The organism is Actinomadura sp., assembly GCF_044508335.1.
Lineage (GTDB): Bacteria > Actinomycetota > Actinomycetes > Streptosporangiales > Streptosporangiaceae > Spirillospora.
Genome location: NZ_JBIQHY010000046.1, coordinates 1 through 45,355, shown reverse-complemented (window position 1 = coordinate 45,355; position 45,355 = coordinate 1). Strand labels below are relative to the sequence as shown.

Sequence of the window (45,355 nt, the reverse complement as noted above, 5' to 3'; positions counted from 1 at the left end):
GGCGCTCGACGAGCTGAACGCGCTGCTCGCAGCTCGCCGGCGCACTCGTTCACTGGTCCTTGTGGAGTTCGCGTCGACCGACTATGCGCAGACCGTGAAGGCGTTGCCCGCGCTCCGTGAATTCGAGCTGCACGTCCTTTCCGTCACCGCGCCGCTGGAGATCGCGCGGCGCCGCAACCGGCTGCGCCCCCCGCTGTACCGGGTTCCGGACGCCTTCGTGACCGCCGCGGCCACGGCGTCCCCCGACTCCCTGCGCGGGCGCGTCGGGACGGACCGCTACGCGGCGATCGACAACCGTGCGCAGTGGGACCCCGGCGCTCTGGACGCGAGACTGCGGGCCGTCCTCGTCGGGTGGGGCCTCGGCCCCCCGGGGAAGCTCATGTGTAGGTGATGCGGCGCCGCGCGGCGAGGGCCGCCGCCGAGAAGCAGAACAGACCCGTGAACAGGCAGATCAACCAGACGGCGATGTCCCATACCCCCGCTCCGGGGATCTGGACCGGCTGGAACACCTTCAACTGGGATGGGACGCCGAGCGGCGCCAGGAACAACCGGACAGTCATGATCATGGTGCTGCGGGGTGAATCGTCCGGGTACCCGCCCATCGAACGCAGGACCAGCGAGCCCCCGGCGGCGGTGAGCAGCTGGGCGGCGAGCGGGGCGAACGCGCTCTGCCCGTAGCGGATCTGGCGCAGCAGTTCGAGGGCGGCACGGTCCACGGAGAGCAGCGGGAGGGCCCGGCGCCGGAAGTCCATCTCGGCCCGGCGCGCCACCATCTGGACGCGGCCGGGCGCTCCGGTGCGCTCCACGAGCGCGAGGACCGCGGCCCAGTACGCGGCCAGGTAGCGGTCGTCGTTCCGCTCCTTCATTGCCCGTGCGCGCTTGGCGCCGTCGCGGACGGAGCGTCCCGCCCAGAAGGAGATGTGCGCCGCCCTGCCGGCGACCGCGAGGGATCTCTGCGTCAGGCTGAAGGCGCTGATGTCGGAGAGTTCGGCACCCGTGCCGGCCTCGATGGCGGCGACCTCGAGCCCGGTGCGCGGATCGGCGAGGAGGCGGCAGGCGGCCTGCGCGCTCAGCGACCGGATCTCGCCGGTGGCCCCGGTCACCCGCGCGCCACCCGCCAGGACGAGCTTCAGCGCGCCAGAGAACTGCGGCGCCTGGATCGTGGCGTCGTCGACGGCGACCTCGCCGCTCCCGGTGAGCCGGGGGCTCACGACCACCGTGGCCGGCGCCGCCCGCCGCCCGTCCGGTGGCCCGGTGAACGCGAGCCGCGCGTTCGCGCCGACGTCGGCGCTGAACCCCTCTTCCACAGACCGCACGCTGAGGAGACAGTCCTCGCCGTCGCCGCAGGCCAACCTCAGTGCGGAGCCCTCCACCCGGTCGGCGCGCAGCTCGCCGGCCAGCCGCAGCGTCCCGCTCACGGCGGTCAGCTTCTCCACGTCCGCCAAAGCATGGACCGCGGCATCGCCGCGGATCCGCACCTCGTGGAGCCTCGTACTGGACGAGATCTGGCCGAGCACCGCGCTGCCGCCAGTGAGCTCCAGGACGCGCGGCCACCCTTGGAGACAGGCCCTGACGTTCACGAGGCTGAGCCGGAACAGCGGACCGCCGTCTCCCTCCGGCAGCAGGACGGTGATGGTCTCGGGTGTGCGGCCGGGCTCGGCGCGGAGCGTCAGGTCGAGCCGCCGGTCCGGAATCCGGAGCCGCTTGAGCGGGCCGACGAGAAGGACCTCGACCGGCGCGCCCTCGTCCGCGTCCGGATCGGCGATGACGTCGAGGGCCTCCCTTCCGTATCCGTAGGTCCGCAGTGTCGCCGGTCCGTTCAGCACGCGTGTGACCAGTGCCTGCCGCATGGTTCATCTTGTCCGCGGCGGGGTTCCCCCAACAAGGGCGGGCGGACGCGCCGGCCTAGCCGGAAGAGGCCAGGTTCCCGTCAGGACGGTTCGAGGCGGATGATCACGGACTTGGAGGTCGGGGTGTTGCTGACCGCGGCGGTGCTGTCGAGGGGGACCAGGACGTTGGTCTCCGGGAAGTAGGCCGCCGCGCAGCCGGGGGCGGTGGGGTAGGAGACGACGCGGAAGCCGGGGGCGCGGCGCTCGGTGCCGTCGGTCCACTCGGAGACGAGGTCCACCGTCGCGCCGTCGGCGATGCCGAGGCCGGCGAGGTCGGCCGGGTTGACGAAGACGACGCGGCGGCCCGCCTTGACGCCCCGGTAGCGGTCGTCGAGGCCGTAGATGGTGGTGTTGTACTGGTCGTGGCTGCGGACGGTCTGCAGCAGGAGGCGCCCCGGCGGGACGCGGAGGACCTCCAGCTCGTTCACCGTCAGGTTGGCCTTGCCGGTGGCGGTGGGGAACCTGCGCTCGTCGCGGGGGGCGTGGGGGAGGGTGAAGCCGCCCGGCTCGCGGATGCGGGCGTTGTAGCCGGCGAAGCCGGGGACGACGCGGGAGACGTGGTCGCGGATCACGTCGTAGTCGCGCTCCATCGCGTCCCAGTCGATGCCCGTGGCGGGGAGCGCGGCCTTCGCGAGGCGGCAGACGATCGAGACCTCGGAGAGCAGGTGCTCCGACGCGGGGGCGAGGCGGCCGCGGGAGGCGTGGACCATGCCCATCGAGTCCTCCACGGAGACGAACTGCGGGCCGGACTCCTGGTCGTCGCGCTCGGTGCGGCCCAGCGTCGGCAGGATCAGCGCCAGCTCGCCGGTGACCGCGTGGGAGCGGTTCAGCTTGGTGGAGACCTGCGCGGTCAGCCGGCAGTTCCGCAGGGCGGCCTCGGTCACGGCGGAGTCGGGGGTGGCGCGGACGAAGTTGCCGCCCATGCCGAGGAACAGCCTGGCCCTGCCGTCCCGCATGGCGCGGATCGCGCCGACGGTGTCCAGGCCGTGCTCGCGCGGCGGGTCGAAGCCGAACTCGGCGGCCAGGGCGTCCAGGAACGCGGGCTTCGGCCGCTCCCAGATGCCCATCGTCCGGTCGCCCTGCACGTTGGAGTGGCCGCGCACCGGGCAGACGCCCGCGCCGGGGCGGCCGATGTTGCCGCGCAGCAGCAGGAAGTTGACGATCTCCCGGATCGTCGGCACCGAGTTGCGGTGCTGGGTGAGGCCCATCGCCCAGCAGACGATGATCCGCTTCGCGGTGAGGACGTCGCCGAGCGCGGCGGCGATCTCGCCGCGGGTCAGGCCGGTCGCCTCCAGGACGTCGCCCCAGTCGAGGGCGCGGACGTGCTTCTCGAACGCCTCGAAGCCGTGGGTGTGCGCGGCGAGGAACTCGCGGTCGACGGCGTCGGGCGCGTCCGATTCGAGCAGCATCCGGTTGAGGGCCTGGAACAGCGCCAGGTCGCCGTTCAGCCGGATCTGCAGGAACCGGTCGGCGAGCACCGTGCCCTGGCCGGTCACCCCGGACGGGCGCTGCGGGTTCTTGAACCGCATCAGCCCCGCCTCGGGCAGCGGGTTCACCGCGATGATCCGGGCGCCTTCCTTCTTCGCCCTCTCCAGCGCCGACAGCATCCGCGGGTGGTTCGTCCCGGGGTTCTGGCCGACGACGAAGATGAGGTCGGCCTTGTAGAGGTCGTCCAGCAGCACCGAGCCCTTGCCGACGCCGAGCGTCTCGCTGAGCGCGGACCCGGACGACTCGTGGCACATGTTGCTGCAGTCCGGCATGTTGTTCGTGCCGAACGCGCGCGCGAACAGCTGGTAGGCGAACGCCGCCTCGTTGCTCGTCCGGCCCGAGGTGTAGAAGACGGCCTCGTCGGGGGAGTCCAGCGCGTTCAGCTCCGACGCCAGCAGCCCGAACGCCTCGTCCCATCCGATCGGCTCGTAGCGGGCGGACCCGGCGCGCTTCACCATCGGCTCGGTGAGGCGCCCCTGCTGCCCGAGCCAGTGGTCGGACCGCTCGGCCAGCTCGGCGACGGTGTGCCGGGCGAAGAACTCGCGGGTGACGCGCCGCGTCGTCGCCTCCTCCGCGACGGCCTTCGCGCCGTTCTCGCAGAACTCGGCGACGTGCCGGTGGTCGCCCTCCGGCCACGCGCACCCCGGGCAGTCGAACCCCTGCTTCTGGTTGACGCGCAGCAGCGTGAGGGCCGTCCGCCGGACGCCCATCTGCTCGTACGAGCTGCGCAGCGCGGCGGTGACCCCGGGGACGCCCGCCGCCCACGTCTTCGGCTTGGTGACCTCGAGACCCGATTCGTCGTAATCTCCGGCGGGCGCCTTGCGGGCCATGGCATCCACTTCCTCGTGCTCGGGCGGTCGTCCCCCCACCACTCTCGCACGCCATCGGCGGTTTGACCCTTACCGATCCGCACGATGGAAACGTGCTTTCGCGCGGCGGCCCGGACGCTACTGGGGAGGGCCCTCCGCGAGGCGGAGGGTGGTGCTCATGCGGGCGCCCTGGCGGGTCGTCCATTCGATGCGGACGGTGTCGCCCGGGTGGCGGTAGTGCATCAGGGTCGTCAGCGCGGACGGCGAGTCGACCGCGTCGTCGCCGAAGGCCACGATGGCGGCGCCGGCCGGGATGCGGGCGGCCTCCGCGGGCGAGCCGGGGACGACCTCGGCGACGAGCGCTCCGGGGGAGCGGCCGTTGGAGCGGACCTTGACGCCGAGCATGGCGGTCGGCCCGATGTGCACGGTCGAGGACGCCTCACCGCGCTGGATCTGCCGGGCGATCTCCAGCGCCCGGTCGGACGGGATCGCGTAGCCGCGGTGGTTCTTCTTCTCCTGCGTCCCCTTCGCGGACGTTCCGGCGGACGCGGCGGTGTTGACGCCGATGACCTTCCCGGCGGTGTCGAGGAGCGGGCCGCCGGAGTCGCCCGGCTTGATCGGCGCGTTCGTCTCGATCAGCCCGGTGAGCCGCTCGGACGTGCCGCTGCTGTCGTCGCGGGCCGTCACGGCCTGGTCCAGCGCGGTGACCCTGCCGGTGACGACGGTGGGCGCGCCGCCCTTGCCGCCCGCGTTGCCGACCGCGGTCACCACGTCGCCGACGTTCACCCCGGACGCGGAGGCGAACGCGGCGGTCTTGAGCCGGGCCGCGCCGGTCAGCCGGACCACCGCGATGTCGCCCGCCCGGTCGTAGCCGACGACCTCGGCGGGGTAGGTGCGGCGGTTGTCGGTGTCCGTCCCGGTGATCGCGGTGGCGCCCTTGATCACGTGGTTGTTGGTCAGCACCAGCCCGTTCGGGGTCAGCACGATGCCCGTCCCGGCGGCGCGGGTGCCGTTCAGCTCCTGCTCGGTCTCGATGTTGACGACGCCGGGCTTGCGGCCGCTGGGCTCGGCCTTCTCGGCCTCGGTGGTCCGGACCGGCGGCGGGACGTCCTCCGGCCCGCCGCTCTCCATCACCCGGCAGCCCGGGACGAGGAGGGCCAGCAGCGCGGCGAGCAGCATCGGTATCGCGGCCCGGACGCCGCGGCGCACGCGGTGGTCGCTCACCTCGCTGCCTCCTCCCGCAGGTTCCTCCAATGATTCCCGATTCCAGTGGATTAGTCCGAGATGTGGAGGAGGCGGGGAGATCGAGCAGTTCAGCGGGTGAAGTACCGCCGGGGGTTGTCGACCAGCATCTGGTCGAGCTGGGCGTCGGTGACGCCGGCCTCGCGCAGGGCGGGCAGGACGTCGTCGGTGATGTGGCGGAAGTTCCAGTTCGGCTGCATCGCCGGGACGGTCGCCGGGTCGGGGCCGAACCAGTCGATGAAGCAGCTCGCGTCGTGGCTGAGGACGATCCGGTCGGCGTATCCGCGCTCGCACAGCGACGCGATCGTCGCCACCCGGTTCTCCGTCGGGTTGATGATGTCGAGTCCGAACCGGTCCATGCCGAGGATCGCGCCGGTGTCGGCCAGCTCCATGAGGTAGTCGAGGTCGTTGCTGTCGCCCGCGTGCCCGATGACGACCTTGGCGAGGTCGACGCCCTCCTTGCCGAGGATGTCCACGACCGCGCGTCCCGCGTGGATCGAGCTCTCGGTGTGGACGGTGACCGGGGCGCCGGTCTCGCGGTGCGCCCCGGCGACGGCCCGCAGGACCCGCTCGACGCCGGGGGTGAGGCCGGGCGCGTCCACGGCGCACTTGAGGAACGCCGCCTTGACGCCGGTCCCGGCGATGCCCTCGGTCAGGTCGCGGGTGAAGAGCGCGATCATCGGGTCGGGGCCCTCGTCCAGCAGCGTGCCGGGGCCGCGGTAGTGGAACTGGAACGGGACGTCGTTGTAGGTGTAGATGCCCGTCGCGACGATGATGTTGAGTTCGGGGACCTGCCCGGCGATCCGCTGGATGCGCGGGATGTAGCGGCCGAGCCCCCACACGGTCGGGTCGGCGATCGTGGTGACGCCGCGGTCCACCAGCTCGCGCAGCTTGGCGACGGCGTCGGCGACCTTCTCCTCCTCGTCCCACCAGTCGCCGAGCCCGTAGTTCTCGACGTTCTCGGTGCTGAGGACGAAGACGTGCTCGTGCATGAACGTGCGCCCCAGGCCGGTGACGTCGACGGGGCCGCGGACGGTCTCTACTGCGGGCATCGGCTCTCCTCGGGAAATCGCGACCGCCGGATGCATACCGACCAGTCGGTTTCTGGCAAGCTAAGACGAGGGACGCACCCCCGTCAATGCCCGCTCCCCAAGGAGGTGCCCAGGTGACGGACACGGTACCGGTGCCGGAGTCGACGGCCCCCGTACGGCAGAGCGCGGTCGAGCGGCGGATCCTGGACGCGGCGCTCCGCTTGTTCGCCGAGCGCGGCTTCGACGGCACGTCCGTGCAGGGCATCGTCGAGGCGGCCGAGGTCACCAAAGGCGCGCTCTACCACTACTTCGACTCCAAGGACGACCTCCTCTACGAGATCTACCACTCGCTGATCGCCCGCCAGCTCGCCGACCTCGGCGCCGTGCTGGCCCGCGGGCTGCCGCCGCGCGAGGCCGTCCACGCGGTGCTGACCGGGCTCATCCGCAGCACGGCCGAGCACATCGACGAGGCGAAGGTGTTCTCCCGCGAGAAGGACCGGCTGGACGACGCCCGGATGCGCTCGGTCCGCGCCGACCGCCGCCGCTACCACGTGATCTTCCGCGGCCTCGTCGAGCAGGGCCAGCGGGACGGCGTGTTCAGCACCGCCACCCCCGCCGAGACCGTGACGATCGTCGCGCTCGGCATGGTGAACCAGATGCCGTCCTGGTACCGCCCGGACGGCCCGAAGAGCGCCGACCGGCTGGCGGACGAGGTGGCCGGTTTCATCCTCGCCGCCCTGGACCGGTGAACCGCCCTGGCCCGGTGAAGCGGACGGACGCGCTCAGCGCCTGGTCTGGAGGTGGAGGACGGCGTCGCGGACGTCGGCGAGCTCGGCGGCCCAGTCGTCCGGCGGCGCCATCGGCGCCAGGACGAACTTCGACAGCCCCGCCTCGACGAGCCGCTTGAGGTGCGCCTCCAGGCCGCCGAGATCGGGGACGACGTCGTCCTGCGGCGCCGGCCCGCTCACCCGGCGCACCCGCGCGAACCGGGCCTCCGCCTCCGGCGGGAGCGGCCCGCGCCGGTAGGGCACGACCGCGCCGAAGTGCTCCTCCTCGATCTCGCGCCCGGCCGCGGCCGCCGCCTCCTGGACGATCGCGCGGCCGCGCTCGCCCTCGGCGGGCGTGGGGAACGCGGCGAGCCAGCCGTCCGACAGGCGCCCGGCGCGGCGCAGCTCCGGCTCGGCCGTCCCGCCCATCCACACGTCGAACCCGCGCGCGGCCGGCTTCGGCAGGACGCGCAGGGCCTCGTAGCGGAACCGCGGCCCGTCGTGGGTGACCTCGTCCTCGGCCCAGAACCGGCGCAGCAGCGGCAGCGCCTCCTCGAAGACCGCCGCCCGCTCCTCGCGCCGCACCCCGAACGCCTGCTGCTCCCCCGCGTGCCGCTGCCCGAGCCCGAACGCGGGCAGCAGCCGCCCGCCGGACAGGACGTCCAGCGAGGCCAGCTCCTTGGCGAGCACGGCGGGGGCGCGCCCCGGCAGGGTCATCACGGCCATCCCGAACTTGATCCTGGAGGTGAGCGCCGCCGCGTACGTGAGCGCCACGACCGGGTCGAGGGCCGGGCCGGTGACCCGCTCCGACACCCACAGCGAGTCGAACCCCTCGCGTTCGAGGCCGAGCGAGAGCGCGGTCAGCGGCTCGGGGCCGAGGGCGGACGCCGCCGGGGCCATGCCGATGCGAATGATCACTTCTCGACCGTACGCCGAGTCAGTTCTGTGACGCAACCTTCGCGGGCGGGCGGCGGAGAGGACGTGCGTCGCGGCGGGCTCAGAACGGGAACCGCTCGGCCGCGGCGAGGACGGCCCCGGTCACGGTGGCGATGGTCAGGGCGGACACCCCGGACAGCACCGCCCAGCGCCCCACCTGGTACCCGGCCGGGACGCGGGCGGCGCCGCGCCCCCGCACCGGCCAGGGGGCGCGCAGCGGGGCCGTCCCGGGCGGTTCCTGCGGCGCGTCGGTGAGGGGCGCGTCGCCGTTGGACGCCGCGGCGGGGCCGAGCCCGGTCACCCAGCCGAGCAGGTCCGCGACGTCCGCCGGCTCGGTGGTCAGGCCGGACGCGAAGTACCGCACCTGCGCGGCGACCTGGTCGAGGGTGCGGACGGTGTTGCCGAGGCCGACCCGCCCGAGCCATTCGCGCAGGTCGGTGTCCTCGTCCAGGCAGCGGCCGATCTCGGTGCGGACCAGCAGGTCGGTCTTGGTGACGACGACGGCGACCCGCTTCTGCCGGCCCTGGTCGGGCCGCGACCGCAGGTCGTTCAGCACCCGCTGCAGCGTGTCGGCCGGGTCCTCCTCCGACGACACGGCGGCGTGGTCGATGAACTCGCGCTCGTCCCCGGTGAGGGCGCGGCGCAGGTGGGGGAGGGCGAACGGGTCGACGACGAACAGCAGCGCCTCGCTGTGGTCGAGGTAGCGCAGCGACTCGACCTCCGTCGCGCCCGTGTAGTGCTCGCCCGCCGGGTCGAACAGGTACAGGATGCGGCGGGCGCGCCCCGGCAGCTCGACGTCCACCATGGTGGCCAGGGGCAGTTCGGGGCCGGTCTTGGCGAGGCGCCCGCCGCGCTGGAACTCGCGGATCGCGCCCGCGTACGCCTGCGCGTGCCGCTGCTCCACGAACGCGAGCCGCCCGTGGACGGCGCGGGCGCGGGCGTGCAGCGCCCGGATGCCGAGGACCATGAACGTCGTCTTGCCGGCGGCGGGGCCGCCGACGAACGGCAGCGGCTCCACGCGGACGCGCCCGATCCGCTCCGGCAGCCGCCCGCCGCAGTGCGGGCAGTACGCGGCGAGCCGGAACCGCCCGAGCGGGACGGTCGTGGGCAGCCGCGCCCCGCAGCGGCACACGTTCCGGAACGCGCCGCGCGCGCCCGGGGTGAGGCGCCGGTGCCGCGCCCCGCATCCCGGGCACTCGTACTCCGGCAGGCCGATCCGCTCGTAGCAGAACGGGTGCGGGCAGGTCTGCAGGATCCGCCCGTACATCATGAAGCCGCGCTCCACCGCCGCGAGGACGAGCACGCACACCAGCCACGCCGCGAGCCCGACCGCCGCGACCACCCCGTACAGGGCGGTCAGCGCCAGCACGAACACCGACGCGGGGACGGCGGCGGCGACGATGCCCGCGCACAGCGCCAGCCAGACCGGGAGGACGAAGAACCCCCACGGCCCGCCGAGCAGCGTCCGCGTCAGCCGCACGACGATGGTCCGGGCCGTCCGGTACACCTGCGGGACGACCGTGCGGCTGATCGTCCACCAGTCGCGCCACACCTGGCCGAGCAGGTAGTGCCGGTACGCGACGTCGGGGGCGGCGACCGGCGACGGGCCCTCCAGGCTGGACGGCGCGAGCGTCCGGCACGCGTGCAGGTAGTACACCCCGAGCGCGGCCGCCCCGGCGACGACGAGCGTCGCGGCGAACAGCACCGGGAACACGTACATGAAGCCGAGCCACATGGCGCCCAGCCACACCGCGATCAGCAGCAGCACGATGATCGGATGCACGCGCTCACCCCCCGCCCTCGGCGAGGAGGTCGCGGAGCGCGGCGCGCAGCTCGGGGCTGCGCGCCAGGTGCGCGTCGAGCTGCTTGCCGGCCAGCCACCGCCCGGCCGCGGCCCGCGCCCACGCCTCCAGCGACGGCTCGGCGACGCCGCGCCTGCGCAGCCGCAGCACCACCTCGACCAGGTCGTTGCGCTGCTCGATCTCGCGGCCGAGCAGCGGGCCGCGGCCGCCGCGGGCGCGCCCGGTCAGCTCGGCGGTCCACCGCTCCGCGAGCCGGGCGCGGACCGGCGCCGGCACGGCCGCCAGCAGCTCCGCGCGGAACCGCGGCGGCCGCCCGGCCAGCCGCCGCGCCGCGCCGATGAACGCCTCGTCGGCGAGCTGCCGGGTCGCGCCGCCCGCGTCCGCGATCTCCGCCAGGGCGCGCGCCGCCCGCTCCGGCTTCGCGGTGATCGCCGTCCCGTACGCCTGGACGACGGCGGCGTCGCGCCCGGCGGGCCCGTCCGGCATGATCTCCCGGACCCGCTCGGCGAGCCGCAGCGTGCCGGTGTCGGCGAGGTGCTCGCCGCCGGGGAAGGCGAGCCGGGTGAACGTCCGGGACGGCAGCCCGGCCAGCGCGGGATGCGGCCCGTGCGCGTCCAGGAGGTCGGTGCACTCGCCCGCGGACGGCGGCGCCTCCCACACCTCCCGGAGCGCCGCGTCGAGGTCGGCGCCGTCCAGCCGCAGCAGCTCGCCCGTGACCGCGATGCGGCGGCCCGGATGCCTCCGGGCGACCGACGTCAGCACGGGCACCGCGACGCCGGGCACGGCCCGCAGCCGCTCGGCGTGCGGGTACAGCCGGTCGCAGGCGTCCGGCGTGAGCACGGCCGCCCGCCCCGCCGCGAGCCCGCCGATCAGCCCGTCGAGCACCGCGTCCCGCAACTCGGCGGGGGCCCGGCCGTGCACCGCGAGCGCCAGGTCGAGCCCCATGGACGGGACGCCCGGCACGAGGTCGCGCCACACCCATTCCGGGATGTCCGGCCCGTGCCGCGCCAGCAGGTCGGCCGCCGCGCGCTCCTCCGCCGCCGTGACGGTCGCGTCGCCCCGGCACAGCGCGAGCAGGGCGGCGGCGCCCTCCTGCGCGGGGTCGTTCAGCGGCGCCAGCTCGCCGAGGGCGTCCAGGCCGCCGAAGTCGGCGGCGCGCCAGCAGCCCGCGACGGTCCGCGCGAACCGGCTCGCCGGGCCCTCGGCGCCGCCCTTGTGCAGGTCGAACGCGGACGCGTGCGGCGCGTGGTGGCGCATCGCGGCCCAGATCGCGGGCGTGGTGCCGACGAGCCGCTGCGCGGCGCCGTCCGGGTCGGCGGTGTAGGTGACGAACGACAGCCGCGCCGCCGCCGCGACGGGCAGCGAGTACGACACGACCGCGATCCAGCGCGCGATCAGCTCGACGTCCTCGGCGACCAGCACGACGCGCCCGTGCCCGCGGCCGAGGACGCCGGCGACCGCGTCGACCAGCGCCGCCAGCAGCCCGTAGGGGTCGTCCGGGCCGGACACCGCGAGCCACGCGGCGAGCGCCTCGGGGGCGAGCGCGGCGCCCGGCGTCAGCTCCTCCAGCGGGTCGAGGACGGCGCCGGGCGCCGGCGACCGCGCCCAGTGCGCGGCGTGCCACAGCTCGGCGGGCCGCAGCCCCTCCAGCTCGTCGGGCTCCGCCACCACCGCGTGCGCGAAGAAGTTGCCGTAGCGCCCCGAGTAGTCGCGGCCGAGGTAGCGGCAGCGCAGCAGCAGCGGGCGCCCGTCCACCACGTCGTACAGCAGCGACACCGGGAACCGGCCGAGCTCGGCGTCGTCGGGGGCGGGCGGCGCGTCCGGCGGCGGCCGGTACGACAGGTACGGCGTCACGCCCGCGCGGACCCCGTCCGGCAGGCCGGGCGTCTCCGCGACGAACTGGAACCCGGCCCGGCCGGTCGGCCCGCGCCGCGCGGAGGTGTAGTGCAGCTGCCAGGCCATCAGCCGCCCCCGGGGCGGACGCCGTCGAGCATCCCGAACCGGTACAGCAGCCACAGCAGCGGATCCTCGGCCCGGTACGGCCGGACGCCGCCCGCGCCGACGCGTCCCCGCTCGGGGGCGCCGCCGAGCGCGGACAGCCCGAACAGCGCGTGGTCGGCGTACTGCTGCCCGAGGTAGGTGTCGAGCTGCCCGGCCTGCCAGTCGTGCAGCAGCGCCCGGACCTGCTCGTTCACCGCGTCCCTGTCGTCCAGGTCGAGGACGCCCTGCCCGGACCGCGACCGGTGCAGCGCCGACTGCTCCAGCAGCCCCGGCCGGAGCACGTCGATCTTGGTGAGCGCGACCGCGACCGGCACGGGCAGCGGCTCGCCCGGGCGGGTGCCGTGCCGCTGCCGCAGCGCCTCGGTCACCCGGGCGATGATGTTCAGCGGCTCGCTGTCCGGGTCCTCGCCCGCCGCGCGCGGCGGCGGCACCGCGTCCCGCACGCCCGCCCGCGCGCCGGGCAGCTCCAGCGGATCGACCAGGAAGATGATCGCGTCGGCGGCCTCCAGGTACCGCAGGTGCAGGTCGGTGACCTCCCGGCTGCGCAGGTCCTCGCCCGCCGTGTCGAACAGCACCAGCGCCAGCGACTCGTTGCGCGGCCGCGAGAAGCGCCCCCGCCGCGTCCGCGTCAGCAGGTACACCAGCGGCTCGCGCGGGCCGGTGGCGGCGCTGGCCGTCGTCGGCAGCAGCCGCCGCTCCTCCAGCAGGGGCCGCGCGAAGTCGCGCTTGTACCGCTCGATCGTCCGGTCGTCGCACGCGACGAGCGAGGCGTCCAGCTCCGTCCCGACCCGGTTCATCAGCTCGTGCAGCAGCACCGCGATGTAGGTGCTCTTCCCGGCGTTCTTCGCCCCGACCAGCGCGACGATGCGGCCCGGGGAGTCGCAGTACGCCGACGGCAGCGGGTTGTGGCACTCCGGGCAGGCGCGGTTCCCGGTCGGCAGCCCGCACTCGGGGCAGTCCGCCCGCCCCTTCCGCCCGGACGCGGCGAACACCGGCGGCAGCGACGCGCCCGCCGTCGACCCGGTGTACTCCGCCAGCTCCTTGTCGAGCACCGGCGCGCAGCCCTGCCGCCGCCCCACCTGGCCGCGGCACCGGAACAGCACCCGCTGCGGCGCCACGGACGCGAAGCAGTAGGGGCAGGTGATGCCCTGCCGGGACGGCATCCCGGGGATCCCCACCCGGGCCAGCGGGCGCGCCATCACGTGACCTGCAGCCGGCGGACGGGAGGGTCGCTCAGCTCGACGCCGTCGTCGTCGGCGAAGCAGCGCAGCCAGTACGGCCCGGACGCGTCCGGCGCCGCCAGGGACAGCTCGCCCGGCACCGGCACCTGCTCCCAGGCGCCCAGCGTGTCGCCGTCGCCGGGGCGGTGCGGCATGACCCGGCCGGCGCGCAGCACCAGCGACAGCCGCGCCACCCGCAGCGGGCGGGCCGAGGTGAGCCGGATCGTCAGGGAGCGCCGCCACGGCGGCCCGGACCGCAGCACGTCGTAGCGGACGATGGTGCGCGCCGCGACCACCTCGGTCACCGCCGGCCCGGTGACCCGCGCGCCGCCCACGGTCCCCGCCGCCGCGGCCGACACCTCCACGGCCGCGTCCTCGGGCACGGGCAGCCGCACCCCGCCCTGCGTGGCGTAGGAGGCCCGCGTGACCACCTCGGTCCGCGACTCGCCGCCGACCCGGTACCGGAGGTCGACCTCGGCGACGTCCGCCGGCCAGTCGAACCCGACGTGGACGTGCCCGCCGCGCCGCTCGACGACCAGCCGGCGCGGCGGCGGCAGGTTCACGTGCCGGTGGTAGGCGCCGATCGCGGCGGCGCCCTCCGCGACCGTCACCGCGAGCAGCCACCCGCCGGCCCCCGGCCGCGTCTCCAGCCCGCCCGGCAGCGGGGTGCACGCCATCCGCCGCGTCTCCCGCCGCACCTCCTCCAGCGGGACGATCGCGCTGCGCGGCCACGGCGGCGGCCCGTCCGACAGCACCAGCTCCACGGCCCCGTGCCGGGGCGGGTCGAACCGCACCCGCACCAGCCCCGGATCGGCGGGGTCGGTCTCCGCGCGCATCTCGTACACGGGCTCGGGCGGCGCGCTGGGCGTGGCCGACGCCCGCACCCCGTCGGTCACGATCTCGCGGCCGGACGCGTCGAGGTAGACGGCGCAGACCAGGTAGTGGTGGGTGCGCCCGTTCGGCACCCGCTCGCGGAACCCGTCCCGCCCCGCCGGCACGGACTTGCCGTCCCGCACGACGACGACCCGCGCCGCCTCCGCCGGGCACCGCCACCGCCCGGTCACCTGCCCGTCACCGGCGATCAGCTCGACGTCCGACGGCTCGGGCCGCACCACGACCGGCCCGGTCACCGCCGGCGCGGCGACGCCTTCGCCCCGGACCGCGAACACGGCGTAGTACACGGGAGCGTTCACCGGCGGCCGCTCGTCCACCACGCCCGCGATCGGCTCCCCGTCCCGCACGTCCCGGGGCGCGCGCCCGGCGCGCCGCACCGCGTGGTACCCGATCTCGCCCGCGGTGGAGGGCGACGCCTCCCACGACAGCCGCACCGTGCCGCCGTCGACGTCGGCGCGCAGGGACGGGACGGGGCGGGGCGGGAGCCGGCGCTGGTGGTGGGCGGCGCCGGGCAGGTCGCGGACGAGGCGGAGGGCGTCGGCGAGGAGGCGGAAGGCGCGGTCCGGGTCGGGTTCGGCGGCCGCCGTCTCGCGGAGGCGCAGCGCGGTGTCGAGGCGGTGCCGGGCCTCGGCGGCGAGGACCTCCTCCTCGGGCGGTTCCCCGTGCTGGGAGGAGCCGTGCTGGGGGCCGGGGGAGGGGTGCGGGATTTTCGCGGCGTCGGCGAGCTCGGCGGCGGCGTACACGTCGCCCGCGTCGAGGAGGGCGCGCAGGCGCCCCGCGAGGCCGCCGCCCGGCCCCGACTCGCGCAGGAGCGCGAAGACCAGGCGGCGGGCGTCGCCCTGCTCGATGCCGAGGTCCTCGATCGCGTACCGCAGGAGGGCGCGCTCCGACGCGCGCTGCCGCAGCCGCTCGCGGAGGCGGTCGACCACGTCGAACAGCAGCAGGGCGTGCGGGTCGTCGGCCGAGCGCAGCGCGGCGAGGACCGTGTCGGCGTGGGTGGTGCTGGTGTCGCGGCTGCGCCGCGCCCATTCGGCGCCGGCGGCGGCCACGGCGGCGCCGTCGAGGCGCAGGTCGCCGCCGGGCGCGGCGAAGCCGCCGAGGACGCGGATCGGGCCGGCCAGCCGCGGCCCGAACAGGAAGTCGGCGAGGTGCCGCTTGCCGAGGACGTCCAGCGACTCGCGCACCTTCCGGTACGCGGGGTAGGGCGCGGCGGCCGGCAGCGGGTCGGGTTCGCGGATCTCGATGCCGTCGGCGGCGGCCAGCGCCGCCAGCTCGGCGCGGGTCACCCCGCCGGTGCGGGCGATCGCCTCGACCTCGGCGGGCGCCGCCGTGCGCAGCGCCCCGGCGGCGTCGGCGAGCCGCGCGCGGGCCTCGCCGCGGCGCCGCTCGGTGCGCTCCGCGCCGCCGCGCAGCCGCGCCTGCAGCGGGCGCAGGTCGCCGCGCTCGGCGGCGGCGAACAGCGGGGCCAGCTCGCGGTGCTCGGCCTCCAGCCGGTCGATCAGCTTGCGGTACTTCAGCTGCCCGCGGGCCCGCCGCCAGCACTGCCGGACCTGCTTCACCCGCGCCGCGACCGCCGCCGCGCCCAGGGAAGCGTCCAGCGCGTAGCGGACGCGCAGGTCCTCGGGGGGCTGGTCGCCGGCGGCCCGCGCGGGCTCCAGCACCTCCCGCCGGTAGTCGTCGTCGAACGCCACGGGCGCCTCCAGGGATCGGGCGGGCGCTAGCTGACCTGGACCCGCGAGAGGGCCTTCCGGGAGCGCTCGACCTCCTCCTCGGACATGCCGCCGACGTCCACCTTCAGCTCCAGCTTCTCGCCGGTCTCCTTCTCCACCGCGGTGACGTTCAGCAGCCCGGACGAGTCGAGCGCGAACGTGACGCCGATGGGCCAGCCCGCCTTCTTGCCCGGCGGGACGCGGATCTCCCCGGTGGCGATCTCGGTGTTGTCGATCAGGTCGGCGGACTCCACGACCCCGGCCTGCTCCATGACCCGGATGTCGGCGGACGTCTGGTCGTCGTAGACGGTGAAGAAGTCCTCGGTCTTGGCGGCGGGCAGCTCGTCGTTGGCGTGCACGAGGTGCGCGACGTGCTCGGCGCCGGTCTCCCGGTCGACCACGACGATCCCGAAGGCGTGCGAGGCGACCGTCTTGATCTGCCGCCCGGCGATCTGCTTCTGCTGCTCGGCGGACAGGCCGGCGCGCGCCGCCATCTCCTCCGCGCGCTCGGCGGCGCCCTCCCGGACGAGCCGCCGGTAGGTCTCCTCGAACGCGTACAGCGCGGCGCCCTTCGCGACCGCGAGGTCGGGGTCCTGGAGGCGGGGCGTGAGGCCCAGCTCGGTCTCCAGCCGCGCCGCGACCACCGGCATCTTCGTGGACCCGCCGACGAGGACGAGGTCGTCGTAGTCGTGCACGCCCTTCTCGGCGGCGGTCGCCAGCGTCCGGCCGGTGATCTCCACGGTGCGGTCGAGGAGGTCCTTGGTCAGCTCCTCCAGCTTCTCCCGCGTCACCTCGACCGCCGCGACCCGCCCGCCGTGCATCACCCGGACGGTGTGGGACGTGCGGGTGGTGAGGGCCTTCTTCGCGTCCTCGGCGTCGCGGCGGAGCTGCTGCTCGGTCTGCTTGTCGTCGAGCGGGTCGCCCGCGCCGGGGTGCTCCTCCCGGAACCGCTCGGCGAGGTGCTCGACGAGCCGCGCGTCCCAGTCGGCGCCGCCCAGCTCGTGGTCGCCGTCGGTGCACACGACCTCGATGTGCCCGTCGCGCAGCGCGATCACGGTGGTGTCGAACGTCCCGCCGCCCAGGTCGTACACCAGGATCGTGCGGTCGGTCTCCGGGTTGAGGACGCCGTAGGTGATCGCGGCGGCGATCGGCTCGGACACGATGTCGATGACGTTCAGCCCGGCGATCCGCCCCGCCTTGCGGGTCGCGTCGCGCTCGGCCGCGCCGAAGTACGCCGGGACGGTGATGACGACGTCGCGGGCGTCCTCGCCGGTGGTGGTGCGCGCGTCCGTCGCCAGCTTCAGCAGGATGAACGCCGACACCTCCTCCGGCGTGAAGTCGATCCCGTGGATCGGCCGCGTCACGTCCCGGCCCATGTCGCGCTTGATCAGGCTGACGACGTTGTCGGGCTCCAGCACCGCGGTGTCCTTCGCGGTGGCGCCGACGACGACGTTCTCGCCGCTCTCGAAGAAGACGACGGACGGCGTGGTGTCGGTGCCCTCCAGGTTCCGCAGGACCGCGGGCCGCCCTACATCGTCGATGGAGGCAATGCAGGAGTACGTGGTTCCGAGGTCGATCCCGTAGACAGCCATGTCCCTCTCACCTGTCGGTCCCGAGTCCTGAGTTGTGTGCGCGTCCGGTTCCAAGAGTCGCGCCGCGTTCCGCCCCCTCGCGGTGACTTGGGACGGTTTTGACCGCGGACCCCGATCCGTTCGCGCTCGCGTCCGCGCCCCTGTCCGCGTCCGCGTCGGCGTCCGCGTCCCCGTCGGCGTCCGCGTCCCCGTCCGCATCCGCGGCGAGCTTGCCGACGCTGACCGCCGCCTTGCGCAGCACCTTCCCGCCCTGCTCGAACCCGTCGGACTGGACGGCGGTGACGGTGCCGTCCGCGAGCGGGTCGGCGACCGGGGTGACGGCGACGGGGCGGTGCCGGGCGGCGTCGTAGGGCGCGCCGGGCTCGACCGTGAAGCGCTCGACGCCGAGCCGCGCCAGCGCGTCCGCGACGTCGTCGGCGAGCGCCGCCAGCAGCTGCGCGGTCCGCCGCGGGTCGGGCGGTTCGGCGAGGTCGGGCGAGGCGAGCCGGTCGGACTCGCGGCGCGCCTGGTCGTGCAGCCGGTACAGCGCGGTGCGGACGGGCTCCAGCATCCCCTGCAGCTCGCCGCGGCGCAGCCGCTGGTTCTCCTCGTGCAGCCGGTCGATGACGGCCTCGCGGTGCGCCGCCCGCTCGTGCTCGCGGTCGAGCCGCGCCGCCAGCCCGGCGAGGGCGTCCCGGACGTCGGCGCGGAACGCCTCGTCGGCCTCGTCCCCCGCCGCGTCCCCCGCGATCGCCGGCGCCGCGCCCGCCGCCGCGCCGCCCGCCGCGCCCGCCGCCTCGTCCCCGGCGGTGGCCGCCTCCGGCCCGGCTCCCTGGTTGACTGAGCACTTTTCATCCGGCCGGTCGCAGGCGGCGTCACCTTGCGCGGGCGGCCGAGGATGAAAGGCGTTCACTGGGGGTTCCCCGTCCCTCGACACGTGGAGTTACCTTAATGCTGGACGGCATGCGTACGGCAGGGTCTGATGATGACCTTGTCTGGACTCTAGTTTGACCCGTACCCGTCATTCCAGCACCGACTTGCGGCTCCGTTTTCTCTGGATGACACCTACGGGTAACACCGGGGAAACGGGTGTCGCCGAAGCTGGGGGCCTCCCGGGGACGTCCCGGCGGGAGAATTGGAGGTGCCCGATGTTGCTGCGGATACGCGTCCGGCTGCCCGACCGCCCCGGCTCGCTGGGGCAGGTGGCCCGCACCCTTGGCGCGGCGGGCGCCGACGTGGTGCAGATGGCGGTGCTGGAGCGCGGCAGCGGCCGGGCGATGGACGACTTCACCGTGGCGTGGCCCGCCGGCATGGGCATCGAGCGGCTCATGGAGGGCCTTGGATCGGTCCACGGGGTGGACGTCGTCGGCATCTGGCCGACCCTGGAACCGCAGGGCGCGTTCCCCGACGCCGCCGTGATCGGGCAGGTCGGGGCCGTCCCGGAGCGCGGCATGGAGATCCTCGCCGACGCCGTCCCGGCCCTGCTGAGCGCCGACTGGGCGGGCCTCGCCGAGCCGGTGGCCGGGGGCGGCGCGGTCCTCGTGCACGCGAGCGCGGGCGGGGTGTCCGGCGCCGACCTGCCGGGCCTGGAGCCGCTGCGGCCGCGCGCGTTCACCGCGCCGGACGGCACCCAGTACGCGGTCTGCCCGCTCGCCATGGGCGCGGTCGCGCTGGTCGCCGCGCGGACGGGCGCGCCGCCGTTCCACCGCACGGAGGTGTTCCGCCTGGAGCAGCTGGCCGGCGCCGCCGACGCCGTCCTCTACGGCGCCCCGGTCGCGCGGACCGCCCGCTGAGCCGCTGACCTGGCCTTCCCGGCGAACCGGCTCTAGAGTCGCAGATCAGGACTCCGCCGCGTTCCCAGGAGGTGGCCGATGGCCGCACTGCTCCGCCCGTACGCAGACGCCAGGCCGGAGGAACCCGCCATCACCGACGAACGCGGCACGACGTCGTGGCGGGAGCTGGACGCCAGAACCGGCCGGCTGGCGGACGCGCTGCGCGGGCTGGGCCTCGCCACCGGCGACGCGATCGCGGTCCACTCCGGCAACCGGCGCGAGTACTTCGAGCTGATGTGCGCCGCCGGCCACATCGGCGTCCGGTACGTGATGGTCAACTGGCACTGGACGGCCGACGAGCTGCGCTACGTCCTGGCGGACTCGGGCGCGCGGGCGCTGTTCTCCGAGGACGCGTTCGGCGACGTGGCGCGGGAGGCGTCCGAGGGGCTCGGCCTCGCCGCCCGCGTCGCGTTCGGCGGCCCGGTCGAGGGCTTCACCCCGTACGAGGAGTTCCTCGCGGCGGGCGCGGAGGGGGACATCGCCGACCCGGTGATGGGCTTCCCGATGTTCTACACGTCGGGCACCACCGGGCGCCCGAAGGGCGTCAGCCGCAAGCAGCTGGGCGCCGGCGCGCCGATCGAGACGGCGAGCCTCGTCGGCGACGTGTTCGCCGAGCTGCTCCGGATCCCGGAGGGCGGCCGCTCGCTGCTCGTCGGGCCCGTCTACCACTCGGCGCAGTGGCTCTGGTCGCTGGTGTTCCTGCTGCGGGGGCGCTCGGTGGTGATGCGGCGGGACTTCGACCCGGCGGAGACGCTCCGGCTGATCGACGAGCACGCGATCACCAACGTCCATCTCGTCCCGACCCAGTTCGTCCGGCTGCTGCGGCTGGACGAGGAGGTGCGCGCGGCGTTCGGCGGGGCCGCCCTGGCGGCCGTCTGGCACGGGGCCGCGCCCTGCCCGCCCGAGGTCAAGCGGCGGATGATCGACTGGTTCGGGCCGATCGTCCACGAGTACTACGGCTCGACCGAGGCGTCGGTGAACAGCGTGATCACCGCGGAGGAGTGGCTGAAGAAGCCCGGCAGCGTCGGCCGCCCGCTGCCGACGACCGAGGTGCACATCCTGCGCGAGGACGGCGAGCCCGCCGCGGCCGGGGAGCCCGGCCAGATCTACTTCCGGTACACGAGCGGCGACGACGTCGAGTACTGGGGCGACGAGGAGAAGACCCGCTCGGTGCACCGCGCGGACGGGCTGTTCACCACCGGCGACGTCGGCTACCTGGACGCGGACGGCTACCTGTTCCTCGCCGACCGCGCCATCGACATGATCATCAGCGGCGGGGTGAACATCTACCCGGCGGAGATCGAGGGCGTGCTGATCACCCACCCGGCCGTCCGGGACGTGGCGGTGTTCGGCATCCCGGACGAGGAGTTCGGCGAGCAGGTGAAGGCCGCCGTCGAGCTCTCCGACGGCGCCGAGCCGTCCGGCGCGCTCGCCGCCGAGCTGATCGAGCACGTCCGGGCCTCGCTCGCCGGCTACAAGGCCCCGCGCTCGGTCGACTTCGTCGACCGGATGCCGAGGACCCCGACCGGCAAGCTCTACAAGCGCCTCCTCCGCGACCCGTACTGGGCGGGCCGGAAGCAGAAGATCTAGTCCAGGAGGGCGAGGACGGCGTCCAGTCCGGTGAGGCACGCGTCGGAGCCGAGCCCCCGGGCCACGGTCGCCGCGGCCGCCGTGCCCCAGCGGGCCGCCTCCAGGACGTCCCGCCCGTGGACGAGCCCGGTGATGAATCCCGCGCAGTACGCGTCGCCGCAGCCGGTGGTGTCGACCACCTCGACGGGCAGGGCGGGCAGCCGGTGGACGCCCCCGGCGGTCGCGACGAGGCTGCCGTCCGCGCCGAGCGTGACGATCACCGTGCCCGGCCCGCGCTCCAGCAGCGTCCGGGCGGCCTTCTCGGGATCGGCCTCGCCGGTCATCGCCGCGGCCTGCTCCTCGTTCGGCAGGAAGTGGTCGACGTACGGCAGGAACGCGGCGGCGCCGGCCAGCAGGTCGGGCATGTTGGACAGCAGGTCCATCGTGACGACCGTGCCGCCGCCGCGCGCGGCCGAGAGCATCGCGAAGAACGCCGGGTCGTTCAGCCCGAACGTGACGTCCGGCCCGCCGAGGTGCACGACGCCCGCCGCGCTGAGCAGGCCGGGCCCGACCGCGCCCGGGCCGAGGGTCAGGTTGGCGCCGGGGACGTGGAAGCTGGGCCGCCCCCCGTCCGGCCGGATCGGCAGGATCGACGCGCTCGTCTGGTCGGCCGTCCGCCGGACGAGGCCGGTCGCGTCCACCCCGTTCCGGGTCATGATCGTGACGAGCAGGTCGCCGAGGTCGTCGTCCCCGATCGCGCCGACCGAGATGACGTCGTTGCCGAGGCGGGCGAGCGCCACGGCGGTGCCGGCCGCGGCGCCCGCGGCGGTCACCCGGATCTGCTCCACCACGACGGTGTCCTGCCCGTCCGGGATGCCCTCGACGGGACGGGCGAGCACGTCCAGGATGTGCGCGCCGAGTGTGACAACGGTCATGACCGGCCCCTTGGCGGGCCCCTGCCGGCCTCGGTCGACACGGCGGGCGCCGGTCGGCGGAACACCTCGGACGGGGGGCCCGGTGATCGTCAGGGCCGTAGCGTACGCGGTGGAGACCGGGAAACGTGAGAGGTATTCGCATGTTGTTGAAGGATGAACGGCGTGAGCTGTGCGAGACCGGCCGGCGGCTGGCCGGGACCGGCCTCGTCACCGGCGCGTCGGGCAACATCAGCGTCCGGGCGGGCGACCTCGTCGCGGTCACGCCCGCCGGGATGATGCTCGACCGGATGGAGCCCGCCGACTGCCCGGTGGTGAACCTGTCCTCGCAGCTCGTCGAGGGCGAGCGGGCGCCATCGTCGGAGACGCCCATGCACCTCGCGCTCTACGCCGCGACCCCGGCGGCGGCGATCGTGCACACGCACTCGACCTACGGCGCCGTCGTGGCCGCGACCATGTCCGAGCTGCCGCCGATCCACTACAACACCCTGCTGCTGGGCGGCGTGGTCAAGGTCGCCGAGTACGCCACCTACGGGACGCCCGAGCTGGCGGAGAACGTCCGGGCGGCCATGGAGGGCGGCAAGCGCGCCGCGCTGATGGCCAACCACGGCGGCGTCACGATCGGCCGCGACCTGGAGGAGGCGTACGAGAACGCGCGGCTGCTGGAATGGCTGTGCGGCGTCTACGTCCGGGCCAAGGCGATCGGGGAGCCGCGCGTCCTGACCGAGGCCGAGCTGGCGGAGGTGGTCGAGCGCGGCCTCGCGCCCCCGGAGTTCCCGCGCGTGTAACCTAACGCTTGTTAGGTTCACTCCGGGAGGCCCGCTTTGCCCTTCGTCCTGATCGACAAGCCGCGCCCGCACATCACCCTCATCACGCTCAACCGCCCCGAGCGCATGAACGCGATGGCGTTCGACGTGATGGTCCCGTTCCGCGAGGCGCTGGAAGAGGTGAGCCTCGACAACGGCACCCGCGCCGTCGTCGTCACCGGCGCCGGGCGCGGCTTCTGCTCGGGCGCCGACCTGGAGAACCCCGGGGACATTCCCGGCATCGACGGCCTGACCCTCCCCACCATCGCCCTGCGCTCGATGGAGCTGCTGGACGACGTGGTCCGCGCGATGCGCCGCGTCCACCAGCCGGTCATCGCCGCGGTCAACGGCCCGGCGATCGGCGGCGGCCTGTGCCTGTCGCTGGCCGCCGACATCAGGATCGGCTCGGAGACGGCGCTTTTCCGCGCCGCCGGGATCAACAACGGCCTGACGGCGAGCGAGCTGGGCCTCAGCTACCTGCTGCCGCGCGCGATCGGCTCGTCCCGCGCCTTCGAGCTGATGCTGTCGGGACGGGACGTGGACGCCGCCGAGGCCGAGCGCATCGGCCTGCTGTCCCGCGTCGTCCCCGGCGACAAGCTGCTCGACTCCTGCTACGACCTCGCCGAGCGGATCGCCGCGTTCAGCCGCCCCGGCGTGGAGCTGACGAAGCGGATGCTGTGGTCCGGCCTGGACGCGGCGAGCCTCGACGCGCACATGGGCCAGGAGGGGCTCGCGCAGCTCTACGTCCGCCTGACGACGCAGAACTTCGAGGAGGCGATCAGGGCCCGCAAGGAGCACCGCCCGCCGGACTTCAAGGACTGAACGTGGCAGGCTGGCGGTGTGCCGAAGCTCTCGCCGGACGAGGCGCGCCGCCTCCTGACGGCCGTCCCGGTCGTGCGCCTGGCGACCGTGGGGGAGGACGGGCGCCCGCACATCGTCCCCGTGACGTTCGCCGTCCACCGGGGCAGCGTCTACACGGCCGTCGACCACAAGCCGAAGAGCACCCGCGACCTGCGGAGGCTGGCCGACGTCCGCGCCAACCCGCGCGTGGCGCTGCTCGCCGACCACTACGAGGACGACTGGTCCCGGCTGTGGTGGGTCCGCGTGGACGGCGCCGCCCGGATCGTCGCGGACGCGGCGGGCATGGCCGGGCCCGTCGGGCTTCTCGCGGACCGCTACGCCCAGTACCGCGACCGCCCGCCCGAGGGCCCGGTCATCGCGATCACGATCGACGGGTGGACGGGCTGGTCGGCGACCTGAGGCGGCCGCGGATCAGTCCCAGGCCCCGCCGATCCGCGCCAGGTCATCGGCGTACTCGATGCGCGCGGCCCAGCCGGCGGGCCAGGCGTCCATGCCGAGGCGGGCGCCGGCGAACGCGCCGGCCAGGCAGGCGATCGAGTCGGAGTCGCCGGAGCTGGCGGCGCCGCGCCGGATCGCCTCGACCGGCTCGTCCGGGAACAGCAGGAAGCACAGCAGGCCGGTGGCGAGCGCCTCCTCGGCGACCCAGCCCGCGCCGGTGGCCTCGCACGGGTCGGACGCGCGGTCGCCGCGCCGGACGGCCTCGTCCAGGCGGTCGAGGACGCCGAGGCAGTCGTCCCAGCCGCGGGCGATGAACGTCTCCGGAGCGTCGGCGCCGGACCGCCGCCACAGGCCGGCGAGCCACCGCTCGTGGTAGACGCCGCGCTGGCCGTGGCACCGCGCGCGGAGCGCCCCGGGGAGGTCGGCCGGATCCATGCCGTCGGCCAGCCACCGGATCGCGAACGCGGTCAGCTCGCTGGCGGCGAGCCCGGTCGGGTGCCCGTGGGTGAGGGCGGCCTGGAGCTGGGACGCGCCCGCGCGCGTCTCGTCCGTCAGACCGGGGGCGAGGCCGACCGGGGCGACGCGCATGTTGGCGCCGCAGCCCTTGGAGCCGGCCACGGTCGCCTCCACCCAGGGCCGTCCGGCCTCAAGGTCCCGGCACGCGCGCAGGCACGTGTTGCCGGGCGCCCGGTTGTTGTCCGGGCTGTTGAGCCAGTCGACGAAGCGCCGCCGCCACATGGGAGTGATCAGGTCCGGGGTGAGCGGCGGGTTCGCCAGGGCGTCCAGGAGCCCGAGGCCGACCGCGATCGCCATCTGCGTGTCGTCGGTGACGAGCGCGGGGTCGCCGTCGAGCCCCGCGGGCCCGCGGTCGCCGAAGCGCCGCCCGATCTGCTCCATGGTGAGGAACTCGGTCGGCGCCCCCAGCGCGTCGCCGTACGCCAGCCCGAACATCGCCCCGCTCGCCCGTTTCATACCGGGCATTCTTCCTAACCGGCGCGCTGGAAGCGGCCGGGCGACACGCCGTAGCAGCGGACGAACCAGCGCGTCAGGTGGCTCTGGTCGGCGAACCCCGTGCGGGCCGCCACGTCCCCGATCGCGCCGCCTCCGGCGAGCAGGCGCCGGGCCGCGCGGAGGCGGAGCTGCCGCTGGTAGTCGCTCGGCGCCATCCCGTACGCCCGCCGGAACCCGCGGTAGAGCGCGAACCGGCTGCATCCCGCCGCCTCGGCCAGCTCGCCGGCGCCGACGTCGTCCAGGTACCTCTCGTCGAGGTACCGCCTGGCCCGCTCGACGACCCCGCCGGCCCGCCCGGCGGTGACCCGCCGGGTGGCGGCCCGGTCGACCATCGAGCCGACCGTCGCGGCCAGCAGCTCGTCCCGCCGCAGGGCGGGCGCCCCGCCGAGCAGCGCCGCGTGCAGGTTCCGCAGGTTCCGCGCGAGGACGGGATCGTCGATGACGGGCGAGGCGAACAGCGGCGGCCCGGTCCTCCCGCCCGCCATGTCGGCCAGGACGTCCGACACCAGCTCCGGGCCGATGTGCACCATCCGGTAGGTGAAGCCCAGCTCGTCGGCGGCGTGGCCGTCGTGCGGGTCGTCGGGGTTGAACGCGATGACCATCCCGGCCGCGCTGGTGTGGGCGCCGCCCCGGCAGCGGAACGCCTGGTAGCCGTCCTCGGTCACGCCGAACGAGTACGTGTCGTGGCTGTGCCGGTGGTAGACGTGCCGCTCGAAGTGGGCGTGCATCGCCTCCAGGGGGCGGTCGGGCGCCCGCCAGTACCTGCTCCAGTCCACGCGTCCAGTGTGGCGCGGCGGCGGCCGGGACCGCACCAGCGTTCAAGACGGGGCGGCCTCCCGCGCGCCACCCTGGGCGGCATGCGTTTCGACACCAAGATCGGGATCGTGGTCCGCGACGACCTGGCCGCGTGGCAGCGGCTCAACGTGACCGCGTTCCTCGCCGGCGGCGTGGCGGGCGGGGTGCCCGGCCTCATCGGCGAGCCGTACGAGGACGCGTCGGGCAACCGGTACCTGGCGATGTTCCGGCAGCCCGTCCTGGTCTACGAGGCCGGCGCCGAAGCGATCGTGAAGGCGCACGGCCGCGCCCTCGCCCGCGGCATGGACACCGCCGTCTACATCGAGGACATGTTCAAGACCGGCCACGACGAGGCCAACCGCGCGACCGTCCGCGCGGTCGCGGCCGGGGAGATGCCCCTGGTCGGGTTCGCCGTGCACGGCCCGAAGAACGGCGTGGACAAGGTCCTCAAGGGGTTGCGGCTGCACCCGTGAGCCCGGCGAGCGCGGCCAGCCGCTCCCGGTGCAGGGCGGGCGGGCCGAACAGCTGCCGCGACCCCTGGGCGCGCTTGAAGTACAGGTGCGCGTCGTGCTCCCAGGTGAACCCGATGCCCCCGTGCAGCTGGATGGCCTCGCCCGCCGTGCGGAAGTAGGCGTCCGAGCAGTACGCCTTCGCCAGCGCGGCGGCGGCCGGCAGCTCGCCCGGCCTCTCGTCGGCGACGCCGGCCGCGTGCAGCACCGCCGACCGCGCCGACTCCACCAGCACGAACATGTCCGCGCACCGGTGCTTGACCGCCTGGAACGAGCCGATCGGGCGGCCGAACTGGTGCCGCACCTTGGCGTACTCGACGGTCATGTCGAGGGTCTGCTGCGCGCCGCCGAGCTGCTCGGCGGCCAGCGCGACCGCCGCGACGTCGAGCGCCCGCCGGGCGGCGTCCTCCCCGCCGACCTTCCGCGCCGGGACGCCGTCGAGCTCGATGCGGGCCAGCTTGCGCGTCTGGTCGAGGGTCGGCAGGAGCGTCCGGGCCGTCCGCGGCACGTCCTCCGCGGCGTAGACGCCGACGCCGTCCTCGTCCCGCGCCGCGACGAGGACCAGGTCGGCGATGTGCCCGTCCAGGACGAAGTTCTTGGCGCCCCGCAGCCGGCCGTCCTCGAACGCGGCCCCGACGTCGGCGAGATCCCAGGACCCGCCGTCCTCGGCCACGGCCAGCGTCGCGACGACCGACCCGTCGGCGATGCCGGGCAGCAGGCCGTGCCCGCCCTCCCCGGCCTGGAGCGCCGCCGCGGCCGTGACCGTCGCGAGGAACGGCGCGCACACGAGCGCCCGCCCCATCTCCTCGAACACGACGGCCAGCTCCCGCATCCCGAACCCGGCGCCGCCGTGCTCCTCGGGGATCGCGAGCCCCTGCAGCCCGAGCTGCCCGGCCATCTGCGCCCACACGGCCGGGTCGTGGCCCTCGGCGGTCTCCATCAGCCGCCGCACCTCGGCGGCGGGGGACCGGTCGGCGAAGAAGCGCCGCAGCGCGTCGCGCAGCGCCCGCTGTTCCTCGGTGTCGACGAGCTCCATTCCGGCGGCCTCCCACACGCGTCCCGGGGTTTCCGGGCCATCGTGCCGCGCGCCGGCCGCGCGCCTCACCGGCCCTCCCATCCAGCGGGACGGTCAGGGCGCCCAGTCGTGCGGCCCGAGCACGTACCCCCGGCTGGTCGAGTGCAGGTGGTTGATCGACACCAGATGGCCGAGCGCGGCCCACAGATCCTCTTCCGGCGCCTCGACGAGCGCCCCGATGGTCTCGAAGTCGGCCGCGCCGCGCTCCTTGTCGATCTCCGCCACGGTCTCGTACACGACGAGCTCGAAGTCCGACAGCTCCTGGACGTCCCCGCGTCCGGTGAATCGCTCATCCATAGCCAAACCGTGCCCACTCGGACACGTTCTATCTGCCCGCCGAGCCGAAAGCCGTAGGCTGATCCCGCAAGGCCCCGTTGCCGCGGTCTGCCGAGCGGACCGGGTACGCGCGCGGGCATCCCGTTCTACCTCCCGGTGGACCGGGGCGAGCGAACGGTGACGCTGTTCGGCCGCCGTCGATGGGCGGTGGTGAGGGGGGATCATGAAGGCCGTACGCATCCATCAGCGCGGCGGGAGCGAGGGGCTGGTTCTGGAGGACGCGCCCGACCCGCGTCCGGCCACGGGGGACGTGGTCGTGCGGGTGCACGCGGCGGGGTTCGTGCCGGACGAGCTCGACTGGCCGGGCACCTGGGTCGACCGCGCCGGACGCGACCGGACGCCGTCGATCCCCGCGCACGACGTCGCCGGCGTGGTCACCGAGGTCGCCTACGGCACCACGGGGTTCGCCGTGGGCGACCGCGTTTTCGGCCTGACCGACTGGCACCGCGACGGCGCGGCCGCCGAATACGTCGCGGTGGAGGCCCGCAACCTCGCCCGGCTGCCCGACTCGCTGACCTTCACCGACGCGGCCGCGCTGCCGCTCGCCGGGCTGACGTGCCGGCAGGCCCTGTTCGTCCACGGCGGCCTGGAATCCGGGCAGACCGTCGTCGTGCACGGCGGGGGAGGCGCCACCGGCAGCCTGGCCGTCCAGATGGCCCGCGACGCCGGCGCGCACGTCATCGCCACCGGCCGGGGCCGCGCCGCCGACGTCGCGATCGAGATGGGCGCGCACACGTTCGTCGACCTGGAGCGGCAGAGCTTCGAGGACGCCGTCGAGCCGGTCGACCTGATCTTCGACACCATCGGCGGCGACCTCCTCGCCCGCTCCGCCGCCAAGGTCAAGCCGGGCGGCGCGCTCGTCTCGATCACCGCGCCGCCCCCGGTCGAGCCCGCGGGCGGACGCGCCGTCCTCTTCATCGTCGAACCGAACCGCGACCAGCTCGCCGAACTCGCGGAGCGGGCCGAGGCGGGCCGGCTCCGCGCCCACATCGGCGCCGTCCGCCCCTTGGCCGAGACGCGGGAGGCGTTCGCGGCCAAGCAGAAGGGCGTCCCCGGCAAGGTCGTCATCGAGGTCTGACGCTCACCCGGCCCCGGCCCGGGTGAGGAAGAAGTCCCGGACGTCCCCGGCGAACAGGTCCGGCACCTCCATCGCGGCGAAGTGGCCGCCGCGGTCGAACTCCGACCAGTGCCTGATGTCGTACAGCCGCTCGGCCAGCGGGCGCACCGGCTGGGTGATGTCGTGCGCGAACACCGCCACGCCGACCGGCGCCCGGCACCGCGCGACCTGCCCCCGCGGGGCGTCGTGGTGCAGCCGCGCCGAGGAGGCCGCGGTCGCGGTCAGCCAGTACAGCGAGACGTCGGTCAGCATCCGGTCGTCGTCGACCGGCGTGTCCGGGCCGGTCCACTGCGCGAAGCGCTCGGCGATCCAGGCCAGCTGGCCGACCGGGGAGTCGGTCAGCGCGTAGCCGACGGTCTGCGGGGTGAGGGCCTGCAGCGCCTGGTAGGGCGGCCGGTTCGCCATCAGCTGCCGGATCTTGTCCAGCCGCGCCTCGTCGCTCTCGGACAGCTCGACTCCGGCGTCCGGGTCCGGCCGGGTCGGCAGGTAGTTGACGTGCACCCCGGCGACCTGCTCGGGCGCCGCCGCGCCGAGCGCCAGCGAGATGCCCGCCCCGAAGTCGCCGCCCTGGGCGCCGTACCGCTCGTACCCGAGCCGGCGCATCAGCTCGGCCCAGGCCCGCGCGATCCGGGGGACGCCCCACCCGCGCTCGCGGGTCGGCCCGGAGAACCCGTAGCCCGGGATGGACGGGATCACCAGGTGGAAGTCGCGCGACAGCGGCTCGATCACGTCGAGGAACTCCACGAACGAGCCGGGCCAGCCGTGCGTGAGGATCAGCGCGAGCGCGTCCGGCTTCGCCGACCGGACGTGGACGAAGTGGATGTTCTGCCCCTCGATCTCGGTGGTGAAGTGCGGCAGCTCGTTGAGCCGGGCCTCGTGCGCGCGCCAGTCGTAACCGGTGCGCCAGTACTCGGCCAGCTCCTGCAGCCGCGCCAGCGGGAAACCGTAGTCCCACCCCGCGTCCGCGACCTCGTTGGGCCATCGGGTGCGGGAGAGCCGGTCGGCCAGGTCGTCGAGGTCGGCCTGGGGGACGTCGATGCGGAACGGCTTGATCATGTCTCAGCTCCCGGCTAATTGTTGGATCGACCAACGTTGACTCGACCAACGATAACACATTGTTGGCCGAACCAACGATCGGCGGGAGCCCGTCGCCGGCGCGAGCGCATCGCCGGCTCGCCGCCGGGTCAGCCGGCGAGCGTCGCCGAGACCAGCCGGCGGATCGCCGCGAGGTCCACGGCCTCGGGGAGGGCCTCCTCGGCGGGGTCGTCCCCGACCGCCTCCTCGATGTTGAGGAGCGTGCGGAACAGGCGGGGGAGCACGGTGCGGGCGAGCAGGTCCTCCGCGAGGGAGGCCGAGTCCGGGTCGTAGTGCTCGGCCAGGTAGGCGGTGAGGATCTCCCGGGTGGTGGCGAAGATGCCGTCGAAGTAGGCGCGTGCGCTGCCGGGGAGGCGCTCGGCCTCGGCGATGCACAGGCGGCAGGTCCGCACCTGGGGCTCCCACGTCATCAGCTGCAGGAACCGGCCGCAGAACAGGGCCACCGCCTCCGCCGGGTCGCCGGCGTAGTCGTCCGGGGTCTTCAGCTTGACCAGGTACAGCTCGCGGACGAGGCTGAGGACGGCGAGGAACAGCTTGTCCTTGTTCTCGAAGTGCGCGTACAGCGACCGCTTGGAGGTCCCGGCGCGCGCGGCGACGGTGTCCATCGACGCCCGCTCGTAGCCCGTCTCCAGGAACACGTCCTTGGCCACGAACAGGATGTGGCGGCGCAGCTCCTCGCCCCGCCGCTGCCGGCCCCGCGCCGGCGACGCACTCTCTCGGCTCATCGGGTTGCGTCCTCAAAAATAAACGGTACGGTAGAGTTTACTTCTTGCCCCGCCACCCTTGGAGGGAAGGCATGATCGTCATAACCGCTCCCACCGGAAACATCGGGCACCAGGTCCTCGACCGCGTCCTCGCCGCCGGCCGGCCGGTCCGGGTCGTCGCGCGCGATCCGGCCAAGCTGCCCGCCGGCGTCCGCGAGCGGGCCGAGGTCGTCCAAGGGTCGCACGGCGACGCGAAGGTCGTCGCACGAGCCTTCGACGGCGCCGACGCCGTGTTCTGGCTGCTGCCGCCCGATCCGCGCGCCGCCTCTCTGGACGACGCGTTCGAGGGCTTCACCCGGCCCGCGGCCGAGGCGATGCGCAGGTTCGGCGTCAAGCGCGTCGTGGACGTCAGCGCACTCGGCCGCGACACCCCCCACGCGGCCAAGGCCGGGTTCGTGACCGCCTCGCTCGCCATGGACGACCTGATCGCCGGCACCGGCGTCGCCTTCCGCGCGCTGGCCGCGTCCGGCTTCATGGACAACGTGCTGCGGCAGGTCCAGCCGATCAAGGAGCAGGGCCTGTTCTTCGACGTGGTCTCCCCCGACCGAGGGCTGCGCATCGTCGCCACCCGCGACATCGCCGCCGTCGCCGCCCGCCTGCTCCTCGACGAGACGTGGACCGGCAGGGAGGAGATACCGCTGCTCGGCCCCGAGGACCTGTCCTACGACGACATGGCCGCCACGATCTCCGACGTGCTCGGAACCCCCGTCCGGTACCGGCAGATCCCCGCGGGGGCTCTCGAAGAGCGGCTCGCCGGCCGCGGCATGTCCGCGGCCATGATCCAGGGCATGCTCGACATGATGGAGGCCAAGGAGAACGGCCTGGACGACGCGATCGCCCGCACGCCGCAGCACGCGATCGACACCCCCACCAGCTTCCGCCAGTGGTGCGAGGACGTCCTCAAGCCCGCGGTCCAGGCCCTCTGACACCGGGGACGCGCGGGCCTGGACACCCTGGTCGGCCCCTGGTCATCGGGCGGTCCAGGCCCCCGTCCCGCTCGGCTCGCGCGCGGCCGCGGAGCGTCAGCCGTAGCGCTTCAGCTCGTGGAAGAAGCCGGGGACGGTGTGCAGGGCGCCGGACGACGACACCTGGTCGTAGACGTACTTGGCCACGGCGAGGTCGAGGACGCCCAGGCCGAAGGGGGAGAAGACCACCGGCTTGCCGGCAGGCGGCGCCGTCTTCTCCGTCAGCACGTCGTACAGGGTGCCGGCGACGAAGTCGCGGTTGCCTACCTTCTGCTCCGCCAGGTGCGGGGACGTGTTGGCCTTCATGCAGTGCTCGACGTCGTCCAGCACGTTGTAGGACGACAGGATGATCTCCGGTGAGAGGTCGCGCAGCGACACGTGCAGCACGAGCGGGTTGTGCTCGAACCAGGCCGGGTCGTGGACGTGCGGCTCGCCCGCGACGGTCGCGAACACCACGAGGTCGGACGAGCGGATCAGCGACTCCGCCGAGTCGTGGATCGCGATCTCCCCCTTCTCCGACCGCTCCAGGTACCCCTTGAAGCCCTCGGCGTGCTCCCGGGACAGGTCGTGGACGCCGAGCTCGTCGAACGCGAAGCCGTTGCCCGCCAGATACGTGTGGATGTAGCGGGCGATGAGCCCGACCCCGACGAAGCCGACGCGGCGCGGGCGGGCGCCGCGGGCGTCGGCGAGCGCGGCGGCGGCGAGGGCGGCGGACGCGGCGGTGCGGGCCGCGGAGATGATCGAGCTCTCCAGGCACGCGAACGGGTAGCCGGTCTCCGCGTCGTTCAGGATCAGCACGGCCGAGGCGCGCGGGATGCCGTTCGCGACATTGCCGGGGAAGCTGGAGATCCACTTGATCCCGTGCACGCCGACGTCGCCCTTGACCGAGGCGGGCAGCGCGATGATCCGGTCGGACGGGCGGTCGGGGAAGCGCAGGAAGTAGGAGTCCGGGTTGACCGTCCGGCCCTCGCCGTGCAGCCGGTAGGCCGCCTCGACCATCCGGGTGACCTCCTCCTCGCGCCCGGCGACCGCCTCGTGGACCTGGGCGCCGGAGATCACGGCGAATGCTGGGACCTGCGTCATGGTGGGAAACTCCGTCTTTTCTCGATGATCAGTCGGCGAGGGCGCCGGGCGCGCCGGAGAGCAGGTCGCCGAAGTGCTCGCGCACCCAGCCCTCCGCGTAGATCGAGTCCAGGTAGCGCTCGCCGAGGTCGGGGGCGATGGCGACCGCGACCGGGTCCTCGCCGGGGTACTTGGCGTCCAGCCAGCGGGACGCGCCGGACACGACGGTGCCGGTGGAGCCGCCGAACAGGAACCCGCGGGCGGCGAGCGCGTGGACGGTCCGGATCGTGTCGGTCTCGGGGACGTGCACCACGTCGTCGATGAACGACTCGTCCACGAGGGCGGGCCGGCTGCTCGTGCCGAGCCCCGGCACCATCCGCCGCTCCGGGATGCCGCCGAACGTGACGGAGCCGACCGCGTCGACCGCCACGATCGTCACGGGGCGCCCGCGCTCCCGGAAGTAGCGGGCGCAGCCCATCAGCGTGCCCGTCGTCCCCGCGCCGACGAAGAGGACCTCCAGGTCGGGGAACTCGCGGTCGATCGCCGGAGCGGTCCCGCGGTAGTGGGCCAGCCAGTTGTTGCGGTTGGCGTACTGGTTCAGCCACACGTACCGCTCGTCCGACGCGCACAGGCTCCGGACGAAGGCGATGCGGCCGCCGAGGTAGCCGCCGTTGGCGTCCTTGTCGGACACGACCCGGACCTCGGCGCCGAGCGCCCGCATGACCCGCATCGACGCGGGGTTGCAGCGCGGGTCGGTGACGCAGACGAACTTCAGGCCGCGGCTCGCGGCGATGAGGCTGAGCGCGATCCCGAGGTTCCCGGACGACGACTCCACGATCACCGAATCGGCGGTGAGCGCGCCCTCGCGTTCGGCCGCCTCCACCATCGCGGCGGCGGCCTTCAGCTTGACCGAGCCGGCGAAGTTGAAGCCCTCGCATTTGAGGTACAGCGGCCGGTCGATGACGTGCCGCAGATCGACGTAAAGGTCGTCGACATTGAATTCCTGCGGCGAGGTGATTATCGGCACGCGTCCACCCTCAAATGAAGAAACAATTCCCTCATCTTCCCCCGAGTTCGCCGCGGGCTTCACGCCGGAGCCATGCGGAGCATCACCGTACCTTCGTGCATCTTCCTGCCGCAACCCTCTGCTTACCCATCGGTAGGGTGGAATGCGAGGTGCTTCTGGCGAACGCCGGACATAAGCTATGGCCTCCGCTTGTAATGCCGTTACAGCGGAGTGGTTCTACATCACGGAGAGTTATGATGAGTGCTCGCGGACCCGCCGTGGACCGGCTGCTCCCCACGGCCGCACTGCCCGGCCTGAACGTCCCCGCGGCGCAGGCGGAGCGGGCCCGGGAACTGGCCGCCGCGCACGGGATGCTCCGCGAGCGGGACGTCGACCTCGCCGACCCCGTCATCGCCCGGGTGGAGCGGTTCGCCGCCGAGCGCGACCGCCCCGCGGTCGCCGACGCGCACCGCACGCTCTCCTACGCCGAGCTGGCCGCCGAGGCGCGCCGGCTGGCCGCGCTGCTGGATCGGGAGGGCGTCGAGCCGGGCACGGTGGTCGGCGTCGGCGGCGGGCGGTGCGCCGCGGTCATCGCCGCGTTCCTCGCGATCGAGCTGGTCGGCGCCCTGTACGTGCCGGCGGACGAGACCTGGCCCGCCGCCCGCGTCCGCGACGTCCTCGGCCAGGCGGGCGCGTCCGTGCTGGTCGCCGTGGACGGCGAACGCGCCGCGCCCGCCCTGCTGGAGGGCGCGGCGGAGGCCGGCTGCCGGGTCGTCGGGGCCGCCGATGCGGACGGCCTCGCGCCCTGGCCGGGCCGCCCCCGGCTGGACGCGCTCGACCAGCCGCGGTACATCCTGTTCACCTCGGGGTCGACCGGACGCCCCAAGGGCGCGGTCGTCGAGCACCAGGGCATGCTCAACCACCTCTGGGCGAAGATCATCGACCTGGAGCTGACCGGCGCGGACGTCGTCGCGTTCACCGCCCCGCTCGGCTTCGACATCTCGATCTGGCAGATGCTCTGCCCGCTGCTGCTGGGCGGCCGGGTCGACGTGATCGGCGACGACGTCGCCCACGACTCGGAGGCGTTCGCCCGCGCCGTCGACGCCCAGGGCATCACGATCGTCGAGCTCGTCCCCACCATGGTCAGGCATCTGCTGGACGACCTGGCGCCGAGCCCGCCCCGCCCCGGGGAGAGCGCCGCCGAGGCCCCCGGCGGGGGCTCGCTGGGCTCCCTGCGCTGGATGATCGCGACCGGCGAGGAGCTGCCGGCCGAGCTGTCGCGCCGCTGGCTCGAGGCGATGCCGCACGCCGGGCTGCTCAACGCCTACGGCCCGACCGAGTGCTCCGACGACGTCACCCACCACACCGTGACCGCCGGCGACCTGGATCTCCTCCGCCTCCCGATCGGCACGCCCGTCGTCAACGCGCGCCTGTACGTGCTGCGCGAGGAGGACGACGGGACCTGGGCGGCCTGCGGGATCGGCGAGACCGGCGAGCTGTTCGTCGGCGGCGTCGTGGTCGGCCGCGGCTACCTCGGCGACGGCGAGCGCACCCGCGAGGCGTTCTACCGCGACCCCTTCGACGCGGCGTCCCCGACCGGCCGCCTGTACCGGACGGGCGACGCGGTGAAGCTGCTCCCGCCGGGCGCGGGCGGCGAGGACCGGCCCGTCCTGCAGTACCTCGGGCGGGTCGACCGGCAGGTCAAGATCGCCGGGGTGCGGATGGAGCTGGGCGAGATCGAGGCGGTCCTGCAGCGGCACCCGGGGGTGGGCGCCGCGGCCGTGGTCGTGCACGAGTACCCCTCCCGGTAACGGTCACGCTGAGTGACCCGATTGGGTCGATTCGGTTGTCAACCTTTGTCAGCCGGTGAGCGTCGCGTCGCCGTCGGCGCAGGGCGGCGACCGGCCGTTTTGTCACTCCTGTTAGCAACGGGACCGGCCAAGTTCTACTTTTGAGGGGATTGCGAGGCATGTGACAGGCTGGTTGACTGTGACTCCGCTACTCCTGAGTAGTACGCGGGTCGAGGGCGGATCCGGTCGAGAGCGGAAAGCGGCGCCGCTCTGTATTGGCGGGAGCACAGCGCGTTGACTCCGGGAAAGCGCGGGCCGATCGCGTTCCCGGCGGCGACTCGGGGTGAAAGGGGACGGGGAAAGCCCGATCAGTTCTGTGGTCATTCTTTCTGATTTTCTGCCCGCCGGTGCCGTACCGGTTCCGGTGCCGGGCGCAAAGGAAACCCCCTTCGACCGGGAAAGTGCCGCTTGATGTCCACCGAGTACGTTCCTCTTTCGGCCGCTCAGCAGAGCGTCTGGTACGCGCAGCAGCTGGCGCCGGAAACGCCGATTCACATCGCGCAGTACATCGAGATCGAGGGGCCGGTCGACCACGAGCTGTTCGACCGGGTGGCGCGGATCGCCGCGCACGAGGCGCCGGCGATGAACGCGCGGCTCGCGGAGGAGGACGGGGTCCCGCGGCAGATCCTCGACCCGGACGCGAGCGTGTCGATCCCGCTCGTGGACCTGTCCGGGGAGCCCGACCCGGACGCCGCGTCGCGCGCGTGGATGCGGGAGCGGATGTCGGCGCCGCTGCCCCTCGACGGCGACCGGCTCTTCCACACGGCGCTGCTGCGCCTCGCACCGGACCTGCACCGGTGGTTCCTGCGCGCGCACCACACGATCCTGGACGCCTACAGCGGCCTGCTGATCAGCCGCCGCGCCGCCGAGATCTACACGCTGCTGGCGGGCGGCGGCGAGTACGTCCCGGCCGAGCGGGGCGACTACCGGGCGCTGCTCGCCGCCGAGGAGGAGTACCGGCGGTCGGAGAAGTTCGAGCGGGACCGCGCCTACTGGACCGAGCGGTTCGCCGACAAGCCGGTGGCGGTGTCGCTGTCGGACGAGATGGCCGAGCCGACCTCCGACTACCTCAGCCGCATCACCGTCGTCCCGCCGGAGCAGACCGCCGCCCTGGCGGCCGGCGCCCGCCGCCTGCGCACCGCCACGCAGGGCCTCGCGATCGCCGCGACGGCCGCGTACGTGGCGCGGATGACCGGCACCGAGGATGTGATCCTGGGCCTCGCGGTGTCGGGCCGCACCTCGCAGACCGCCCTGGAGACCCCGGCGATGCTGTCGACGGTGCTGCCGCTGCGCGTCGCCGTCCGGCCGGACATGACGGTCGAGCAGCTGGTCCGCACGGTGACGCGGGCGAGCGCGCGGGTGCTGCGCCACCAGCGCTACCGGCGCGAGGACCTGCTCCGCGACCTGAAGCTGCTCGGCGAGCGCCGCCGGCTGTACGGGCCGGTCATCAACATCATGGCGTTCGACTACCGGTTCGACTTCGCGGGCCTGCCCGCGCGGACCCACGCCATCACCACCGGCCCGATCGACGACCTGTCGATCAACGTCTACGACAACTTCGACGGCAACGGCGTCCGCATCGACTTCGAGGCGCACCCCGACCTCTACACCGAGGACGAGGTCTCCGCGCACCAGGACCGCTACGTCCGGTTCCTGCGGGCGCTGGGCGACGCCGACCCGGCGACGCCGCTCCGGGACGTGGAGCTGCTGGACGCCGCCGAGCGGTCCCGCGTCCTGGACGAGTGGAACGACACGGCGATGCCGGTCGAGCCGGCCGTCGTCCCCGAGCTGTTCGAGGCGCAGGCCGCCCGCACGCCCGGCGCCCCCGCCGTCACCGGGCCGGGCGGCGCCGTCCTCACCTACCGGGAGCTGGACGAACGGGCCAACCGCCTCGCCCGCCACCTCATCGCGCGCGGCGCCGGCCCGGAGGACTTCGTCGCGCTCGCGCTGCCGCGCGACGAGAACCTCGTCGTCGCGGCGCTGGCCGTGCTGAAGGCGGGCGCCGCGTACCAGCCGATCGACCTGGCGTACCCGCCGGACCGCATCGCCTACATGCTGGAGGACGCCGCCCCCGCCTGCGTCATCACCACGTCCGGCGCCGGCCTGCCCGGCACGACGCCGCGCGTCGAGCTGGACGCCCTGGACCTGTCCGGCGAATCCGCCGAGGCCCCGGCCGACGCCGACCGCGTCCGGCCGCTCCGGCCCGGCAACGCGGCCTACGTCATCTACACGTCGGGTTCGACGGGGCGCCCCAAGGGCGTCGTCGTCTCCCACGCCGGCGCCGTCGACCTGTGCGCGTGGGCGAAGAAGGACTTCGGGCCGGAGCGCCTCGCCCGCGTCCTGTTCTCCACCTCCCTCAACTTCGACGTGTCGGTGTTCGAGTGGCTGACGCCGCTCACGCTCGGCGGCCACATCGAGGTCGTCCGCGACCTGCTGGACGTGGCGGAGCGCGGCGGCTGGCACGGCACGCTCGTCTCCGGCGTCCCGTCCGCGGTCTCGGCCCTCCTCGCGGCGGGGCCGCTCGACCTCAAGGCCGGCGACATCGTCCTCGCGGGCGAGGCGCTCCCCGCCCGCCTCGTCCAGGACCTGCGCGCCCTCGTCCCGGACGCCCGCATCTCCAACATCTACGGACCGACCGAGGCGACCGTCTACGCCACCGCCTGGTTCGACGACGGAAACGCCGCGGGCCACGCCCCGATCGGCGGCCCCGTCGCCAACACCCGCGCGTACGTGCTGGACGGGGCGCTCAATCCCGTCCCGGCGGGCGTCCCCGGCGAGCTGTACCTCGCGGGCGACGGCCTCGCGCGCGGCTACCTGCACCGCCCCGGGCTGAGCGCCGAGCGCTTCGTCGCCTGCCCCTTCGGCGGGCCGGGCGAGCGCATGTACCGGACGGGCGACCTCGTCCGCTGGAACCGGCACGGCCAGCTCGAGTACCTCGGCCGCCTCGACCACCAGGTCAAGGTGCGCGGCTTCCGGATCGAGCTCGGCGAGATCGAGACCGCCCTCGCGGCGCACCCGGCCGTGACGCAGAGCGTCGTCGTCGCCCGGCGGGACGGCGCGGGCGACACCGTCCTCGTCGCCTACGTCGTCTCCGCGGGCGTCGACACCGCCGAGCTGAAGCGGTCGGTCGCGGCGGTCCTGCCCGACTACATGGTCCCGGCGGCGATCGTCGTCCTGGACGAGATGCCGCTGAACCCGAACGGCAAGCTCGACCGGTCCGCGCTGCCCGCGCCCGACTTCGCCGCGTCCGCCGCGGGCCGCGCGCCCCGCGACGCGCGCGAGGAGGCGCTGTGCGCGGTGTTCGCCGAGGTCCTCGGCGTGGAACGGGTCGGCGTCGACGACAGCTTCTTCGACCTCGGCGGCGACTCGCTGAAGGCGACCCGCGTCGTCGCCCGCGCCCGCGCCGCGCTGGGCGCGGAGCTGCCCGTCCGGGCGCTGTTCGAGGCGCCCACCGTCGCCGCGCTCGCCGCGTCCATCAAGGACGCCGAGGAGGAGGCGAGGCCGAAGCTCGTCCCGGCGGAGCGCCCCGACCTCGTCCCCGTCTCCTACGCGCAGCGCCGCCTGTGGTTCATCCACGACCTGGAAGGCGCCGGCGCGACCTACCACATCCCGATCCCGCTGCGGCTGACCGGTTCGCTCGACCTGGCCGCCGTCCGCGCCGCGATGCGCGACATGATGGCGCGGCACGAGGCCCTCCGGACCGTGTTCGTGCAGGTGGAGGGCGAGCCGTACCAGCGCGTCCTCGCCATGGACGAGATCGGGGCCGAGCCGGAGGTCACCGAGTGCGGCCCGGACGGGCTCCAGGACGCGGTGTTCGAGGCCGCGACCCGAGGGTTCGACCTGGCCGCCGAGCCGCCCGTCCGCGCGCACGTCTTCCGGATCGCCGCCGACGACCACCTGCTCCTCCTGGTGATGCACCACATCGCCGGGGACGGCTGGTCGATGGAGCCCCTCGCCGCCGACCTCATCACCGCCTACGCCGCCCGCGCCGCCGGCGGGGAGCCGCGCTGGGCGCCGCTGCCCGTCCAGTACGCCGACTACGCGCTCTGGCAGCGCGAGGTCCTCGGCGACGAGGCCGACCCGGGCAGCCTCATCAGCCGGCAGCTCGCGTACTGGCGGGAGGCTCTCGCCGGGCTGCCCGAGGAGCTGGCGCTCCCGGCGGACCGGCCCCGCCCGGCCCGCGCCACCTACCGGGGCGCGCAGCACCCGTTCACGCTGCCGCCCGGCCTGCACGCCGCGCTCACCGCGCTCGGCCGCGACCACCGCGCCAGCCTGTTCATGGTGCTGCAGGCCGCGCTCGCCGGCCTGTTCACCCGCCTCGGCGCCGGGACGGACGTGCCGATCGGCTCGCCGGTCGCGGGCCGCGGCGACGAGGCCGTGCACGACCTCGTCGGCGTGTTCGTGAACACCCTCGTGCTGCGGACCGACACCTCCGGGGACCCGACGTTCGCCGAGCTGCTCGGCCGGGTCCGCGAGACCGACCTCGCCGCGTTCGCCCACCAGGATGTCCCGTTCGAGCGGCTCGTCGAGGTGCTGAACCCGCAGCGGTCGATGGCGCGGCACCCGCTGTTCCAGGTGATGATCTCGATCCAGAACAACCCGTCGGCGCGGGTCGAGCTGCCCGGCCTGACGGTCGCGCTGGAGCCGGTCGACCCGGGCGTGTCCCGCTTCGACCTCGCGCTGCTGGTGGACGAGACCCGCGACGCGGCCGGCGCGCCCGCCGGGATCGACTGCCGCCTGGAGTACGCGCTCGACCTGTTCGACCCGGAGACCGCCGCGTCGATGGCGGCGCGGCTGGAGCGGCTGCTCGCCCAGGTCGCCGCCGACCCGTCGCTGCCGCTCAGCGCCGTGGACCTGCTGGACGACGCCGAACGCGACACCCTGCTGAACCGCTGGAACGACACCGACCTGCCGGTCGCCCCCGCCGTCGTCCCGCGGCTGGTCGAGCGCCAGGCGGCCCGCACCCCGGACGCCACCGCCGTCATCGCGGGGGAGACCCGGCTCTCCTACGCCGAGCTGAACGCCCGCGCGAACCGGCTCGCCCGCCACCTCATCGGGTGCGGCGCCGGCCCGGAGGACTTCGTCGCGCTGGCCCTGCCGCGCGACGAGAACCTCGTCGTCGCGGCGCTGGCCGTGCTGAAGGCGGGCGCCGCGTACCAGCCGATCGACCTGGCGTACCCGCCGGACCGCATCGCCTACATGCTGGAGGACGCCGCCCCCGCCTGCGTCATCACCACGTCCGGCGCCGGCCTGCCGGGCACGACGCCGCGCGTCGAGCTGGACGCGCTCTCCCTGGAGTGCCTCCCGGCGGAGGACGTCACCGACGCCGACCGCGTCCGGCCGCTGCACCCCGCGAACCCGGCGTACGTCATCTACACGTCCGGGTCGACGGGCCGCCCCAAGGGCGTCGTCATCTCCCACGCGAACGTCGTGGACTTCTGCGCCGAGTCGATGGCGAGCTACGGCCCCGACCGGATGCGGCGCGTGCTGTTCTCCACGTCGCTGAACTTCGACGTGTCGGTGTTCGAGTGGCTGGTGCCGCTCACCATCGGCGGGGAGATCGAGGTCGTCCGGGACCTGCTGGAGGTCGCCGAGCGCGGCGGCTGGTCCGGGACGCTGATCAGCGGCGTCCCGTCCGCGGTGGCGGTCCTGCTGTCGCGCGGGGAGCTGCGCCTGGAGGCCGGGGACGTGGCGCTCGGCGGGGAGGCGCTGCCGCCGCAGCTCGTCCGGGACGTCCGGGCGCTGCTGCCGGACGCCCGCATCTCCAACATCTACGGGCCCACCGAGGCGACGATCTTCGTCACCGGCTGGTACGACGACGGCAACACCGAGGGGCTCGCCCCGATCGGCCGCCCGATGGCCAACACCCGCGCGTACGTGCTGGACGAGCGGCTCCAGCCCGTCCCGGTCGGCGTGCCCGGCGAGCTGTACCTCGCGGGCGACGGCCTGGCCCGCGGCTACCTGCGCCGCCCCGCCCTGTCCGCGGACCGGTTCGTCGCGTGCCCGTTCGGCGGGCCCGGCGAGCGGATGTACCGCACGGGCGACCTCGTGCGCTGGAACCGCGCCGGGAACATCGAGTACCTCGGCCGCCTCGACCACCAGGTGAAGGTCCGCGGCTTCCGGATCGAGCTCGGCGAGATCGAGACCGCCCTCGCGGCGCACCCGGCCGTCACGCAGAGCGCCGTCGTGGCGCGCCGCGACGCGGTCGGCGACAACGTCCTCGCCGGCTACGTCGTCGGCGACGTCGAGCCGGCGGAGCTGCGCGCGTTCGTCGCCGGGACGCTGCCGGACTACATGGTGCCGTCCGCGATCGTCGTGCTGGACGCGATGCCGCTCAACCCGAACGGCAAGCTCGACCGGTCCGCGCTGCCCGAGCCGGACTTCGCCGCCGACCTCACCGCGCGCGGCCCCCGCGACGCCCGCGAGGAGATCCTCTGCGGGATCTTCGCCGACGTCCTCGGCCTGGACCGGGTCGGCGTCGACGACGGGTTCTTCGACCACGGCGGCGACTCGCTGAAGGCGACCCGCGTCGTCGCCCGCGCCCGCGCCGCGCTGAACGTGGAGCTGCCCGTCCGCGCGCTGTTCGAGGCGCCGACCGTCGCCGGCCTCGCCGCGCGGATCGCCTCCGCCGCCGGCGCCGCGCGGCCCCCGCTGCGGCCGGCGGAGCGGCCCGCCCCGCTGCCGGTGTCGTACGCGCAGGAGCGGCTCTGGTTCCTGAACCGGCTGGAAGGGCTCACCGCCACCTACAACATGCCGATCCCGCTGCGGCTCACCGGCGAGATCGACCACGGCGCGATGCGGGAAGCGCTCCGCGACGTGGTCGCCCGGCACGAGTCGCTGCGGACGCTGTTCGGCGACGCCGACGGCGAGCCGCACCAGGTGATCCTCGCCCCGGAGGACGCCGAGCCGCGGCTCACCGTCTCCGCGCCCGCCGACCTGCACGGCGCCCTGTTCATGGACGCCACCCGCGGCTTCGACCTGGCGAAAGAGCTGCCCGTCCGCGCCCACCTGTACCGGGCCGGCGAGGACGAGCACGTGCTGCTCATCGTCATGCACCACATCGCTGGGGACGGCTGGTCGATGGCGCCGCTCGCCCGCGACGTCATCACCGCCTACCTGGCCCGCCGCGAGGGGCGCGCCCCCGAATGGGCGCCGCTGCCCGTCCAGTACGCCGACTACGCGCTCTGGCAGCGCGAGCTGCTCGGCAGCGAGAGCGACCCGGACAGCCTCGCCGCCCGCCAGATCGCCTACTGGAAGGACGCCCTCGCCGGGCTGCCCGACCAGATCCGGCTGCCGCACGACCGGCCCCGCCCCGAGCGGGCGTCCTACCGGGGCGGCCAGGTCCGCTTCGAGGTCCCGGCGGAGCTGGCGGACGGGCTGCGCGCGCTGGCCCGCGACCACCAGGTCAGCGTGTTCATGGTGCTGCAGGCGGCGCTCGCCGCGCTGCTGACCCGGCTCGGCGGCGGCACGGACGTGCCGATCGGCTCGCCCGTCGCGGGCCGCACCGACGAGGCCCTGGACGACCTCGTCGGCGTCTTCGTCAACACGCTCGTGCTGCGGACCGACACCTCCGGCGACCCGTCGTTCGCCGAGCTGCTCGCCCGCGTCCGGGAGACCGACCTGGCCGCGTACGCGCACCAGGACGTCCCGTTCGAGCGGCTCGTCGAGGTGCTGAACCCGGCCCGGTCGCTGTCCCGGCACCCGCTGTTCCAGGTCATGCTGACGCTGCAGAACAACCCGGAGGCCTCGGTCGAACTGCCCGGCCTGCACGTCGCCGTCGAGCCGGTCGACGCCGGGGTCGCCAAGTTCGACCTGGAGTTCCTGCTGGAGGACGCCCGCGACGGGTCCGGCGCCCTCGCCGGGACCCTGGAGTACGCGCTCGACCTGTTCGACCGCGGCACCGCCGAGCGGCTCGCCGGCTGGTTCCGGCGGACGCTGGAGGCCGCCGTCGCCTCGCGCGGCGCCGTCACCGTCGAGGGGCTCGACCTGCCCGGCGCCGCCGCCGTCGAAGCGGCCGGGGACGCCGGGGCCGCCGGGGGGCCGACCGAGAAGCGGCTCGTCGCGTACGTCGTCGCCGCGCCCGGCCAGACGCTCGACCCCGAGGAGCTGCGCGCCCACATCCGGGAGAGCCTGCCTGAGTCGATGGTGCCCGCCGCCGTCGTCGTGCTGGACGAGATGCCGCTCACCCCGAACGGCAAGGTCGACGTCAAGGCGCTGCCCAGGCCCGAGCTGGCGCCCGCCCCGGCGACCGCGTACCGGGCCCCGTCCGGAGAGGCCGAGGAGACCGTCGCCGCGGTCTTCGCCGAGCTGCTCGGCGTGGACCGGGTCGGCGCGGACGACGACTTCTTCGCGCTCGGCGGCAACTCGCTGATCGCGATGCGCGTCGTCAGCCGCGTCCGGCGCGCGCTGGACGTGGAGCTGCCCGTGCGGGCGCTGTTCGAGGCGCCGACCGCGGCGGGCCTCGCCGCCCTCCTCGGGCGCGGCGGCCGCCCGGCCCGCCCCCCGCTGGAGCGGCGCGAGCGCCCGGACGTGGTCCCGCTGTCGTACGCCCAGCAGCGCCTGTGGTTCCTCAGCCGGTTCGAGGGGCCGTCCGCCACCTACAACGTGCCGACCGCGCTGCGCATCCGCGGCCCGCTGGACGCCGGCGCGCTCCGCGCCGCCGTCGGCGACCTGGTGGAGCGGCACGAGACGCTCCGCACGATCCTGCCGGACGCCGGGGGAGTGCCGCGCCAGCTCGTCCTCGACCCGGCCGCCGCCCGCCCCGAGCTGGAGGTCGTCGAGACGACCGAGGCGGAGCTGCCGACGCGGCTCGCCATGGCCGCCGGCTACGCCTTCGACATCACCGCCGAGCCGCCGCTGCGCACGCACCTGTTCCGGCTCGCGCCGGACGAGCACGTCGCGCTGCTGCTCATGCACCACGTCGGCGGCGACGGCTGGTCGATGGCCCCGCTCGCCCGCGACTTCATCACCGCCTACGCGGCGCGGGCGGGGGGCGAGGCGCCCGAGTGGGCCCCGCTGCCCGTCCAGTACGCCGACTACACGCTCTGGCAGCAGGAGCTGTTCGGTTCCGAGGACGATCCCGAGAGCTTGATCTCGCGGCAGATCGCGTACTGGAAGGACGCGCTCGCCGGGCTGCCGGAGGAGCTCGCGCTGCCGACCGACCGGCCGCGCCCGGCGGAGGCGTCCTACCGGGGCGGGACGCACGCGTTCGAGTTGGACGCCGGCCTCCACGCCGGCCTCCTCGCCCTCGCGCGGGAGAGCGGGGCCAGCCTGTTCATGGTCATGCAGGCCGCCTACGCCGCGCTGCTCACCCGCCTCGGCGCGGGCACGGACGTGCCGATCGGCTCGCCCGTCGCGGGCCGCACCGACGAGGCCCTCGACGACCTGGTCGGCATGTTCGTGAACATGCTCGTCTTCCGGACCGACACCTCCGGCGACCCGTCGTTCCGCGAGCTGGTGGGCCGCGTCAAGGAGACCGACCTGGCCGCGTACGCGCACCAGGACGTCCCGTTCGAGCGGCTCGTCGAGGTGCTGAACCCGCCGCGCCACCTGGCCCGGCACCCGCTGTTCCAGGTCGGGTTGACGTTCCAGAACAACCCCGAGGCGCGCCTGGAGATGCCCGGCTTCAGCGCCCAGGTGGAGCCGCTGAACGCCGGGGTGTCCCGGTTCGACCTGCTGATGATCCTCACCGAGCGGGCCGACGGCCTCGACGGCGAGCTGGAGTACGCCCTCGACCTGTACGACCCGGCCACCGCGCGGCGGCTCATCGAGCGGTTCGAGCGGTACCTGTCCGCGCTGCTCGCCGACCCGGACGCGCCCATCGGCGCCGCCGAGGTCCTGTCCGCGGAGGAGCGGTCGCTGATCCTCGGCGAGTGGGCCGGGGGCGCCGCCGCCCCCGTGGAGCGGGCCACGATCCCGGCGCTGTTCGAGGCGCAGGCTGCGGCCCGTCCGGATGCGCCCGCCGTCACGTTCG

32 protein-coding genes are annotated in these 45,355 nt (G+C 74.5%); 12 read left to right on the top strand and 20 right to left on the bottom strand.

What is annotated here, in order from left to right:
* Positions 1 to 391, top strand: a 391-nt coding sequence (locus ACIWVC_RS17735) for a hypothetical protein (RefSeq protein ID WP_396454341.1), incomplete at its 5' end; no start/stop codon positions are given.
* Here the strand turns inward: ACIWVC_RS17735 and ACIWVC_RS17730 are convergent.
* The 4 genes from ACIWVC_RS17730 to ACIWVC_RS17715 all read right to left on the bottom strand — a co-directional run bounded on the left by ACIWVC_RS17730 (position 378) and on the right by ACIWVC_RS17715 (position 6,480).
* Complete coding sequence (locus ACIWVC_RS17730; RefSeq protein WP_396448805.1) at positions 378 to 1,850, bottom strand: hypothetical protein; 1,473 nt, start codon at positions 1,848 to 1,850, stop codon at positions 378 to 380. The genes ACIWVC_RS17735 and ACIWVC_RS17730 overlap by 14 nt on opposite strands.
* Before the next feature lie 80 nt (positions 1,851 to 1,930).
* Positions 1,931 to 4,207, bottom strand: coding sequence for an FdhF/YdeP family oxidoreductase (locus ACIWVC_RS17725; RefSeq protein WP_396448804.1), 2,277 nt, complete (start codon positions 4,205 to 4,207; stop codon positions 1,931 to 1,933).
* Between the two features lie 117 nt (positions 4,208 to 4,324).
* A complete protein-coding gene (locus tag ACIWVC_RS17720; RefSeq protein ID WP_396448803.1) occupies positions 4,325 to 5,410 on the bottom strand; it encodes a S1C family serine protease in 1,086 nt (361 codons plus the stop codon).
* A gap of 89 nt (positions 5,411 to 5,499) precedes the next feature.
* Entirely contained in the window at positions 5,500 to 6,480 is a 981-nt protein-coding gene (locus ACIWVC_RS17715) for a phosphotriesterase (RefSeq protein ID WP_396448802.1), read from the bottom strand.
* A 113-nt stretch (positions 6,481 to 6,593) separates the two neighbouring features.
* Here ACIWVC_RS17715 and ACIWVC_RS17710 point away from each other — a divergent pair, with 113 nt between their 5' ends.
* The gene (locus tag ACIWVC_RS17710; RefSeq protein WP_396448801.1) at positions 6,594 to 7,208 is read left to right on the top strand and encodes a TetR/AcrR family transcriptional regulator; all 615 of its coding nucleotides are present in this window, start codon (positions 6,594 to 6,596) and stop codon (positions 7,206 to 7,208) included.
* 33 nt (positions 7,209 to 7,241) lie between these two features.
* On the opposite strand, the gene ACIWVC_RS17705 is transcribed toward ACIWVC_RS17710, so the two are convergent.
* The 7 genes from ACIWVC_RS17705 to grpE form a co-directional block, all read right to left on the bottom strand.
* A complete protein-coding gene (locus ACIWVC_RS17705) occupies positions 7,242 to 8,144 on the bottom strand; it encodes an LLM class flavin-dependent oxidoreductase (protein ID WP_396448800.1) in 903 nt (300 codons plus the stop codon).
* A 79-nt stretch (positions 8,145 to 8,223) separates the two neighbouring features.
* On the bottom strand, positions 8,224 to 9,945 hold the full coding sequence (locus tag ACIWVC_RS17700) for a hypothetical protein (RefSeq protein ID WP_396448799.1): 1,722 nt from the start codon (positions 9,943 to 9,945) through the stop codon (positions 8,224 to 8,226).
* A gap of 4 nt (positions 9,946 to 9,949) precedes the next feature.
* Entirely contained in the window at positions 9,950 to 11,926 is a 1,977-nt protein-coding gene (locus tag ACIWVC_RS17695) for a hypothetical protein (RefSeq protein WP_396448798.1), read from the bottom strand.
* Positions 11,926 to 13,164, bottom strand: a complete 1,239-nt coding sequence (locus ACIWVC_RS17690; RefSeq protein WP_396454340.1) for a hypothetical protein — start codon at positions 13,162 to 13,164, stop codon at positions 11,926 to 11,928. Before ACIWVC_RS17690 ends, ACIWVC_RS17695 begins: the two co-directional genes overlap by 1 nt.
* Positions 13,164 to 15,770: a hypothetical protein gene (locus tag ACIWVC_RS17685; protein WP_396454339.1), complete on the bottom strand. Its 2,607-nt coding sequence runs from the start codon at positions 15,768 to 15,770 to the stop codon at positions 13,164 to 13,166. Before ACIWVC_RS17685 ends, ACIWVC_RS17690 begins: the two co-directional genes overlap by 1 nt.
* Positions 15,771 to 15,796: 26 nt before the next feature.
* Positions 15,797 to 17,380 carry an Hsp70 family protein gene (locus ACIWVC_RS17680; RefSeq protein ID WP_396448796.1) on the bottom strand — a complete coding sequence of 528 codons (1,584 nt, stop codon included), beginning with the start codon at positions 17,378 to 17,380 and terminating at the stop codon, positions 15,797 to 15,799.
* A gap of 7 nt (positions 17,381 to 17,387) precedes the next feature.
* Entirely contained in the window at positions 17,388 to 18,272 is an 885-nt protein-coding gene (gene grpE, locus ACIWVC_RS17675; protein WP_396454338.1) for a nucleotide exchange factor GrpE, read from the bottom strand.
* A gap of 235 nt (positions 18,273 to 18,507) precedes the next feature.
* Between grpE and ACIWVC_RS17670 the strand changes: the two genes are divergently transcribed.
* Positions 18,508 to 19,152 (top strand): ACT domain-containing protein, encoded by a 645-nt coding sequence (locus ACIWVC_RS17670; protein ID WP_396448795.1) that lies wholly within the window; start codon positions 18,508 to 18,510, stop codon positions 19,150 to 19,152.
* A gap of 78 nt (positions 19,153 to 19,230) precedes the next feature.
* Positions 19,231 to 20,781 carry an AMP-binding protein gene (locus ACIWVC_RS17665; protein WP_396454337.1) on the top strand — a complete coding sequence of 517 codons (1,551 nt, stop codon included), beginning with the start codon at positions 19,231 to 19,233 and terminating at the stop codon, positions 20,779 to 20,781.
* Here the strand turns inward: ACIWVC_RS17665 and ACIWVC_RS17660 are convergent.
* Positions 20,778 to 21,695 (bottom strand): carbohydrate kinase family protein, encoded by a 918-nt coding sequence (locus tag ACIWVC_RS17660; RefSeq protein ID WP_396448793.1) that lies wholly within the window; start codon positions 21,693 to 21,695, stop codon positions 20,778 to 20,780. The two genes, ACIWVC_RS17665 and ACIWVC_RS17660, sit on opposite strands and share 4 nt — an antisense overlap.
* Positions 21,696 to 21,835: 140 nt before the next feature.
* Between ACIWVC_RS17660 and ACIWVC_RS17655 the strand changes: the two genes are divergently transcribed.
* Genes ACIWVC_RS17655 through ACIWVC_RS17645 form a run of 3 tightly spaced genes read left to right on the top strand, consistent with a single transcriptional unit; the run spans position 21,836 to position 23,758 of the window.
* Positions 21,836 to 22,480 (top strand): class II aldolase/adducin family protein, encoded by a 645-nt coding sequence (locus ACIWVC_RS17655; protein WP_396448792.1) that lies wholly within the window; start codon positions 21,836 to 21,838, stop codon positions 22,478 to 22,480.
* Positions 22,481 to 22,516: 36 nt separating this feature from the next.
* The gene (locus tag ACIWVC_RS17650) at positions 22,517 to 23,320 is read left to right on the top strand and encodes an enoyl-CoA hydratase (protein WP_396454336.1); all 804 of its coding nucleotides are present in this window, start codon (positions 22,517 to 22,519) and stop codon (positions 23,318 to 23,320) included.
* A gap of 18 nt (positions 23,321 to 23,338) precedes the next feature.
* Positions 23,339 to 23,758 carry a TIGR03668 family PPOX class F420-dependent oxidoreductase gene (locus tag ACIWVC_RS17645; protein ID WP_396448790.1) on the top strand — a complete coding sequence of 140 codons (420 nt, stop codon included), beginning with the start codon at positions 23,339 to 23,341 and terminating at the stop codon, positions 23,756 to 23,758.
* Positions 23,759 to 23,770: 12 nt separating this feature from the next.
* Here ACIWVC_RS17645 and ACIWVC_RS17640 read toward each other — a convergent pair whose 3' ends face one another.
* Together ACIWVC_RS17640 and ACIWVC_RS17635 are read right to left on the bottom strand one after the other, a co-directional pair.
* Complete coding sequence (locus ACIWVC_RS17640; protein ID WP_396454335.1) at positions 23,771 to 24,769, bottom strand: ADP-ribosylglycohydrolase family protein; 999 nt, start codon at positions 24,767 to 24,769, stop codon at positions 23,771 to 23,773.
* A 14-nt stretch (positions 24,770 to 24,783) separates the two neighbouring features.
* Positions 24,784 to 25,584 carry an AraC family transcriptional regulator gene (locus ACIWVC_RS17635; RefSeq protein ID WP_396448788.1) on the bottom strand — a complete coding sequence of 267 codons (801 nt, stop codon included), beginning with the start codon at positions 25,582 to 25,584 and terminating at the stop codon, positions 24,784 to 24,786.
* Between the two features lie 81 nt (positions 25,585 to 25,665).
* Between ACIWVC_RS17635 and ACIWVC_RS17630 the strand changes: the two genes are divergently transcribed.
* Complete coding sequence (locus ACIWVC_RS17630; RefSeq protein ID WP_396448787.1) at positions 25,666 to 26,076, top strand: DUF2000 family protein; 411 nt, start codon at positions 25,666 to 25,668, stop codon at positions 26,074 to 26,076.
* Here the strand turns inward: ACIWVC_RS17630 and ACIWVC_RS17625 are convergent.
* Together ACIWVC_RS17625 and ACIWVC_RS17620 are read right to left on the bottom strand one after the other, a co-directional pair.
* Entirely contained in the window at positions 26,051 to 27,148 is a 1,098-nt protein-coding gene (locus ACIWVC_RS17625) for an acyl-CoA dehydrogenase family protein (RefSeq protein WP_396448786.1), read from the bottom strand. The genes ACIWVC_RS17630 and ACIWVC_RS17625 overlap by 26 nt on opposite strands.
* A gap of 93 nt (positions 27,149 to 27,241) precedes the next feature.
* A complete protein-coding gene (locus tag ACIWVC_RS17620; protein WP_396448785.1) occupies positions 27,242 to 27,484 on the bottom strand; it encodes a hypothetical protein in 243 nt (80 codons plus the stop codon).
* Positions 27,485 to 27,686: 202 nt separating this feature from the next.
* Between ACIWVC_RS17620 and ACIWVC_RS17615 the strand changes: the two genes are divergently transcribed.
* Positions 27,687 to 28,601 carry an NADP-dependent oxidoreductase gene (locus tag ACIWVC_RS17615; protein WP_396448784.1) on the top strand — a complete coding sequence of 305 codons (915 nt, stop codon included), beginning with the start codon at positions 27,687 to 27,689 and terminating at the stop codon, positions 28,599 to 28,601.
* 3 nt (positions 28,602 to 28,604) lie between these two features.
* On the opposite strand, the gene ACIWVC_RS17610 is transcribed toward ACIWVC_RS17615, so the two are convergent.
* Positions 28,605 to 29,696, bottom strand: coding sequence for an epoxide hydrolase family protein (locus ACIWVC_RS17610; RefSeq protein ID WP_396454334.1), 1,092 nt, complete (start codon positions 29,694 to 29,696; stop codon positions 28,605 to 28,607).
* A gap of 128 nt (positions 29,697 to 29,824) precedes the next feature.
* On the bottom strand, positions 29,825 to 30,460 hold the full coding sequence (locus ACIWVC_RS17605) for a TetR/AcrR family transcriptional regulator (RefSeq protein ID WP_396448782.1): 636 nt from the start codon (positions 30,458 to 30,460) through the stop codon (positions 29,825 to 29,827).
* Positions 30,461 to 30,531: 71 nt separating this feature from the next.
* Here ACIWVC_RS17605 and ACIWVC_RS17600 point away from each other — a divergent pair, with 71 nt between their 5' ends.
* Positions 30,532 to 31,425: an NAD(P)H-binding protein gene (locus tag ACIWVC_RS17600; RefSeq protein WP_396448781.1), complete on the top strand. Its 894-nt coding sequence runs from the start codon at positions 30,532 to 30,534 to the stop codon at positions 31,423 to 31,425.
* A gap of 96 nt (positions 31,426 to 31,521) precedes the next feature.
* Here the strand turns inward: ACIWVC_RS17600 and sbnB are convergent, their stop codons facing one another.
* Both sbnB and sbnA read right to left on the bottom strand, forming a co-directional pair.
* Positions 31,522 to 32,547, bottom strand: coding sequence for a 2,3-diaminopropionate biosynthesis protein SbnB (gene sbnB, locus ACIWVC_RS17595; RefSeq protein WP_396454333.1), 1,026 nt, complete (start codon positions 32,545 to 32,547; stop codon positions 31,522 to 31,524).
* A gap of 28 nt (positions 32,548 to 32,575) precedes the next feature.
* The gene (gene sbnA, locus ACIWVC_RS17590) at positions 32,576 to 33,553 is read right to left on the bottom strand and encodes a 2,3-diaminopropionate biosynthesis protein SbnA (RefSeq protein WP_396448779.1); all 978 of its coding nucleotides are present in this window, start codon (positions 33,551 to 33,553) and stop codon (positions 32,576 to 32,578) included.
* Between the two features lie 236 nt (positions 33,554 to 33,789).
* Here sbnA and ACIWVC_RS17585 point away from each other — a divergent pair, with 236 nt between their 5' ends.
* Together ACIWVC_RS17585 and ACIWVC_RS17580 are read left to right on the top strand one after the other, a co-directional pair.
* Positions 33,790 to 35,343, top strand: coding sequence for an amino acid adenylation domain-containing protein (locus ACIWVC_RS17585; protein ID WP_396454332.1), 1,554 nt, complete (start codon positions 33,790 to 33,792; stop codon positions 35,341 to 35,343).
* A gap of 450 nt (positions 35,344 to 35,793) precedes the next feature.
* The coding region (locus ACIWVC_RS17580; protein WP_396454331.1) for an amino acid adenylation domain-containing protein at positions 35,794 to 45,355 on the top strand (9,562 nt) is incomplete at its 3' end.

Bases quoted from the DNA above. Each gene is read 5' to 3' on its own strand.
- ACIWVC_RS17695 (WP_396448798.1), bottom strand. From the start codon at position 11,926: ATGGCCTGGCAGCTGCACTACACCTCCGCGCGGCGCGGGCCGACCGGC.
- ACIWVC_RS17660 (WP_396448793.1), bottom strand. From the start codon at position 21,695: ATGACCGTTGTCACACTCGGCGCGCACATCCTGGACGTGCTCGCCCGT.
- ACIWVC_RS17630 (WP_396448787.1), top strand. From the start codon at position 25,666: ATGCGTTTCGACACCAAGATCGGGATCGTGGTCCGCGACGACCTGGCC.
- ACIWVC_RS17600 (WP_396448781.1), top strand. From the start codon at position 30,532: ATGATCGTCATAACCGCTCCCACCGGAAACATCGGGCACCAGGTCCTC.
- sbnB (WP_396454333.1), bottom strand. From the start codon at position 32,547: ATGACGCAGGTCCCAGCATTCGCCGTGATCTCCGGCGCCCAGGTCCAC.
- ACIWVC_RS17615 (WP_396448784.1), top strand. From the start codon at position 27,687: ATGAAGGCCGTACGCATCCATCAGCGCGGCGGGAGCGAGGGGCTGGTT.
- ACIWVC_RS17680 (WP_396448796.1), bottom strand. From the start codon at position 17,380: ATGGCTGTCTACGGGATCGACCTCGGAACCACGTACTCCTGCATTGCC.
- ACIWVC_RS17605 (WP_396448782.1), bottom strand. From the start codon at position 30,460: ATGAGCCGAGAGAGTGCGTCGCCGGCGCGGGGCCGGCAGCGGCGGGGC.
- ACIWVC_RS17625 (WP_396448786.1), bottom strand. From the start codon at position 27,148: ATGGAGCTCGTCGACACCGAGGAACAGCGGGCGCTGCGCGACGCGCTG.
- ACIWVC_RS17585 (WP_396454332.1), top strand. From the start codon at position 33,790: ATGAGTGCTCGCGGACCCGCCGTGGACCGGCTGCTCCCCACGGCCGCA.
- ACIWVC_RS17665 (WP_396454337.1), top strand. From the start codon at position 19,231: ATGGCCGCACTGCTCCGCCCGTACGCAGACGCCAGGCCGGAGGAACCC.
- ACIWVC_RS17610 (WP_396454334.1), bottom strand. From the start codon at position 29,696: ATGATCAAGCCGTTCCGCATCGACGTCCCCCAGGCCGACCTCGACGAC.
- ACIWVC_RS17655 (WP_396448792.1), top strand. From the start codon at position 21,836: ATGTTGTTGAAGGATGAACGGCGTGAGCTGTGCGAGACCGGCCGGCGG.
- ACIWVC_RS17715 (WP_396448802.1), bottom strand. From the start codon at position 6,480: ATGCCCGCAGTAGAGACCGTCCGCGGCCCCGTCGACGTCACCGGCCTG.
- ACIWVC_RS17690 (WP_396454340.1), bottom strand. From the start codon at position 13,164: ATGGCGCGCCCGCTGGCCCGGGTGGGGATCCCCGGGATGCCGTCCCGG.
- ACIWVC_RS17670 (WP_396448795.1), top strand. From the start codon at position 18,508: ATGTTGCTGCGGATACGCGTCCGGCTGCCCGACCGCCCCGGCTCGCTG.
- ACIWVC_RS17730 (WP_396448805.1), bottom strand. From the start codon at position 1,850: ATGCGGCAGGCACTGGTCACACGCGTGCTGAACGGACCGGCGACACTG.
- ACIWVC_RS17620 (WP_396448785.1), bottom strand. From the start codon at position 27,484: ATGGATGAGCGATTCACCGGACGCGGGGACGTCCAGGAGCTGTCGGAC.
- ACIWVC_RS17640 (WP_396454335.1), bottom strand. From the start codon at position 24,769: ATGAAACGGGCGAGCGGGGCGATGTTCGGGCTGGCGTACGGCGACGCG.
- ACIWVC_RS17725 (WP_396448804.1), bottom strand. From the start codon at position 4,207: ATGGCCCGCAAGGCGCCCGCCGGAGATTACGACGAATCGGGTCTCGAG.